Origin of the sequence: Streptomyces hydrogenans (assembly GCF_014656075.1) — a bacterium.
Lineage (GTDB): Bacteria > Actinomycetota > Actinomycetes > Streptomycetales > Streptomycetaceae > Streptomyces > Streptomyces hydrogenans.
In genome coordinates, this window is sequence record NZ_BNBS01000042.1 from 1 (window position 1) to 57,418 (window position 57,418).

The window sequence follows — 57,418 nt, forward strand, 5'->3', positions numbered from 1 at the left end:
CAGCTCGGCGCGGGGCCGGCCGGCGACGGCGGTGCGGTACGGGAGCGGGGCGCGGCCGGCGGCGAGGGTGCGGGCGGTGTCGGCGAGCGGCACGGCCGGATGGTCCGGCAGCCAGTCGGCGAGCCGCGCGGCCGAGGCGCGCAGCGCGTCCGGGGTGGCCGCCGAGACCACCAGCAGGTGCTCGGGGCCGTCGGGCGCGTCCTCGGGGGCGGGACCGGCCGGGGCGGGGGCCTGCTCGACGACGACGTGGGCGTTGGTGCCGCCGATGCCGAAGGAGCTGACGCCGGCCCGGCGCGGGGACCCGTCCCCGTCCCAGTCGAAGCCGTCGGGCCGCACGCGCAGCGGCGAACCGGCGGTCTCCAGGAGCGGGTTGAGGGACCGGAAGCCGGTCACGGGCGGGACCTTGCCGTCCCGGACCACCAGCAGGGTCTTGATGAGCGAGACCAGGCCGGAGGCGGCGTCGAGGTGCCCGATGTTCGCCTTCACGGCGCCGACGGCGATCCGGCCCGGGGCGGCGCCGAGTTCGCGCAGCACCGACGAGGCGGCCGACCACTCGATCGGGTCGCCGACGCGGGTGCCGGTGGCGTGCGCCTCCAGATAGCCGAGGGTGTCGGCGCCGACGCCGGCCGCGGTGAGCGCGGCCCGGATGACGGCCTCCTGGCCGGTGGCCGAAGGCGCCTGGTAACCGGCCTTGGCCCGGCCGTCGTTGTTGACCGCGGAGCCGATGAGCACGCCGTGGGGGGAGCAGCCCGCGTCGACGGCGTCCTCGTGGCGGCGCAGCACGACGGCGGCGACGCCGGACCCGGCCAGGGTGCCGTCGGCCTCGGCGTCGAAGGGACGGCAGGCGCCGGCGGCGGACAGGATGCCGCCGGGCAGGTGGACGTGGCCGAGCTGCGGGAAGTCGACGGCCGCGGCCACCACCACGGCCTGCTCGCACTCGCCGTTGAGGAGCGCCTGCACCGCCAGGTGGACGGCGACGAGCGAGGAGGAGCAGGCGGTCAGCACGGTGAGCGCGGGACCGGTCAGGCCGAGCCGGTAGGCGATCCGGGTCGCCATGTAGTCGGGCTCGTTGGCGCGCAGGGCCTCCTCGACGCCAGCCGCGTCCAGGGTGTGCGAGGTGAGCATGGCCCGGAGGTAGGCGCTGCTGCTCGCGGAGGCGTAGACGCCCGTCACCCGCTCCTCGCGGGTCGGGTCGCAGCCGGCGTCCTCCAGGGCCCGCCAGGCGGTCTCCAGCATCAGCCGCTGCTGGGGGTCCATCAGCGCGGCCTCGCGCGGGCTGATGCCGAACAGCTCGTGGTCGAAGCGGTCGGCGTCCGCGAGCAGGCCGCGGACCGGGACGTAGTCGGGGGAGTCCACGACGGCGGGGTTCTCGCCCGCCGCGAGCAGGGCCTCCCGGTCCAGCCGGGTGGTGAGGACCTCGCCGCGCAGCAGCGCCCGCCACCAGGTGGCGATGTCGGGGGCGCCGGGGAAGCGGCCGGCCATGCCGGTGACGGCGACGTCGAGCGAGCGGTCGCGGCCCTCGGAGCCGTACGGCTCCTGGTCCTCGGCCGGGTGGGGGGTGGTCATCGGGCGCCTCCCTGCACGCGCTGGCGGCGGGCGCGGCCGGCGCGCTCGCGGCCGGCCCGCTCGGCCCGCAGGTCCGGGCCGGAGCCGGTGGCGGGTCCGGCGGTGGCGCCCGCGCGGATCAGTTCGCTCTGGGCCCGGACGGTGGAGCCCCGGAAGAGGTCCACCACGGAGAGCCGGACGCCGGTGCGGCTCTCCAGGGCGTCCTGGAGCCGGATGACGAGGAGCGAGTGGCCGCCGAGGTCGAAGAAGTTGACGTCGGCCGGGACGGTCTCGACGGCCAGCACCTCCGCCCAGGCGTCGGCGACCCGGGCGAGCGTGTCGGCCTCGGACGCGGGGGCCGGGCCGGCGGCGGACGGGTCCGCCGGGGCGGGCGAGGAGCTCGCGGGCGCCGGGGCGGCGGAGGTGAGCAGGGCGGTGAGGGCGGCGCGGTCGGCCTTGCCGTTCACCGTGACGGGGAAGGCGTCCATCGCCCGCAGCACGGCGGGGACGGCGGCCTCCGGCAGCGTCGCCGCGAGGCGGGCGCGGAGGGCCGGGAGGCCGGACGGGTCGTCGGTGACGACGAAGCCGGCGAGCCGGTCGCCGTCCGGGTCCGGCACCACCACGGCCTCGCGGACGCCGGGGCAGCCGCGCAGGGCGGTCTCGACGGCGCCGAGTTCGACGCGGTGGCCCCGGATCTTCACCTGGTTGTCGCGGCGGCCCAGGAACTCCAGGGTGCCCTCCGCGCTCCAGCGGACCAGGTCCCCGGTGCGGTACATCCGCGCGGTGCCGCCCGCGAAGGGGTCCGGCACGAAGACGCGCGCGGTGGCCTCGGGGCGGCCCGCGTAGCCGTGGGCGACGCCCGCGCCGCCGATGTGCAGCTCGCCGGTGACGCCCGGCGGGACGAGGCGGCCCGCGGCGTCCAGGACGTAGAGCAGGGCGCCGGGCACCGGGCCGCCGATGTCCACGGGGCCGCCGGGACGGCAGCGGCGGTAGCTGGCCCAGACGGTGCACTCGGTCGGGCCGTACTCGTTGACGAGGACGGCGGACGGGCCGAGGACGGCGGTGTGGCGGCGCAGCAGCGCCTCCGGCAGGGTCTCGCCCGCGGTCACGACGGTGGTGAGGGAGGCCAGGCGGGCCGGGCCGGTGCGCTCGGCCGCGGCGAGCAGCGCGTCGTACAGCGAGGGCACGCACAGCAGGTGGCTGACGGAGTGCCGCTCGACGAGGGCGACGAGCGCCTCCGGGTCGCGGTACGCGTCGGGGCCCGCGACGACGAGCCGGCCGCCCGCCGTGAGGGTGCCCCACAGGCCGGCCACCGAGGAGTCGAAGGCGAGCGGGGAGAGCAGCAGGAAGACGGGCTCCCCGGGGTAGACCGCGCGGCGGGCCGCGGTCGAGGCGGCGAGCTGGGCGTGGCCGACGACGACGCCCTTGGGGGCGCCGGTGCTGCCGGAGGTGTAGATCAGGTACGCCTCGTCGTCGGCGGACCCGTCGGCCGCGGGCTCGTCGTCCGCGGGGGCGTCCGGGCCGGTGGGCTCGCGCAGGCCGGGGGCGTCGGCGGCGACGGGGACGGGGACCGGGCGGTCGCCGTGTCGGCCGGTGACGAGGGTGGCGGTGACGCCGGCGTCGGCGAGGAGCGCGGCGATCCGCTCGTCGGGATGGGAGGGGTCGACGGGGACGTACGCGGCGCCGGCCCGCAGGGCGCCGAGCACGGCGGCCACCATCGCGGTCGACCGGTCGGCGAGCACGCCCACCAGGTCGCCGGGGTGGTCCCCGGCGGCGGCGAGCCGGGCCGCGATCCGGCCCGCCCACGCCTGGAGGCCGCCCCGGTCCACGGCGTCGTCGCCGCAGACCACGGCGGGGCGGCCGGGCTCGACGGCGGCGAGGACGGCGACGGTGCGGTGGGCCGGCGGGAGCGGTCCGGTGGGCAGTGCGGCGCCCCGGCCGAGGCCGAGCAGCCGGTTCCGCTCCCCGGCGTCGAGCGGCGGCTCGCCGGGCGCGGAGGTCGGCGCCCCCGGGCCGGTGCGGCGGGCGGGGCGCTCGGCGTGGGTGCCCCCGTCGGGGCGCCGGGCCGGGCGGGCGGGGGACGGCGATGACATCGGTGCTCCTTCGGTGGCGGCGGGGGCGCGCGGGGTGGGGGTCAGTCGGCCAGCGTCATCGTGAGGTGGACGCGGTCGGTGCCGCCGGCGTTGTAGGCGGAGTGGTGCCGGAGGGTGTTGAGGATGTGGATCCGGCCGTCGGTCGGCACGTGGTAGGTGTGGCCGCTGCGGAAGAGCAGCCGGCTGTCCTCGTTGGTGGTGAGGGCGATGTGCGCGACCCGGGAGTGGTCGGTGTGCATGTGGTAGATCTCGCCCGGGTGGAGGGTGACGAGGCGCATCCGGCCGGCGCGGAACGGCAGCAGGCGGTGGATCTCCGCGAAGTAGGTGTCCTTGAGCGCCTCGTTGAAGAAGGCGAACTCGCGCTCCTCGAAGTTCTTCTCGCCGGTGGCCTGGTCGAACTGGCCGTTGCCGGCGTCGCGCCAGACGTCCTCGGCGCCCGCCCGGTGGGTGAGGCCGAGGCGGCGCAGCTTGTCCTCGGGGCGGCCGGAGGGGGCGTCCGGCACCCGCTCGATGTACTGCTCCCAGGCGCGGACGATCTCGGCGTGGTCGAACTGGACGGACTCGACGATCTCGACGAGGTCGCGGTCGAGGGTGGTGAGGGTGGGGGTGGCCATGGGTGTGCTCCGTAAAGGGTGTCGGGAAAGGGGAGTTCAGTGGTCGGATGAGGCGGTGGCCGGGGCCGTGGCGACCTCCGGGGCCGGGGCGGCGGTGGTCCGGGAGGCCCGCTCGACGAGCGGGCGGGCGGCGAGGCCGACGGCGAGGAAGAGCGCGCCGAGCAGCAGCCAGCCGGGGGTGCCGAGACCCAGCGCGAGGACGCCGAGGACGGACGGGGCGAGCGCTTCGGCGAGACCCCCGCCGAGGCCGAAGACGCCGGAGTACTGGCCCTGCGCGTGGGCCGGGGCGAGGCCGAAGGAGTACTCCATGGCGGCGGCCGCGTGCCACAGCTCGCCGAGCGTGTAGACGGCGGTGGCGGCCACCAGGAGGGCGACGGAGGCCCAGGCGGGGACGGTGCCGGCGGCGGCCATCAGGACCAGTCCGGCGGCGATGCCGAGGCCCGCCCAGCGCATCCGTACGCCAGCGGCCCGGGTGTCGGCGACGTTCCGGCTGACCGCGACCTGGAGGGTGATGACCAGGACGGTGTTGAGGACCAGGACCCCGGAGACCATCCAGCGCGGTGCCTGGGTGTGCTCCACGATCCACAGCGGCAGCAGGAACGTCGGCACCGCGAAGTGCAGCGACATCAGGCAGTTGAGCAGGGTGGCCGCGAGGTAGGGCCGGTCCTTCAGCGCGTCCCAGCGGCCGCTGAGGGGCGGTGCGGGGAGGGGCGCGAGCCGGGGGAGCCGCAGCAGGGCGAGCGCGCCGCCGGCGAAGGAGAGGGCGCGGCCGGCGACGAGCGCCAGGTAGGCGGGGGCGGTGTCGAGCTGGATGGCGACGCCGGCGGCGAGCGCCCCCAGCGAGATGCCGAGGTTGGTGCCGGCCCGCAGATAGGCGCGGAAGCCGGCCGGGTCGTCGCCGCCGAAGCCCCGGATGAGGGGGGCCTTGCTGGACTTGTCGGCGGCGAAGACGACGCCGGTCAGCGTGGAGACGAGGAGGAAGGACCAGAAGGCGTCGACGAGCAGGAAGCAGCCCATGGAGGCGGCGCCCGCGAGCATCACGGCGATCTGGGTCTCCCGGGCGCCCCACCGGTCGGCGATCCGCCCGCCGTAGATCCCGGCGACGAGCCCGACCATCGCGCCGACGAGCAGGCCGAGGGCCACCTGGTGCATGGGGAGGTGGACGACCCGGGTGAAGTACAGGGCGCTGGACGACATGAACATGCCGCTGCCGAAGGCGTTCACGAAGCTCGCGGCCGCCAGGGTCCGCTGGGGGCCCGGCTGCGGGAGGAGCCGGTCGAGCGGGCCCCGTCGTCCGGGCTTCTCCGTCGCCGCGCGCGGCGGCGCGTTCACGGCCACAGCGGGTCCGAGAAGTCGGCGTCGGGCCGCAGGGTCCGCCCCCAGGCGCGCAGTTCGCGTCCGGTGACGTCCACCGGGGCCACCACGAGCCGCTCGTCGAACCAGGCGCGCACCTCGGCGAGGCGGGTCCGCAGCTCGTCCTCGGTGGCGGCCGAGACGAGGATCTGGCCCATCCGGTGGTTGGTGTTGTCGATGTCCTCCAGGAAGGAGGCGCCCGCGGGGAACTCGATCCGGGCGAACTCGACGCCCGGCAGGGCCCGCAGCTCGGCGGGGGACGGGCAGGAGAAGTGGATGCCGGCCCGGCCCTTGAGGTAGCTGGTGCCGACGAGTCCGGGGCGGAGCTCCACGTCGGCGCGCGGGGCGCGGCCGAGGGCGAGCAGCAGCGCCGCCTCGCCCAGGTGGACGCCGAACTTCGCCTGCACCTGCTCGTGGACGAGGGCTCCGCCGCGGCGGGCGGCGCACTCGCTGAAGGTGAGGCGGCCGGTCTCCGGGTCGTGGAAGAGCTCCATGTGGAAGACGCCGTCGCGCAGCCCGAGGGCCTCCAGGCAGCGGCGGACCACCGGTTCGGCGCGCTCGTAGGCGAAGGACTCGTCCTTCGGGTCGAAGTGGCGCAGCCAGAGCGGTTCGTTGCGGTCGATGGTGGTGAGGCAGGGGTCGCCGTAGCGGCCGACGGCCAGGAAGAGCAGTTCGCCGTCGTGGACGAAGCCGTCGGCGATCCACTCGTCGCCGCCGACGAACTCCTCCAGGACGAAGGTGCGCTGGGCGGTGTGCTGGGAGCGGAAGCGGCGGCTGAGCGCTTCCAGCTCCTGCGCCGAGGAGACGACGGAGGTCCGGGCGGTGGCGGCGCCGGCGGCCGGCTTGAGCACCGCCCGGTCGAAGGTCCACGGGACGCCGGAGACGTCGTGGACGTCCTCGACGACGGTGACCCGGGCGGCGGGGACGCCGGCCGCGGCGACCTTCCGCTTCTGGAGGGACTTGTCGCGGAAGTGGACGGCGGTGGCCGGGTCGAGGGCCCGGCAGCCGAGGTGGGCGGCGAGGACGCCCGCGGTGACCAGGGCCCACTCGTCGGAGGTGTGCACGGCGTCGAAGCGGTGTTCGCCGAGCCCGGCCCGGTGGAGGGCGGCGAGCACGGCCTCGGGGCTCTTGTGGTCGTCGACGAGCAGGACCCGGACTCCGTCGGGGACCTCGGCGAGGCCGTGGTCGCGGCCGGCGGCGCCCCAGACCAGGACGGCGTCGACGCCGTGCCGCAGACAGGCCTGGAGGACGTACTTGTCGGGGCCGAGCAGCAGCACGCTCGCGGGTTCGCGGACCCGGTAGACGGCGTCCTTGAGGTCCTGGATCGCGGCCCGGTCGGCGCGGACGGCGTCCATGCCGGGGGCGGTCAGGAAGATCCGCAGCGGGCTGGTGAGCAGGTCGGCGGTGGGGCGGATGCGCTTGCCGGGGCCGAGCTTGACGCCGACCAGGTGGACGCTGGGCAGGGCGGCGATCCGGTCGACGACGGCGGTGTCGACGGACTCGACGACGCCGTCGGCCTCGGTGCGGGTGCTGTGCACGGCGGCGGCGGCCAGCGGGCGGTAGACCCGGCCGGCGTACCGGTCGAGGAACTCCTGGGGGCGGGCGTAGGCCAGGGCGGTGAGGTCGGCCTGGTTGGCGCCGAGGCACCGGTCGTGGAAGTCCGGGTTCATGTTGCCGTTGAGGCGGGCGCCGATCTCCACGAGCGCCGGACCCTCGGGGGTCAGGATGACCTCGGCGTGGGCGGGGCCGTGGACGATGCCGAGGGCTTCGAGGACGCGGTCCACGTAGGCGATGAGGCGGGGGACGGGCTCCGCGTCGGGGTCGAGGAGCACGTCGAGGTCGTAGACGTTGCGCCCGCCGGGCAGGACGGTCTTCTCGTACTCCCACACCCCGCACACGTACCGCTCGCCGGCGACGCTGACGGTGTCCACGATGTACTCGGTGCCGTCGAGGAAGGACTGGACGAGCGCCTCGCCGTTGGGACGGTCGAAGATGTCGGTCGAGCCGAGCACCGCGCGGGCGGCGGCGAGGACCTCGGCGGCGTCGTGGCAGCGGTAGACGTGGTCGGTCGAGGCGGACGAGAGCGGCTTGACGACGACGGGGTAACCGCCGTTGCGCTCGGCCCAGTCGGCGAGGGCCTGCGGATCGTCGCTCTTGTACTGCTCGGCGCAGCGCACCCCGGCGCGGCGCAGGGCCTCGATCATCTCGTACTTGTCGCGGCGGGCCGCCGAGAGGGCGGTGCCGTTCGTGGCCAGCCCGAGCCGCTCGGAGAGTGCGTCGGCGAGCGGGACGCCCGGCTCCTGTCCGGCCAGGACGGCGACCGGGCCGAGCGCGGCGAGGGCGGCGACGGTCCGTTCGACGGCGGCCGGGTCCTCCGCCGGGCAGCGGTGCGTCTCGCGGTAGGCGGCGGGGTCCGGCTGGAGCATGCTCGCCATCGGCTCGGCGCTGCTGTGGACGTGGACCACGTCCACGCCGAGGCGGGCGAAGGCCGGCGGCAGGAAGGTGCCGGAGGAGTACCCGTCGACGATGACGGCGGTCGGACGGGGCGGCGGCGCTGGGAGAGCCATCGGTTCCCTCACTCTCTGTGCGGTGCGGTGTCTACGAGGGGTGCGGGGGCCGGGGGAGGTCAGGCCTTCGGGGGCGCCGGCCAGCCGATGTCGTCCTGAGCGGCGCGGGCCGAGGCGAGGACCGGGCCCGCGGGGGCGGGCGAGGGCCAGCCGATGTCGCCGGCGACGACGGTGCCGGCGGCGGGGGCGGGCCGGCCGGGGTCGTCCTGGTGGCCGGCGGCGACGGCGAGCAGGGCGATGACGGCGAGGGCGCCGGCCCGGGCACGGAGGCGGGTGGCGCGCAGGATCGAGCGCATGGGGTAACTCCCTTGGGAACAGCAGGCCGTGAGCGGGCCCCGGAAGGGGCACCGCCGGCGGCGGGGCCGGGTCGGCCACCGCGTTGCCGTGGAAGCTAGTGCAGCTGCCCGACGCTTGGCAAGAGGTTGCCAATAGATTGGCAAGTCGGCGGGAAGCAGTCGCCCGGAAGGGTCTTCCCTGCCTGTTCAGCATTTGGGCAAAGATTTGCCCGGACACCGTGCGCGGGCTACCCTCGGCGGGGGCCACGGCGAGGTGCGCTCCCACGAAGAGGCGAGCCGGGACCCCCCACGACTCTCACCCGCCCGCTTCGACACCATGGGGTTGATCACGTGCTGGAGCAGCCTTTCTTCGGGCGCCGGCTCAAGCAGCTGCGCACCGAACGAGGTCTGTCGCAGGCCGCGCTCGCCGGGGACGGCATGTCCACCGGCTACCTCTCCCGGCTGGAGTCCGGGGCCCGCAAGCCCACCCCCCGAGCCGTGGACCATCTCGCCGCACAGCTCGGCGCCGACGTCTCGGTCTTCGACGAGGAGGCCGTCGGCGACTCGCTGAGCCAGGCGCTCGCCATCGCCGCCTCCCTGGAGTCCGACGAGACCCTGGAGGCGCTGGAGCGCGCCCTGACCGCCGACGCCGGCACCGACCAGGACCCGCCGCTGCGCTGGCAGGCCCTCTGGCTGGTGGCCCGCTGGCACCGCCGCCACAACCGCCAGGAGCGCGAGCGCGACCTCCTGGAGGAGCTGGTCGCGCTCGGCGAGCGGCTCGGCCAGCCCGCCCTGCGCGTCCGCGGCCTCGCCCAGCTGGCCCGCTGCCTGCGCGCCCGCGGCGAGGTCGGCCGGGTCGACGAGCTGGCCGCCGCCGCCCACGCGCTGGCCCGCGAGCACGCCCTCGCCGTGCCCGACGTCGCCGCCAGCCTGCTCGCCCTGGTCTCCGTGGAGTCCGAGGCGGGCCGGCTCGCCGACGCCCGCACCCACGCCGACGAGCTCACCGCGCTGACCGCCGACCGGCGGGACACGCTGTGGGCGGAGGCCCTGTGGACCGGGGCGGCGGTACGCGTCCGCCAGGGCGACCCGGAGTCCGCCCAGACCCTCCTCGACCAGGCCCTGGCCGGCTTCCCCAGCACGGGCAACCTCGACCTGTGGACGCGGCTGCGGGTCGCCGCCGCCCGCCTCCACACGCAGAAGTCGCCGCCCGAACTGGACACCGCCGAGCGGTACCTGGAGCAGGCGGAGAGCGGCCTCGCCTTCCTCGGCATCCCCGCCCTGGAGCAGGACGTGACCTCGCTGCGGGCCGAACTCGCCTTTCAGAGCGGCCGGTTCGCCGACGCGCGGGCCCTGCTCGACCGGGTGCGCGGGGCGGCCCCGCAGATGACGTACCGCAACCGGGTCCGGCTCGACATCCTGGACGGCCGGCTGCTCATCGTCGAGGGCGAGGAGCAGGCCGGGCTCGACCGCATGCGCGCCCTGGCCGAGGAGGCCCAGGCGTCCGCCAACATCGACCTGGCCGCCGACATCTGGCGCCTGCTCGCGGAGACGCTGAGCGGCACGCGCGACCGCGCCTGACGACGGGCCGGGCGGCGCGGGTCCGTGCACCGCACGGACCCGCGCCGCCCGGCCGCGGGGTCAGTCGAGCCGGTGGGCGCGGAGGAGGCCGGCGGCCGCCAGGGCGAGGAGGGCGAGGCAGCCCAGGACCAGGCCCGGCCAGCCGTAGCGGCCGTGGAGCGCGGTGCCGCCGAGCGAGCCGAGGGCGCCGCCGCAGAAACTCGCCAGCATGAAGAGGGTGTTGAGCCGCGCCCTGATCTCCCCGGGCAGCCGGAAGATGCGCACCTGGTTGGCCACCTGGGAGCAGGCGCCGCCGTACACGAGCAGGTTGGTGCCCAGCGCCAGGACCACCAGCGAGTCGCGGCCGAACAGGCCCATGCCCGCGAAGGCCACCGCGGAGCAGCCGAGCGCCAGCGCGTTGACGTACCGGGGCCCGCGCCGGTCGCTGAGCCGGCCCGCCGGGTAGGACAGCAGCGCGGCGGGCAGGCTGAGCAGGCCGAAGAGCCCGGCGCCGGCCGCGCCGAGGGAGAACGGCGGGCCCGCCAGGTGGAAGGCGAGCGTGGCCCAGAAGGCGCTGAAGGCGCCGAAGACGGTCGCGCCCAGGAAGGCGGAGAGCCGCAGCTCGGGGTGGGCGCGGACCAGGCCCGGCAGTGAGGCGATCAGCCGTCCGTACGGCAGCCGCGCGCCGCCGCCCGGCGCCCGTTCGGGCAGCGCCCGGGGCACGACGAGGGCGAGCAGTCCGGTGAGCGCCGCCGCCACGAGGTAGGCGGTGCGCCAGTCGCCGCTGAGCCCGGCGACCGCGCCGGAGAGCGTGCGCGAGAGCGTCGAGCCGAGCGTGAGCCCGATCCCGATGAGCCCGACGGCCCGGCCGCCGCGCTCCGGCCCCGCCATGGAGGCGGCGGTGGGCATCAGGACCTGGGGCAGCACGGTGGTCGTGGAGAGCGCCGCGGTGGCCAGGGTCAGCGTGACCAGGCCGGGGGCGGTCGCGGCGACGAGCAGCCCGGCGGTGGTGAGCACCAGGAGCACGGTGGTGAGCCGGCGCAGCCGCGCGGTGTCGGCGAGGGGGACGACGAGGGCGATGCCGAGCGCGTACCCCGCCTGGGCGGCGGTGGCGACCAGGCCGGCGGCGGTGTCGGAGACCCCGAGTCCGGCCGCGATGGCGTCCAGGAGCGGCTGCGGGAAGTAGATGTTCGCGACCGTCAGGGCGCCCGCGGTCGCGAAGAGCAGCGCGGTGCGCCGCCGCAGTCCGGGCGGCCCGGGGGGTCCGGGCGGGTCCGGTCGTCCGGGTGGTCCGGCCGGTGCGTCGGCGGTCCGAGCGTCGGTGGTCATGGTCCGTCCCCTCTGCGCTGCGTCGCGCCCGGCTCCGTCGCGGTTCGCGGCCGGCCGGGTGGGTGTCCGAGCCACGAATGTTCCAGGTCGATATTGCCATCGTGGCAACCCTCATGGCAATCTCTTGCCAATTCCCTCGGAGCGGGCCTCACCGTGTTGGCTGAAATACGTTCCCCGAGACCAAGGTGGAGAACATGAGCGGTGCTGAACTGCGCCCTGTTGCGGTGCTGGTGGACGCCTACACGACGGGCAATCACTTGCCTATTGCCTTTGCCAAGCTGGGTGTCGACGTGGTGCACGTCCAGAGCACGCCCGAGCTGATGACCTCGATGCGCCTGCCCGAGCTCTCCCGCTACCGGGCGGCGCTCCCGTACGGCACCCCCGCCGAGACCGCCGAGCGCCTCGCCGCCCACGCGCCGATCTGCGTGGTCGCCGGACAGGAGCCCGGCGTGCCGCTCGCCGACGAACTCGCCGAACGCCTCGGCCTGCCCGGCAACGGCACCGCCCTGTCGGCCGCCCGCCGCGACAAGTACGAGATGATCGAGGCCCTGCGCCGGGCAGGAGTGCGCTGCGCCGACCAGTACAAGAGCGGCAGCGCCGACGAGCTGGTCGCCTGGGCCGAGCGCCGCGCCGACTACCCCGTCGTCGTCAAGCCGCTGTCGTCCGCCGCCACCGAGGGCGTGGCCATCTGCTCCGACGCCCGCGAGGTCCGCGAGGCCGCCGAGGCCGTCCTCGGCACCGTCAACATCTTCGGCGAGCGCAACGACGAGGTCCTCGTCCAGTCCTTCCTCCGCGGCGAGGAGTACATGGCGGACTTCGTCTCGTACGACGGCGAGCGCTACGCCTGCTGCGTCTGGCAGTACCACAAGCGGCTGGTCGGCACCCACCGCATCTACGACCGGGACTCCGTCCTCCCGCCCGACGCCGGTCCCGCGCCCGCGATCATCGCCTACCTGCACGAGGTCCACGACGCCCTCGGCCTCGCCTACGGCCCCACCCACGCCGAGGTCATCGTCACCCCCGAGGGCCCCGTCCTCGTCGAGATCGGCGCCCGCCTCAGCGGCGGTGTCGTCCCCGACTTCCACGACCGCTGCCTCGGCGGCAACCAGGCCGACCTCACCGCGCTCGCCCACGCCCGGCCCGAGGAGTTCCGCGCCCGCCACGCGGGCCGCACCTACCGCAAGCTCGCCGAGGCGAGCATGGTGCTCACCTCCACCACCCTCGACGGCGTCGTCGAGGAGCTGGACGAGGAGGTCGTCGCCGAGATCCGGGCGCTGGAGTCGGTCCACACCTTCGTGCCCAAGGTGGCGCCCGGGAAGCGGATCCGCCCGACCGTCGACCTCTACACGGCCACCGCCGCCGTCCACCTCGTCCACGACTCCGCCGAGACCCTCGCCCGCGACTACGCCCGCGTCCAGGAACTCAAGGACCGCGTCTACCGGCTCCGCGCCGAGGAGACGGCCACCGCCGGCGCCGCCGCGGCCCCCGCCGCCACCGACGCCTCGGAGGTCGCCGCGTGAACGCCGCCGCCCCCACCCCTCCCGCGCTGCTCCTGATCGGCGGCGGCGGCGCGATGACGCTCAGCGTGGACGTCGCCGTCCAGGCGCTGGAGCAGGCCCGGGCCCGCGGCCTGGCCACCGCCGTCACCAACCAGGCCGCCACGCTGGCCGCCACCCCCGAGGTGACCGCCGCCGCCGGCTCCGCCCACGCCGTCGACTTCACCGACCCCGCCGCCACCGCCGCCTGGGCCGCCGCCCTGCCCGCCCCCGCGCCCGTCCTCGCCTTCGGCGTCCGGGAGATGGCGCAGGAGGTCGTCGCCGCGACCGCCGAGGCCCTCGGGCTGCCCGGCAACCCGCCCGCGGCCGTGCGCCGGATCCGCACCAAGGACGCCTGCCGCGCCGCGCTCGCCGCCGCCGGCTTCCGGCAGCCCGCCGTCCGGCTCGGCGCCGCCGAGGCCGAGGCCCGCGCCGCGCTCGCCGCCACCACCGGCCCCTGGGTGGTCAAGCCGCGCGACGGCGCGGACAGCGCCGGCGTCCGCAAGGTCACCGCCCCCGAGGAGCTCGCCGCCGCCCTGGCCGCCCTGCCCGACCCCGAAGCCCCCTTCCTCGTCGAGGAGTTCGTCGAGGGCGACGAGTACAGCGTCGAGGGCGTCTTCACCGGCGGCCGGCCCCGCGTCCTCGCCGTCACCGCCAAGGAGAAGCTGGACCCGCCGTACTTCGTCGAGATCGGGCACACCCTCCCGGCCGAGCTGCCCGCCGCCGACCGCACCGCGATCGAGGAGGCCGTCGTCGCGGCCCTCACCGCGCTCGACCTGTCCTTCGGCCTCTTCCACGTGGAGCTCTGGCGCACCGCCGACGGCCTCGTCCTCGGCGAGGTGCACGCCCGCGTCGGCGGCGGCTGGATCCACCGGATGCTGCCCCACGCCCTGCCCGGCCTGGAGCTGTACGGCACCGTGTACGACGACGCCCTCGGCCGCCCCGTCACCCTGCCCGCCGCCGAACGCGCCGCCGCCACCCGCTACTTCGCCCCGCCGCCCGGCCGCGTCACCGCCGTCACCGGCTGGGAGGAGGTGCGCGACCACCCGGCCGTGCTCCACGCCGAACTCCACGTCGGACCCGGCGACACGGTCGCCCCCCACCGCAGCGGAGCCGACCGGGTCGGCGCCGTCGTCGTCGGCGCCGACACCCCCGCCGAGGCCCGCGACCTCGCCCGCCGCCTCGTGGACTCCGTCCGCATCACCGTCGAGCCCACCGATCCGCCCGCCCCCGAGGTGAGCGTCACGATCGAGACCCGGCCGCTCACCACCTCCTTCCAGATCTCCCACATGACCATCGAGACGGTCGACATCCTGCGGCTGCGGCTCCTCGACGGCGACCGGATCCTCGGCGAGGGCGAGATCGCCGCCGACCGGGGCTACGGCCAGGACGGCCCCGCCATCGCCGACGAGGCGCGGGCCCTCGCCCTCCGGATGGCCCCCGACTGCCCCGCCGCCGGACCCGACCCGGTCGCCCCGGTCCGCCTCGCCCTGGAGAAGGCCGCCGCCGACGGGGTCAGCGCCCCGGCCCGGATGCTCACCGAGATGGCCTTCCTCGACCGCGCCGCCCGCACGGCCGGCCTGCCCGTCTGGCGACTGCTCGGCCTGCCCGAGCCCGGCCCCGTCCGCCTCCTGCACACCGTGCCCATCGGCGAGCCCGTCCCGCTCGACGGCCGGCCGCTGAAGATCAAGCTGGGCGGCCCCGACGACGAACGGGTCCTGCGCGGCCTCCTCGGCGTCGACGCCCCCCTCATCCTCGACGCCAACCGCGGCTGGTCCGCCGCCGACTGGGAGCGGCTGCGCCCGCTGCTCGCCGCACTCGCCCCGGCCGTCCTGGAGGACCCGGTCCACGACCCCGCGCTGCTGCCCGCCGTCCGCGCCGCCCTGCCCCGCACCGCCGTCCTCCTCGACGAGGGCGTCGCCACCCCGGCCGACGCCGAGACCGCGATCCGCACCGCCGGCGGGCTCAACGTGAAGCCGATGCGCTTCGGCGGCATCCTGCCCGCCCTCGCCGCCCTCACCTCCGCCACCGAGCGGGGCGCCACCCGCATGCTCGGCTGCTTCCTGGAGCCGCCGCGCGCCATCGCGTACGCCGCCCAGCTCGCCGGCCTGAGCGACTGGTCCGACCTCGACGGGCACTTCTGGGTCAGCGACGACCCGGCCGTCCCCGGCTACACCCTGGACAGCTCCGCGCCCGGCATCCCCCGCATCCACTACGGCGACCGGCCCGCCGGAGGCGCCGCGTGAACACCCCGGACCCCACCCCGCTGCCGTACGGCACCTGGCCCTCGCCGATCGGCCCCGAGGACGCCGCCCGCGGCGACGCCCTCCTCGAATGGACCGGCTTCCTCGGCGGCGACGTCTGCTGGACCGAGGTGCTGCCCGAGGACGGCGGCCGCGGCGGACTGATGCGCCGCAGCGCCGACGGCACCATCGGCGAACTGCTCCCGCCCGGCTGGGACGTACGGACCCGGGTCATCGAGTACGGCGGCCGGCCCTGGCTCCCGCTCGGCGACCGCGCCGAGGACGGCGTCGTCTTCACCCACGGCCCCGACCAGCGCGCCTACCGCTGGCGCCCCGGCGACGCCGAACCCACCCCGCTCACCCCGCCCGGCGACTGGCCCGGCCAGCTCCGCCACGCCGACTTCGCGGTCCGCGGCGACGAGGTGTGGTGCCTGCGCGAGACCGTCGGCGACCCCACCGCCCGCACCGCGCGCCGCCACCTGGTGGCGCTGCCGCTCGACGGCTCCGCCGCCGCCGACCCCGCCCGGGTGCGGGAACTCGCCGCGAGCCACCACTTCATGACCGGGCCGCGTATCGCACCCGGCGGCGACCGGGTCGCCTGGCTCGGCTGGGACCACCCCGACATGCCCTGGGACACCACCCACCTGATGGTCGCCGACATCGGCCCCGACGGCCGCCCCGGCCGCGCCGTCCCGCTCATGGGCGGCGGCCACGAGTCCGTCACCCAGGCCGACTGGGCCACCGACGGCTCCGGCACCCTCTACGCCGTCAGCGACCCCGACGGCTGGTGGAACGTCCACGCCGTCGGCCGCGACGGCGTCCCCCGCAACCTGTGCCCGCGCGAGGAGGAGTTCGGCGAGGCCCTGTGGCGGATCGGCCTGCGCTGGTGCCTGCCGCTCCTCGACGGCACCCTCGCCGTGATCCACGGCGTCGGCCGCCGCGCCCTCGGCGTCCTCGCCGCCGACGGCACGCTCACCGACTTCGCCGACGACGCCACCGAATGGCACTTCCCCGCCACCGACGGGCGCCGCGTCGCCGCCGTCTCCTCCTCGCCCGGCCGACGCCGCGCCGTCGTCCTCGCCGACCCCGCCACCGGCACCGTCGAGACCGTCCGCGCCCCCGCCGGACAGGACACCGACCGCTACGCCGCCACCCCGCACCGCCGGACCTACCGCGGCGCCGCGGGCGAACCCGTCCACGCCTACGTCCACCCGCCCCACCACCCCGACCACACCGGCCCCGAGGGCGAACGGCCGCCCTGGCTGGTCCACGTCCACGGCGGCCCCACCAGCCGCGGCCACCTGGTCCTCAACCAGGAGATCGCCTTCTTCACCAGCCGCGGCATCGGCGTCGTCGACGTCCAGTACGGCGGCTCCACCGGCTACGGCCGCGCCTACCGCGAACGGCTCCGGCACACCTGGGGCCGCACCGACGTCGCCGACTGCGCCACCGTCGTCCGCGGCCTCGTCGCCGACGGCCTCGCCGACCCCGACCGGATCGCCGTCCGCGGCGGCAGCGCAGGCGGCTGGACCGCCGTCGCCGCCCTCGCCGCCGACCCGGACCTGTACCGCGCGGCCGCCGTCTACTACCCGGTCCTCGACCCGGAGAGCTGGCGCGACGAGACCCACGACTTCGAATCCCGCTACCTCGACGGCCTCATCGGCCCCTGGCCGGCCGCCGCCGACCGCTACGCCGCCCAGTCACCGCTCGCCGCCGCCGACCGCATCCGCACCCCCTTCGTCCTGCTCCAGGGCCTCGACGACACCGTCTGCCCGCCCGCCCAGGCCGAACGGCTGCTGAGCCGCGTCACCGACCCGCGCGCCCGGCACACCTACCTCACCTTCGCGGGGGAGGGGCACGGCTTCCGCCGCTCCTCCACCATCGCCGACTCGCTCCGGGCCGAACTGCGGCTGTACGCGGACGCGCTGGGCTTCACGCCCGCCTGACACGCCATCCGAACGCACAGAGAGACCCACACCCATGCTCCAACAGCTGGACAAGAACCCGCCGGCCACCGCCACCGCCCCGGCCGACCCCTTCGAGCAGCTGGACTTCGACCGGCTCGCCCCCGGCGTACGCAAGGAACTCCGCGCGCTGCGGACCCTCGACAACCACCACGGCCCGCTCGCGATCCTCTTCGAGTACGCCCTGATCGCCGCCTGCGTGGCCCTGTGCACCGCCGTCTCCTGGTGGTTCTACCCACTCGCACTCCTCGTCATCGGCTCCGTGCAGCGCTTCCTCGCCCACTTCCTCCACGAGTCCAGCCACAAGGTCCTCGCCCGGAACAAGACCCTCAACCTCCTCGGCGGCTCCGTCCTCTCCGGCTACCTCGTCTGGCACCTGTACGGGCCCTACCGCTCGTCCCACGTCGGCAACCACCACCGCAACCTCGGCGACGCCGCCGACGACCCCGACTACGCCTTCCACATCGAGTGCGGCCTCTACGACACCGAGCGCTCCGACCGGCACTTCTTCCTCAAGGAGGTCGTCGCCTCCGCCCTCGGCCTGCGCACCCTCTCCTACCTCGGCTACATCGCCCGCGAGCGGGTCTTCTGCGACAGCTCCCAGATCACCGTCTCCGTCCCGGTCCCCCTCAGGACCGAACAGAAGGTCTTCGTCGCCCAGTGGGCCGCGATCCTCGGCGTCTGCGCCTGGTCCGGCGTCCTGCCCGAACTGCTCCTCCTCTGGTTCGTGCCGCTCTTCACCACCAACGTCGCCATCGGCTGGCTCGCCGAACTCTCCGAGCACTACCCGATGCCGGAGGCCGAGCACCGGCAGGTGCTGCTCACCCGCAACCGCCACGGCGTCCTCCTGGAGCGGTTCCTGATCAGCCGCCACAACGACCGCTACCACCTGGTCCACCACATGAACGCCGGCATCCCCTTCTGGAACCTCGGCCGCGCCCACCGGGTGCTCCTCGCCGACCCCGGCTACGCCGCCTGGGACGGCCTGTGGGCCGGCGCCTTCACCCGGCCCCGGTCCCGCCGCGACAAGGAGACCGTCCTCAGCTACGCCGCCAAGTACCGCGCCTGGCGCCAGTCCGGCGGCGACCCGGCCGCCGCCGGCCCCAGCTTCGCCCAGCTCATGATGCTCGCCCGGCGGGACGGCACCGCCGTCCCCGGCACCACGCCCGACGCCGCGCCCGCCCGCACCCACGAGAAGGCCGAGACCCCCCGATGACCCAGCACCCCACCCCCACCGGGGACACCTCCCGGCGCGCGCTCCACGAGGCCGCCTCCCGCGGGCTGCGGATGCTCGCCGCCGACCCCCGCTGCCGCGAGGCGTTCACCGCCCCCGGCTCCCTCCTCCAGGACCTCGCCTCACCCGCCGCCCGCCGCTACGTGCTGGCCGCCGGACGCGACGAGTTCCTCGTCCACCTCAAGGCGCTGCGGGACAAGGAGTACCGGATCGCCGTCGAGTTCGTCGGCGAGGAGAACAGCGACCCGGCCGGCATCGAGCGGGTCGTCGAGGAGTACCTCGCCGTCCTCGCCGCCGAACCGCTGCCCGGACAGCTCGGCTTCGACCTGTCCAACCTCGGCCTCGCCGTCTCGCGGGAACTCGCCCGGGACAACACCGCCCGCGTCACCCGGGCCGCCGCCGCCCGCGGCGCCGACGTCGTCCTCAGCATGGAGCGCGCCCCGGCCGTCGACGCCGTCCTCGACACCTATCGCGAACTCGCCGCCGACCACCCCAACCTCGGCGTCACCCTCCAGGCGTACCTCCACCGCACCCCGGCCGACCTCGACGCGATCCCGCTCGACGGACGCAGGATCCGCCTCGTCAAGGGCGCCTTCGCCGCACCCGCCGACACCGCCCTCGGCCGCGGCCCCGCCCTCGACGAGCGCTACCTCGCCCTCGCCGCCGAACTCGCCGACCGGGGCGCGCTGGTGAGCCTGGCCACCCAGGACGCCGCCGTCCTCGCCGCCGCCCGCGAGCGCGGCCTCCTGGACCGCGTCCACGAGATCGAGATGCTCCACGGCGTCCGGCCCGCCCTGCTGCGCGAGTACCACGCGCTCGGCCACCCCTGCCGGATCTACGCCACCTACGGCGAGAACTGGTGGCTCCACCTGCTGCACCGGCTCGCCGAGCACCCCCCGATGGTGCTCACCGCCCTCGCCGACATCGCCGAACGCCACCTCGACGGCCGCCATGCCGTCGGCGCCCACTACTGAGCAGGGAGAGAAGAGAGAGATGACGTCCACGGCCACCGGCCCGCTCGTCCACCTGAACACCGCCGGCGCCGGCCTCGTCCCCGCCGAGGTGCGCCGGACCATGGCCGAGGTCCTCGACCGCGAGGCCGCCACCGGCTGCTACGAGACCGAGATCCACTACGACGCCCTCGTCAACGACGGCGTGTACCGGCGCCTCGCCCGCGTCCTGGCCGCCCCCGCCGGCGACCTCGCCCTCTTCGACAGCGCCACCCGCGCCTGGTGCTCGGTCGTCCCCCGGCTGCCGCTCGGCCCCGCCGACCGCGTCTGGGTCACCCCGTACGAGTACGCGGGCAACCTGATCTCCCTCTTCCGGCTCCGCGACCGCACCGGCTGCCGGATCGAGGTCGTGCCCACCCTCCCCGGCGGCGACCTCGACCTGGAGTGGATGGCCCGCAACATCGCCGACGACGTCGCCCTGGTCTCCGTCACCCACATCCCGTCCGGCTGCGGCATCGTCAACCCGGTCGAGGAGATCGGCCGCATCCTCGCCCCGTACCGCTGCTTCTACGCCGTCGACGCCTGCCAGTCCATCGGCCAGGTCCCCGTCAGCGTCGAACGGATCGGCTGCCAGCTCCTCACCGGCGCCGGGCGCAAGTTCCTCCGCGGGCCGCGCGGCACCGCCTTCGCCTACGTGGCGCCCGAGCTGCGCGCCGCCCTCGTCCCCGACTTCCACGACCTGCACGTCGCCCGCGTGGACTCGGCCACCGGCTACCGCGTCGACGACACCAGCGCCCGCACCCTGGAGCTCGCCGAGCGCTCCACCGCCGCCTTCGCCGGCTTCGACACCGCCCTCACCCTCTTCGAGGAGGGCACCCCCTTCGACCACGCGGAGGTCTTCGAGGCCCTGCGCGCCACCGTCTCCGCGATCCCCGGCGTCGAACCCCTCACCCCCGGCTCCGTCCAGTCCGGCATCGTCTCCTTCCGGCACGAACGGGTCACCGCCGAGGCGATCCGCGACGGCCTCGCCGCCCACCGGATCAACGTCTGGCGGATCGTCGGCCACCACACCCCCCTCTACATGGCCGAGCGGGGCGTGGAGACCGCCGTCCGCGCCTCCGTCCACCACTACAACACCGTGGGGGAGATCGAGCGGTTCGGCCGCGCGCTGCGCGAGGTCCTCGGGGCGCCCGCGTGACCGCCCGCCAGGACCGGGACGACGTCCTGCACGAGGTGGTCGCCCGCCGGGCCGCCGAGCGCCCCGGTGCCACCGCCGTCGTCCACGGCGCACGACGGCTGAGCTACGCGGAGCTGGACGCCGCGGCCGGCGCCTGGGCCGCCGACCTGCACGCGCGCGGGGTCCGCCCCGGCGACCTGGTGCCCGTGCTGCTGCCGCGCGGCGCCGACCTGATCACCGCGATCCTCGCCGTCCTCCGGCTCGGCGCCGCCTACGCCCTCCTCGACCCGGCCTGGCCCGACCGGCGCCTCGCCGAGGTGATCGGCCGGCTCGACGCCTCCCTCGCCGTCACCACCGCGGCCGGCGCGCACCGGGCGGCCCCGGCGGAAGCGTGGACCCCGCCCGCGGACCCGCCCGCCGGACCGGTGGCCCCGCCCGCCGTCGAGGTCACCGGCGCCGACCCCGCCTGCGTCTTCTTCACCTCGGGCACCACCGGCCGCCCCAAGGGCGTCCTCAGCCCGCACCGGGCCACCGCCCGCCTGGTCCGCCCCGGCACCTTCGCCGCCTTCGGGACCGGCACGGTGGTCCCGCTGGCCGCCGCGCTCCCCTGGGACGCCTTCTCGCTCGAACTGTGGACGGCCCTCCTCAGCGGCGGCACCTCCGTCGTCGTCGACGAGCCGTACCTCACCGGACCCGCGCTCCGGGAGGCGGTCGACCGGACCGGCGCCGACACCGTCTGGCTGACCGCCGCGCTCTTCGACCTGACCGTCGACGAGGACCCCGACGCCTTCACCGGACTGCGCCGGGTGATGACCGGCGGCGAACGCCTCTCCGTACCGCACGTCCGCCGCTTCCTGCGCCGCCACCCCGGCATCGCGCTGATCAACGGCTACGGGCCGGTGGAGTCCACCGTCTTCGCCACCACCCACCGCGTCACCGAGGCCGACTGCGACGTGCCCGGCGGCATCCCCGTCGGCCGGCCCGTCCCCGGCACCGGCGTCCACCTCGTCGACGGCGAGATCTGCGTCTCCGGCGACGGCCTCGCGCTCGGCTACCTCGGGGAGCCGGAGCTCACCGCCGAGAAGTTCCCGACGCTCCGCATCGACGGCGAGGACGTCCGCGTCTACCGCACCGGCGACCTCGGCCTGCTCGACGAGGACGGCGTCCTGCACTACCGGGGCCGGGCCGACCGGCAGGTGAAGATCCGCGGCCACCGGGTCGAACCCGCCGAGGTGGAGCGCCAGATCGAGGCGCTGCTGCCCGCCGTGCGCGGCTGCCGGGTGGTCGCCCGCCGGGACGGGGCCGGCACCGTCCGCGCCCTGCTGGCCTTCTGCGTCCCCGCCACCCCCGGCGACCCGCTGACCGGCGCCGCGGAGGTCCTGGCCGGCGCGCTCGTCCCCTACCACCTCCCGGAGGCGGTGGTGGCGGTGGACGAGCTGCCCAGGACCGCCAACGGCAAGCTCGACGAACGCGCCCTCCTGGCCCTGGCCCTGGCCCTGGCCCCGCCCCCGGCCGCACCGCCGGCTCCCGACGGGCCCCCGGCCGCCCCCGACACCCCCCTGACCGCGCTCGTCGCCGAGGTCTTCACGGCCGTGCTCGGCGCCGACCCCGTCCCCCGCGACGTGCCCTTCGCCGAGCTCGGCGGCAGCTCGCTGGACGCCGGCCGGGTCTGCGCCCGGCTGTCGGCCGCGCTGGGGCGGGCCGTGCCGATCTCCGCGCTCTACGCCCGCCCGACCGCCCACGGACTGGCCGGATGGCTGGCCGGGCGGGAACCGGAGGGGACGGACGCCGGGGACGACGGCCGGGATCCCGTGCGGGACGACGGCCGCGTACCGCTCACACCGATGCAGACCGGCTACCTGACGGACCACCTGCTCACCCCGGAGGACCGGTCCGCGCACTGCCTGCTCCTCTTCCGGATCGACGGGGACCTCGACCTGGACGCGCTCGACGCCGCCGTCGAGGCCGTCCACGCCCGCCACGAGGTGCTGCGCTCGGCCTATCTGCCCTCGCCCGAACCGGTCGCCGTGCCCGGCGACCACCCGGCGCCCGTCCTGGAGGTCCTGGACCCGGAACCCGGCACCGAGGAGGCCGTCCGCGTCCTGCGCGAGACCCTCGGCGAGCCGCTCGCCCTCACCGGGGGCGAGACCTGGCGCACCGCGCTGGTCCCCCTCGACGACGGGGGACCGGCACCGGCGTGGGTGTTCGCCTGCGTCGTCCACCACATCGCCTTCGACGGCTGGTCGGAGTCGGTCCTCGCGGCCGATCTCGCCACCGCCTACGCGACCGCACGGACCGGCGTCCGCCCGGTCCTCCCCCCGGCCCCCACCGCGGCCGCGGCCGCGCGGCTGCGGGCCGCCCGCCGCGCCGGGGCCGACACCGGCCGCGTCCTCGCCGAGCGGGACGCCGACGAGCCCGGCGTACCACCGCTCGTCTGGCCCGCCCCGCTCACCGGCCCGGACCCGGCGGCGACGGAGGTCCGGCGGACCGGGATCCCGCTCGCCGCCGACGCGGCGGAGCGCCTGGACGAGGCGGCCCGCCGGTCGGGGACCACGCGGTACGCGGTGCTGCTCGCCCTCTACGGACAGGTGCTCGCCGCCGTCACCGGGCAGGACGACTTCGCGGTCGGCGTGCCGGTGGCCCAGCGGCACGACCTGGCCCTGGAGTCCGCCGTCGGCTGCCACATCGACATGGCGTGCCTGCGGCTGCGCGGCGAGGTCCTCGACGGCGGCCCGGCCTCCGTCGCGGCGGCCGGCCGGATCCTCGGCCGGGCGTTCGCCGCGCAGGACGCGCCCTTCCACGAGCTGGTCCGGGCGCTGAACCCGCCCCGCACCGGCCGCCCGCCGCTCTTCCAGACGCTGCTCGTCCTCCAGGACAACACCCCGCCGACGCTGCCGCTCGACGGCCTCACCACCACCCTGCTGCGGCCTCCCTACCTCGACCTGCCGCTGGAGGCGCACACCGAGCTGTGGCCGCTGCCGGACGGCGGACTGCTGCTGACAGTCAGCCACCGCCCGACCGCCGTCCCCGACCACACCGCCCGCGAGCTGGCCAAACGCCTCGCCGACCTCGTGCACACGCTGCCGGTCCGCCAGGACCCCCGACGCACCCAAGGACCCGCATGACCACCCTCGCCCCGGAGACCGCGGCCCCCCTGACGGCCCCGGCGACGGCCCCCCTGACGGCGCCCCCGACGGCCCGCCTCGTCGACCCCGAGCTGTACGCCACCGGCGACCCGTACCCGATCTGGCGCTGGATGCGCGACCACGACCCGGTCCACCGGCACGAGGCCGCGGAGTACCCCGGCTTCTGGTCGGTGACCCGCTACGACGACGTCCGCGCGGTCTACCAGGACGCCCGCGTCTTCAGCTCCGCCCGCGGCATCCTGCTGCGCCCCCGCGCCCACGGCGAGGATCCGGGCGGCGGCCGGACCCTGGCGCTCACCGACCCGCCCCGGCACAAGGCGCTGCGCTCGCTGGTCGCGGACTGGTTCACCACCCGCTCGGTGCGCGCCCTGGAGGACGCCATGCGGGGCGCGGTGCGGGACGTGGTGGCCCGGGCGGTGGAGCTGGGGGAGTGCGACTTCGTCACGGACGTCGCCGCACGGCTGCCGCTGTACGTGATCTGCCGGCTGATGGGGGTGCCCGCGCACGAGCAGGAGATGCTCTTCGCGCTGACCAGCAGGGCGTTCGGCGCCGGGCGGCCGGAGGACCGGAGCATCGCCCACCAGGAGATCATGGGGTACTTCGTCGAGCTGATGTACCGGCGGATGGACGAGCCCGCGGACGACCTGGTGAGCGCGCTGGTCAACGGCGAGGTGGACGGCGAGCTGCTCTCCGAGGAGGACGTCCTCCTCAACTGCGACAACCTGCTGGTCGGCGGCACGGAGAACGTCCGGCTCGCCGTCTCCGGCGGCATGAGCACCTTCCTGGACCGACCCGGCGACTGGGAGCGGCTGCGGGCCGACCGCGGGCTGATGCCGGCGGCGGTCGAGGAGGTGCTGCGCTGGACGTCGAGCGCCACCCACATCCTGCGGACGGTCACCGAGCCGGTCGAGCTGGGCGGCCGGCTCCTGGCGGAGGGCGACCGGGTGGTGCTGTGGACCCCGTCGGCCAACCGCGACGAGCGCTACTTCACCGACCCGGACGTCTTCGACCTCACGCGCCGCCCCAACCGGCACCTCGCCCTCGGCGCCGGCGAGCACTTCTGCCTGGGCGCGATGATGACCCGCACCGAGATGCGGATCCTCTTCGAGGAGCTGCTCGGCTCGGTCCGCGCGATCGAGCGGACGGGCCCCGAGGTCCCGGTCCGCTCGATCGTGGTGAACGGCCTGGAGAGCCTCCCGGTGCGGATGACCGCCCGGTGAACCTCTACGTGATCGCGTCCCTCGCCCCCGGCGGGCGCCGGGCCGCGCCTCGGCCGGCCGGCGCGCCCGTCCGCCCCGGGGAGACCCCGCGGCCGCCGCGGCGGGACGGGGAGCCGGCGGCTCAGGCCAGCGGCTTGGCGAAGCAGCGGCTGTTGTCGTAGTCGCGGTAGTGGCCGAACTTGGCGCACGGCTCGTAGCCGCTGGAGGTGTAGAGGGCGATGGCCTCGGGCTGGGCCGTGCCGGTCTCCAGCACCATGCGGGTGCGGCCGGCGGCGCGGGCGTCGTCCTCCAGGAGGGCCAGGATGCGGCGGGCCAGGCCCAGGCCGCGTGCCTCGGGTATGACGTACATCCGCTTCAGCTCGGCGTCGCCGTCGGCGTACCCCTCGTCGTTCTCGTCCTGGCGGCGCCAGGCGCCGCTGGCGACCGCCCGGTCCTCGGCGTCGTAGGCGAGGAGGTACAGGCCGTGCGGCGGGACGAACATCGACGGGTCGAGCGGTGTGACGTCGCCCTCGCCGTCGTAGCGGACCACGTACTCCGCCTGCACCGCGTCCTGCAGTTTCACGGCTTCGGGGTGGTCGTAGGGCGTGGACTGGATGCGCATGACGGAGATCGTACGTGTATGCGAGGGGCGGGTGTCGGTATTCTCCCGGGATGTTCACTGTCACGTCCGCGAACGTCAACGGTCTCCGCGCCGCCGCCAAGAAGGGCTTCGTCGAGTGGCTGGCGGGGACCTCCGCCGACGCCGTCTGCCTCCAGGAGGTGCGCGCCGAGGAGTCGCAGCTGCCCGAGGAGGTCCGGGCCCCCGAGGGCTGGTTCACCGCGCACGCCCCCGCCGCCGCCAAGGGCCGGGCCGGCGTCTCCCTCTACCTGCGGCGCGAGCCGGACGCCCTGCGCGTCGGCTTCGGGTCGAGCGAGTTCGACGGCTCCGGCCGCTACATCGAGGCCGACCTGCCCGGTGTCACCGTCGCCAGCCTCTACCTCCCCTCCGGCGAGGCGGAGACGGAGAAGCAGGACGAGAAGTACCGGTTCATGGGCGAGTTCCTGCCCTACCTGAAGGAGCTGCGGGTCCGCGCCGCCGCCGACGGCCGCGAGGTCGTGGTCTGCGGCGACTGGAACATCGCGCACCGCGAGGCCGACCTCAAGAACTGGAAGGCCAACCGCAAGAGCGCCGGCTTCCTCCCCGAGGAGCGCGAGTGGCTCACCCGCGTCCTGGACGAGACCGACGGCGGCTACGTCGACGTGGTCCGCGCCCTCCACCCCGAGCAGGAGGGCCCCTACTCCTGGTGGTCCTACCGGGGCCGTGCCTTCGACAACGACTCGGGGTGGAGGATCGACTACCAGATGGCGACCGCCGGGCTCGCCGCCAAGGCGGTCAAGGCGTACGTCGAGCGGGCCGCCACCCACGCCGAGCGGTGGAGCGACCACGCGCCGGTGACCGCCGTGTACGAGCTGTAGCGGTCTCAGCCGCGCAGGCGGCGGTCGAGGGCCAGGGAGAGTTCCGCCTCGACGACGTTCTTGGCGAGGGGGCGCAGGCGGTTCAGGTCGCCGTCCTTGACGTGGGGGCCCAGGGCCTCGGCGAAGAGGGCGGCCAGGGCCTCGGCGTGTTCGCGGACGCGGGCGCCGGCCTTGAGGACCTCGGCGAGCGGGACCCCCTCGCGGACGAGGGCGGCGGAGACGTCGAGGAGGCGGCGGCTGACGTGGACGATCTCCTCGCCGTCGGTCGCCAGGTAGCCGAGGTCGAGGGCCGCCGCGAGGTTCTCCGGGGTGACCTCGCCGTCGAAGTGGTCGGCCAGTTCCTCGGGGGTGAGGCGGACGGGCTCCTCCTCGGTGGGGGGGCCGAGTTCGAGGACCTCGCCGACGTCCCGGCCCGATTCGAAGGCCGTCGTCAGGTCGGCGATGCCGGTGAGGGTGTGGCCGCGTTCGAGCAGGGCGGCGATGGTGCGGAGACGGGCCAGGTGGTGCTCGTCGTACCAGGCGATGCGGCCCTCGCGGCGCGGCGGCGGGATCAGGCCGCGCTCGCGGTAGAAGCGGAGCGTGCGGACGGTGATGCCGGCCGCTTCGGCCAGCTCTGCCATCCGGTACTCGTGAGGTGGGTTCCCCGATCGTTCTGCCACACCCGTCAGCCTATGTTGTACCGCCGGTAACTTTCCCTCGTCGGACCCCTACCGCTCGGTATGGAGCTGCTCTACAGTCCCGACTGTGCCAGTGATTGCTGGCGGTATCAGCCAGGCGCACGGGAGGCGGCATGGCGAAGCACGAGCACGTTCGGGTGGCGGTGATCGGATCGGGGTTCGGCGGGCTCGGGGCCGCCGTCCGGCTGCGCCGCGAGGGGATCACCGACTTCGTCGTCCTGGAGCGGGCCGACTCCGTGGGCGGCACCTGGCGGGACAACAGCTACCCCGGGTGCGCCTGCGACGTGCCCTCGCACCTCTACTCCTTCTCCTTCGCGCCCAACCCCGACTGGCCCCGGACCTTCTCCGGCCAGCGGCACATCCGGGCCTACCTGGAGCACGTCGCCGACACCTTCGGCATCCGCCCCCACCTGCGGCTGAACCACGAGGTGCTGCGGATGGAGTGGGACGCCGACGAGCTGCGCTGGCGCATCGAGACCAGCTCCGGCTCCTTCAGCGCCGACGTCGTCGTCTCCGCCACCGGCCCGCTCTCCGACCCGAAGATCCCGGACATCCCCGGACTCGACGGCTTCACCGGCAAGGTCTTCCACTCGGCCCGCTGGGACCACGACTACGACCTGCGGGGCAAGCGCGTCGCCATGGTCGGCACCGGCGCCTCCGCCATCCAGATCGTGCCCGCGATCCAGCCCGACGTCGCGAAGCTGACCCTCTTCCAGCGCACGCCCCCGTGGGTGATGCCCCGCATGGACCGGGCCATCACCGGCCCCGAGCGCTGGCTGCACCGGAAGCTGCCCGTCACCGCCGCCCTGCGCCGCGGCATCCTGTGGGGCATCCGGGAGCTCCAGGTCGGCGCCTTCACCAAGCACCCCGGCGAGCTGGGCCTGGTCGAGAAGCTGGCCAAGGCCAACATCGCCAAGTCCGTCAAGGACCCGGTGCTGCGGGCCAAGCTGACCCCCTCGTACCGCATCGGCTGCAAGCGGATCCTGCTCTCCAACGCCTACTACCCGGCCCTCGCCCAGCCCAACGTCGACGTCGTCGCCGGCGGCCTGAAGGAGGTCCGCGGCGATGTGGTCGTCGGCTCCGACGGCACCGAGACCGAGGTCGACGCGATCGTCTTCGGCACCGGCTTCCACGTCACCGACATGCCGATCGCCCCGCGCGTCATCGGCGCCGACGGCGTCTCGCTCGCCGAGGCGTGGAAGGACGGCATGGAGGCGCTGCGCGGCGCCACCGCCGCCGGCTTCCCCAACTGGATGACGATCATCGGGCCCAACACCGGCCTCGGGAACTCCTCCATGATCCTCATGATCGAGTCCCAGCTGAACTACATGGCCGACTACCTGCGCCAGCTGAACGTGCTCGGCGGCCGGTCCGCCCTCGCCGTCCGCCCCTCCGCCGTCAACGCCTGGAACCGCAAGGTCCAGAACCGGATGGAGAAGACCGTCTGGAAGGCCGGCGGCTGCGACAGCTGGTACCTCGACGCCAACGGCCGCAACACCACCCTGTGGCCCGGCACCACCGGCGAGTTCCGCCGCGAGACCCGGCAGGTCGACCTCTCCGAGTACGAGGTCGTCCGCGCACCGAAGCCGGTCGGGGCCACCCCCGCCCCCGCCGCCCGCCGCGCCGCCCGCAAGAAGGAGGCCGCCCAGTGATACGGCTCCCCGAACCCCGCGCGCTCACCGTCCGCTCCGCCGACGGCGCCGAACTGCACGCCGAGGTGTACGGCCCCGAGGGCGCGCCCGCCGTCGTCCTCGCCCACGGCTGGACCTGCTCCATCGGCTTCTGGGCCGAGCAGATCCGCGCCCTGGCCGCCGACCACCGGGTGATCGCCTACGACCAGCGCGGCCACGGCCGCTCCCCGGTCCCCGCCCCCGGCGGCTACTCGACCACCGCGCTCGCCGACGACCTGGAGGCGGTGCTCGCCGCCACCCTCGGCCCCGGCGAGCGGGCCGTGGTCGCCGGCCACTCCATGGGCGGCATGACGATCATGGCCGCGGCCGGCCGGCCCGGCTTCGTCCAGCACGCCGCCGCCGTCCTGCTCTGCTCGACCGGCCCGTCCCGGCTCACCGCCGAGGCGACCGTGGTGCCGCTCGGGCCCGGCGGGCTGCGCACCCGGCTGACCGGCGCCGTCCTCGGCTCGAAGGCGCCGCTGGGCCCGGTCAACGGGATCTCCAGGAAGATCCTCAAGTACGCCACGATGGGACCGGGTTCGACGCCGGACCGGGTCGACGCCTGCGCCCGGATCGTGCACGCCTGCCCGCGCCCGTCCCGCCACGGCTGGTCCCAGGTGCTCGCCGGGCTCAATCTGGAGGCGGACGTCCGGGAGCTCAGGGTCCCGGCCGCCGTGCTCGTCGGCACCGCCGACCGGCTCACCCCGCCGGTCCACTCCCGGGCCCTGGCCGAGGCGCTGCCGCACTGCGCCGGCCTGACCGAACTGGCCGGCATGGGCCACATGACGCCGGTCGAGGCCCCGGAGGCCGTCACCGCGCAGATCCGCGAACTGACGCTCACGTATCTCGGAGCGCACCCGACCGGCAAGGAGGCAGGGGTATGAGCAGGGTCAGCCTGGAAGGACAGGTCGCGGTCGTCACCGGCGGCGCCCGCGGCGTGGGCGAGCTGCTCGCCCGCAAGCTCTCGGCGCGCGGCGCGAAGATCGCCCTCGTCGGCCTGGAGCCGGAACTCCTCAAGGAGGTCGCCGGCCGGCTGCACACCGAGGCCGACTGGTGGGAGGCGGACGTCACCGACCACGAGGCGATGGCCCGGGTCGCCGCCGAGGTCAAGGAGCGGTTCGGCAAGGTCGACGTCGTCGTCGCCAACGCGGGCGTCGCGGCCGGCGGCCCGTTCGTGGACTCCGACCCCGTCGCCTGGCGCCGGGTCATCGAGGTCAACCTGATCGGCGGGGCGGTCACCGGCCGCGCCTTCCTGCCGGTCCTCATGGAGTCCCGGGGGTACTTCCTCCAGATCGCCTCGCTCGCCGCGATCACCCCGGCCCCGATGATGACCGCCTACTGCGCCTCCAAGTCGGGCGTCGAGGCGTTCGCGCACAGCCTGCGGGCCGAGGTCGCGTACAAGGGCGTGAAGGTGGGCGTCGGCTATCTCTCCTGGACCGACACCGACATGGTGCGGGGCGCGGACCAGGACGACGTGATGAAGGAGCTGCGGCAGCGGCTGCCGTGGCCGTCGAACCGCACCTACCCGCTCGGCCCGGCCGTGGACCGGATCGTCGCGGGCATCGAGCGCCGCTCGGCCCATGTGTACGCGCAGTGGTGGCTGCGCGGGATGCAGTCGGTCCGCGGCTACCTGCCGAGCGTGATCGCCACGGTCGGGCAGCGCGAGATGAGGCGGTTCGAGCCCCGGCTGGCCTCGGTCTCCAAGGGCCTGGTCGGCGCGGGCGGAGCGGCGGACGAGCAGGCGCGGACCGAGAAGGCCTGAGGCCGTGCGGCACGCAGCGTAACTGATCGAAATGCGTGGAATGTTCGCTCGTGCAAGGCTGGTCGAGGCCCGGGGGCAAGCCGCCCCCGCACCCCTCACACCCGTCTAGGAGTGAACCTTCATGGGCATCAAGGACCAGTTCCAGGACAAGGCGCAGGAGCTCGCCGACCGCGGCAAGCAGGCCATGGGCCAGGGCAAGGGCAGGGACGCCAAGGACGAGGCGTCCCAGCGTGCCTCGCAGGCCCGTGACGGCGCCCAGGAGGCGAAGGAGCGCGCCGAGCGGGAGCTGCGCGAGCGCTCCGGCCGCGACGACGCCTGACGCCCGTCCTGCCACGGAAGGCGCACCCGGGACGCCGGGTGCGCCTTCCGCGCGTCCGCGCGCGGACCACGGGTTTCCGGTCCGGGGCAACCTGCGCGGACCACGGGTTTCCGGTCCGGAGCGGCCTGGGCGGATCCCGGGTTTCCGGTCCGGGGCGGCCCGCGCGGACCCCGGCTTCCGCAGGGGGTGCCTCGCGCGGACCCCCGGCTTCCGCGCGAGCCGCCCCGAGGTGTCTGTGCGCCCAGGGCGTAACTCCCGCGCGCCCGCCCGGGGATCTTCGTACGCTCCCTCCATGTCCGTCGTACTCGAACGCCTGCGCCCCGACCACGCCCCGGCCCTGCTCGTCTTCGAGCGGGAGAACCGGGCCTTCTTCGCCGCCACCGTGGCCGACCGGGGGGACGCGTACTTCGCCGAGTTCGACGCCCGCCTCCGGGCCCTGCTCGACGAGCAGGAGGAGGGGACGGTCCACTTCCACGTCCTGGTGGCCGAGGACGGCGCGATCCTCGGCCGGATCAATCTGGTCGACGTCGCCGACGGAGCGGCCGAGCTCGGCTACCGGATCGCGGAGGCGGCCACCGGCCGGGGGCTCGCCACCCGCGGCGTCCTGGAGGTCTGCCGGCTCGCCGTGGAGGAGTACGGGCTGCGCCGGCTGCACGCCGGGGCGGCGAAGGAGAACGCCGCGTCCCGGGCGGTGCTCGCCCGGGTCGGCTTCGGCGCGGTCGGCGGCGCGGTGATGGACGACGGGGGGACCGGGATCTCCTACGAGCTGGACCTCGGCGGCAGCTTCGGGCGGGAGCGGTCCGGCGCGCCCTCGTAGCCGGGCGGGCTCGCCGCGGGTTCGGCGTCCAGCAGGGCGAGGGCCGCGTCGACGGCGTCGTCGAGCTGGGCGTGCCGGCCCTCGGCCCAGTCGAGGGGGGTGCGCAGGACGGAGACGTCGGGCTCGACGCCGTGGTTCTCCACGGACCAGCCCCACTCGGTGAACCAGGCGGCGTTCATGGGCACGGTGATCTGGGTGCCGTCGCCGAGCTTGTGGCGGCCGGTCATGCCGACCACCCCGCCCCAGGTGCGCTGTCCGACGACGGGGCCGAGGCCGAGGAGCTTGAAGGCGGCGGTGATCATGTCGCCGTCGGAGGAGGTGGCCTCGTCGGCGAGGGCGACGACGGGGCCGCGCGGGGCGTTGGAGGCGTAACTGACGGGCTGGGCGTTGCGCGTGAGGTCCCAGCCGATGATCTTCCGGGTGAGGGTCTCCACGACGAGTTCGCTGATGTGGCCGCCGGCGTTGCCGCGCACGTCGACGATGAGGGCGGGCCGGGAGACCTCCATGCGCAGGTCGCGGTTGAACTGCGCCCAGCCGGAGCCGCCCATGTCGGGGATGTGGAGGTAGCCGCAGCGTCCGCCGCTCAGCTCCCGCACGACGGCCCGGCGTTTGGCGACCCAGTCCTGGTAGCGCAGCGGGCGTTCGTCGATCAGCGGGACCACGGCGACCCGGCGGGAGCGGCCCTCGCCGCCGGCCGGGGTGAAGGTGAGTTCGACGGTGGTGCCGCCGGTGCCGGCGAGCAGCGGGTAGGGGCCGGCGACGGGGTCGACGGGCCGGCCGTCGACGTGGGTGAGGGCGGCGCCCTCGCGGATGCCGGTGCCGGCCAGCGGGGAGCGGGCCTTGGAGTCGGAGGACTCGCCGGGCAGGATCCGCTTCACCACCCAGTCGCCGTCGCGGGGCACGAGGTTGGCGCCGAGCAGGCCCTGGGGGCGCTGGTAGTGCGGCGGTCCCTCGTTGCGCCGGGCGGGGGTGACGTAGGCGTGCGAGGTGCCGAGTTCGCCCATGACCTCGCGCAGCAGGTCGGCGAACTCGTCCGGGGAGGCGACCCGTTCGAGCAGCGGCCGGTACTGGTCGAGGACGGCGTCCCAGTCGACGCCGCCCATGCCGGGCTCCCAGAAGTAGGCGCGGACGATCCGGCCCGCCTCGTCGTAGGACTGGCGCCACTCGGCGCCGGGGTCGACGTCGTGGAGGACGCGGCGCAGGTCGAGGTAGACGGTGGAGTCGCCGTCGCCGGCCTCGGTGGCGGGGACGGCCCGCAGCTCGCCCTCGTCGAAGACGACGAGTCGGCTGCCGTCGCCGCTGACCGCGAACCAGTCGAGGTCGCGGGCGAGTTCGGTGCGGCGGGCCTTGGCGACGGAGAAGTGCTCCAGGGTGGGGCGGCCGGAGGTGTCGGCGGGGTTGGCGAAGGTCTCGCCGAGCGCGCCGGAGATGGGCCAGCGCAGCCAGACGAGCCCGCCGCCGGTGACCGGGGCGAGCGCCGAGTACTTGGAGGCGGCGACCGGGAAGGGGGTGACCCGGTCGGGCAGGCCCTCGATCTCCACGGTGACCGTGCCGTCGCCGCTGTCGGCGCCGTCGTCGGCCGGGTCCATGCCGCCGGCCGCGGGGCGCCCGTCGGGCAGCAGCGCGAAGGGGGAGAGGGTCGCGGAGGAGAGCGGCACCAGGTAGGGGCGGCAGCCGAGCGGGAACGACAGGTCGCCGGTGTGGACGTCGTACACCGGGTCGAAGCCGCGCCAGGAGAGGAAGGCGAGGTAGCGGCCGTCACTGGTGAAGACGGGGTTCTCGTCCTCGAAGCGGCCGTTGGTGACGTCGATGACGGTGCGCGGGCCGGGGCCGGAGATCCGGACGAGCTTGATGGAGCGCAGCGAGCGGCCGATGCCGGGGTGGGACCAGGTGAGCCAGGCGCCGTCGGGGGAGAAGGCGAGGTCGCGGACGGGGCCGTTGACGGACCGGATCAGCTCGGTGACCTCGCCGTTGGATTCCTCGGTGGCGTCGACGAGGAGGAGCCGGCCGTCGTTCGAGGCGATGGCGAGGCGTTCGCCGTCGGGGTCGGCGACGAGTTCCTCGACCCGGCCCAGTTCCCCGGCGGCGAGTCGGCGCGGGGGCCGGTCGCCGCTGGCGCGGGGCAGGTAGGCGATCTCGACGGCGTCGTCGCCCTCGGCGTCGGTGACGTAGGCGATCTGGCCGCCGCTGCCCAGCATCTCGGGGAGCCGGACGCGGACGCCGGGGGTGTCGGTGATGGCGCGGGCGGGCCCGTCGCGGTGGGTGAGCCAGTACAGGCTGCCGCGCACGCCGACGGCGCTGGCCCGGCCGGTCTCGTCGACGGAGAGCGCGTCGACGTGCTGGGCGGCGGGCACCTGGTAGGGGCGGCGGCCGGCCCGCTGGCCGCCGAGGCGCACCTCCAGGCGGCGCGGTGCGGCGCCGGCGCCCAGGTCCTCGGCGATCCACAGCTCGCCGGCGCACTGGTAGACGATCCGGCGTCCGTCGGAGGAGGCGTGCCGGGCGTAGAAGTCGGCGTGGTCGGTGTGGCGGCGCAGGTCCGTGCCGTCGGGGCGGCAGGAGTAGAGGTTGCCGACGCCCTCGTGGTCGGAGAGGAAGGCGATCCGGTACCCGTCCTCGCCGGGCGGCGCGGCGACGAACATCGGGTCGGCGAGGTGGCCGCCGAGGTCGGGCAGGAGCCGTTCGCCGTGGAGCCAGAGGCGGCCGGTGGCGCCGCCCCGGTAGCGCTTCCAGGCGGCCGGCTCGTGCGGCGGGGTGCCGGTGAGCAGGAGGGTGCGGCGCTCGCCTTCGACGTCCTGGACGGCGATGTCGCAGACCGGGCCCCAGGGCATCCGGCCGCCGGGGGAGCCGTCGGTGGCGACGGTGTACGCCCAGGAGAAGTACGAGAAGGGCTGGCCCTGCGAGGAGACGGCGAGGATGTCGGAGCGGCCGTCCTTGTCCGGGGGCGACCAGCCGCAGACGCGGGTGTCGGTGGAGCCCCAGTGGGTGAGCTGCCGGGCGTGGCCGCCGTCGACGGGCACCAGGTGGATCTCGGGGTCGAGGCTGCGCCAGTTCGTGTAGGCGATCTGGCGGCCGTCGGGGGAGAAGCGGGGGTGCCCGGCCCGGGTGCGGTCGACGGTGAGTCGCCAGGCGCGCCCGGGGCGATGGCCCTCGGGCACGAGCGGGGCGATCCAGAGGTCGTCCTCGGCCGTGAAGCACAGCAGGTCGTCGTGGAGGTGCGGGAAGCGGAGGTAGGCCACGTCGTCACTCACCCGTTCATGCTTTCCGCGCGGAGGGGGTGCGGCAACCCGTACAGCGGAGCCGGTGTGGCCCAGGACACGTACGAAACGGTTTCGTTTCGCTGGGAGGAGGGGTACCTTCGTACCGTACGAAGAGTACGAAACCGTTTCGTTCGGTCCGGAGGTACGGCATGGCCCGCAGCAGACTGACCCCCGAGCGGGAGTCCGAGCTGTACGCGGCCGTCCTCGACCTCCTCCGCGAGGTCGGCTACGACGCCCTCACCATGGACGCCGTCGCCGCCCGCACCCACTCCAGCAAGGCCACCCTCTACCGCCAGTGGGGGAGCAAGCCGGAGCTGGTCGCCCGGGCCCTGCGCCACAACAAGCCGGTCAGCCTCACCGAGATCGACACCGGCTCGCTGCGCGGCGACTTCCAGGCCCTCATGGACCTCACCGACGACTGCCAGATGGAGAAGGACACCGCGCTGATGCGGGGTCTGGCCCATGCCGTCCACGACAACCCGGACCTGCACCGGGCCCTGCGCGAGCTGCTCGTCGAACCCGAGCTGAACGGCTTCGACGAGGTCCTTGCCCGTGCGGTCCGGCGGGGCGAGATCGACCCGGACAATCCGGCGCTCAAGCTCGTCCCGCACATGCTGATCGGGGCGTTCGTCGCCCGCCCGCTGGTCGACGACCAGCCGGTCGACCGCGCCTTCCTCAGCGCCTACGTCGACGCCGTCGTGCTCCCCTCACTCGGCGTCTGACCCGCCCCACCCGTAAGTCCCCTGCTCCACCTGACTGCGCACCGCTCACGCCGTCGGGCCGGCTCCCCATGCCCTGTCCCGCCCCACTATGGGAGTACGCACCCGTGGCCACCTTCCTGTACAAGCTGGGCCGCACCGCCTTCCGGCGCCGACGGCTCGTCGCCCTCCTCTGGGTGGCGCTCCTCGCGCTCGCCGGAGTCGGCGCCGCCACCGCGCCCGCCGCGACCTCCAGCTCCTTCTCCATCCCCGGCACCGAGGCCCAGCGCGCCTTCGACCTGCTCGAAGAGCGCTTCCCCGGCGCCGGCGCCGACGGCGCCACCGCCCGGATCGTCTTCAAGGCACCCGACGGCGGCTCCATGAACGACGCGGCCCCCAAGGCCGTCGTCGAGGAGACCGTCGCCGCGCTGAAGTCCGGCTCGGACCAGATCGTCTCCGTCACCGACCCGTACACGGCCCAGGCCGTCTCCCGGGACGGCTCCACCGCCTACGTCTCCGTCGCCTACAAGGTCAACGGGATGGAGCTGACCGACGAGACCCGCGAGGCGCTGACCCAGGCCGGACACGCGGCGCAGGGCAAGGGCCTGACGGTCGAGGTCGGCGGCGACGCCCTCCAGACCATGCCCGAGACCGGCGCCGGCGAGATCGTCGGCGTGGTCATCGCCGGCATCGTCCTCGTCATCACCTTCGGCTCGCTCGTCGCGGCCGGACTGCCGCTGCTCACCGCGATCATCGGCGTCGGCATCGGCGTCTCCACGATCACCGCGCTCGCCAACGTCCTGGACCTCGGCTCCACCACCTCCACGCTCGCGATGATGATCGGCCTCGCCGTCGGCATCGACTACGCCCTCTTCATCGTCTCCCGCTACCGCTCCGAACTGGCGGACGGGCGGACCAAGGAGGAGGCCGCCGGCCGCGCCACCGGCACCGCCGGATCGGCCGTCGTCTTCGCCGGCCTCACCGTCGTCATCGCCCTCGTCGGCCTCGCCGTCGTCAACATCCCGATGCTGACGAAGATGGGCTTCGCCGCCGCTGGCACCGTCGTCATCGCCGTCCTGATCGCCCTCACCCTGATCCCGGCGCTGCTCGGCTTCGCCGGCGACAAGGTCATCGGACGCAAGCAGCGCAAGGGCGCCCAGAACCCCGAGGAGGCCGCGAAGGCCGCGAAGCCGAACGCCGGCACCCGCTGGGCCCGCTTCGTCATCCGCCGCCCCGTCTTCGTGCTGCTCGCCGGCGTCCTCGGCCTCGGCGCCATCGCGATCCCGGCCGCCTCCCTGGAGATGGGCCTCCCGGACGACGGCGTGAAGCCGGTCTCCGCGACCGAGCGCCGCGCCTACGACCTGCTGTCCGACGGCTTCGGCCCCGGCTTCAACGGCCCGCTGCTCGTCGTCGTCGACGGCGACAAGGCCACCGCCGAGAAGACGGTCACCACCATCAAGGGACTCGACGGCATCGCCGCCGTCACCCCGGCCACGCCCAACAAGGCCGGCGACGCCGCCATGATCACGGTGATCCCGAAGGACCGCCCGTCCTCCGGCGCCACCGAGACCCTGGTCCACGACATCCGGGACGCCACCGGGGACGACGTCCTCGTCACCGGCGCCACCGCGATGAACATCGACTTCTCGCAGAAGATGAACGACGCCCTGGTGCCCTACCTGGCCCTCGTCGTCGGCCTCGCCTTCGTCCTGCTGACCGTGGTCTTCCGCTCGGTCCTGGTGCCCCTGAAGGCGGCCCTCGGCTTCCTGCTCTCGGTGGTCGCCGCCCTCGGCGCCGTCGTCGCGGTCTTCCAGTGGGGCTGGCTGGGCAGCCTGTTCGGCGTCGAGCAGACCGGCCCGATCATGTCGATGATGCCGATCTTCATGGTGGGCGTCGTCTTCGGCCTCGCGATGGACTACGAGGTCTTCCTCGTCACCCGGATGCGCGAGGCGTACGTCCACGGCGAGCGGCCCGGCGAGGCGATCGTGACCGGCTTCCGGCACAGCGCCCGGGTGGTCACCGCCGCCGCGGTGATCATGATCGCGGTCTTCTCCGGCTTCATCGGCATGAGCGACCAGATGATCAAGATGATCGGCTTCGGCCTCGCCGTCGCCGTCCTCTTCGACGCCTTCGTCGTCCGCATGGCGATCGTCCCGGCCGTCCTCGCGCTCCTCGGCCACAAGGCGTGGTGGCTGCCGAAGTGGCTGGACCGGGCGCTGCCCAACGTGGACGTGGAGGGCGAGGGGCTGGCCGCCCAGGACGCCGCCGCGGACCGGAAGCCGGACCTCGTGAAGGCGTGACGCCCCCGTAGTCCCCGGGGCGGCCCCTGAGCGGGGGGCGCGCCCCGGACCGCGCCGGGACCTGTGGGGACGGGGAGCCGACGCGGTCGTACGCCGTCAGCGTGTCGTGAGAGACGACGCGCCGGCGGCGTACGTGTGTTCCAGGAAGCGGGTGAGGGCGACGCTGTCGAACTGGACGACGGAGACCAGGTCCGCGCCGTGGAACTCGACCACCGTCTGGGCCCGGCCGCACGGCCACACCGCGATGTCGCCCCGGTGCGCGGGCTCGCGCAGCCCGTCCTCCAGGAGGGCGCGGGGGAAGGACCACTCGACGCCGCCGGGTAGGGCGAAGCGGACCGTGGCGGGGGAGAAGCCGGGGTCGTAGCGGAGGGCGACGGGGACGGCCCGGGCGACCGGGGCGTCACTGATCAGGCGGCCTCGGGCGTGGTCCTCGACGGCGCGCATCGGTGGCTCCTCAGCTGTAGCGGTCCGGTGTCCTGGAGCGGTGCGAGCCACGCTGCGGTTCGATTTGCTCCTTGATGTCGCATTCTTCCCCGCATATGCCCGGCTCACTCCCGACGTGTCCGGCCTCACATCGCCATCTTGTGATCCAGGCGCTCTTGCAAGTCTTTTGCAGCTGCGCTCATCATTCGGTACGTGCATGTACCTGACGGATTCATCAACGCCCCCGTGTCCGCCGCCGCCGGCGTCGCCGCCGCAGCCGCCGTGGCGGTCAGCCTGCGGGGTGCGCGCAAGGAACTCGACGAGAAGGTCGCCCCGCTCGCGGGCCTGGTCGCGGCCTTCGTCTTCGCCGTCCAGATGCTCAACTTCCCGGTCGCGGCCGGCACCAGCGGCCACCTCCTCGGCGGTGCGCTCGCCGCCGTCCTCGTCGGACCGTGGACCGGCGTCCTCTGCATCGCCGTCGTCCTCCTCATGCAGGGCGTCCTCTTCGCCGACGGCGGCCTCACCGCCCTCGGCGTCAACATCACCGTCATGGGCGTGGTGACCGTCGTCGTCGCCCACCTCCTCTTCCGCGGCCTGCGGCTCGTGCTGCCCCGCACCCGGGGCGGCGTCACCGCCGCGACCTTCGTCGCCGCGCTCGTCTCCGTACCGGCCTCGGCCGCCGCCTTCACCCTGATCTACGCCGTCGGCGGCACCACCGACGTGCCGATCGGCAAGGTCCTCACCGCGATGCTCGGCGTCCACGTCCTCATCGGCGTCGGCGAGGCCGTCATCACCGCCCTCACCGTCGGCGCCGTCCTCGCCGTCCGCCCCGACCTCGTCCACGGCGCCCGCGGCCTCACCGCCCCGCTGAAGCTCCGCGTCGACGGCGAGCTGGTCGACGCCGCCCCGGCCGAGACCCCCGCCGCCGTCCCGAAGAGCCCGAAGAAGGTGTGGATCGGCGGCGTCGTCACCGCCCTCGTCCTCGCCGGCGTCGTCTCCTTCTACGCCTCCGCCAGCCCCGACGGCCTGGAGAAGGTCGCCGCCGACCAGGGCATCGACGCCAAGGCGGAGGAGTACGAGCACGCCACCGCCGACTCCCCGCTCGCCGACTACGGCGTCAGGGGCGTCGACTCCGCCCGCCTCTCCGGCGGCCTCGCCGGCGTCATCGGCGTCGGCGTCACCCTCGCCGTCGGCACCGGCGCCTTCTGGGCCGTCCGCCGCCGCCGCGCCGCCGCCGAGACCGGCGCCCGGGTCTGACGATGGGAGCGGGCCACGCGCACAAGCTGTACCGGCGGGGGGACTCGCCGGTGCACGGCCTGCCCCCGCACACCAAGCTCGTCGCCGTCCTCGGCTTCGTCCTGGTGGTCGTCACCACACCCCGCGAGGCCGTCTGGGCCTTCGGGCTCTACGCGGCGCTGCTCGGCGCGGTCGCCGCGCTCGCCCGCGTGCCGGCCGGCTTCCTGCTCCGCCGGCTCGTCATCGAGATCCCCTTCGTCGCCTTCGCCCTGCTCATGCCCTTCGTGGTCCCCGGCGAGCAGACCACCGTCCTCGGCGTCCCGCTGAGCATCCCCGGCCTGTGGGGCGCCTGGAACATCCTCGCCAAGGGCACCCTCGGCGTCGCCGCCTCCGTGCTCCTCGCCGCCACCACCGAGCTGCGCTCCCTGATCCTCGGCCTCCAGCGGCTCGGCCTGCCCTCGCTGCTCGTCCAGATCGCCTCCTTCATGATCCGGTACGGGGACGTCATCACCGACGAGATGCGGCGGATGTCCGTCGCCCGCCGCTCCCGCGGCTTCGAGGCGTCGGGCGTCCGGCACTGGGGCGTCCTCGCCAAGTCCGCGGGCGCGCTCTTCATCCGCTCGTACGAGCGCGGCGAGCGCGTCCACCTCGCCATGGTCAGCCGCGGCTACACCGGCACCCTGCCCGTCCTCGACGAGCGGCCCGTCGCCCGCGCCCAGTGGGCGGCGGCCCTCGCGCTGCCGCTCACCGCCCTCCCGATCTGCCTCCTCGCCCTCCTGGGATGACCACCATGACCACCGCCCCCTCCCTCGACGTGCGCGGCCTCGCCTACGCCTACCCCGACGGCCACCAGGCCCTCTTCGGCGTGGACCTGACCATCGGACGGGGCGAACGGGTCGCCCTCCTCGGCCCCAACGGCGCCGGCAAGACCACGCTCGTCCTCCACCTCAACGGCATCCTCGCCGCCGGCGCGGGCAGCGTCACCGTCGCCGGACTGCCGGTCGGCAAGAAGCACATGGCGGAGATCCGGCGGAAGGTCGGCATCGTCTTCCAGGACCCGGACGACCAGCTCTTCATGCCGACCGTCCGCGAGGACGTGGCCTTCGGCCCCGCCGCGGCCGGGCTGCGCGGCGCCGAGCTGGACGCGGTCGTGGAGAAGGCGCTCGACCGCGTCGGCATGGCCGGTTACGCCGACCGTCCCCCGCACCACCTCTCGTTCGGCCAGCGGCGCCGGGTCGCCGTCGCGACCGTCCTCGCCACCGAGCCGGAGATCCTCGTCCTCGACGAGCCGTCCTCCAACCTGGACCCGGCCTCCCGCCGCGAGCTCGCCGACGTGCTGCGCGCGCTCGACGTCACCGTCCTCATGGTCACCCACGACCTGCCGTACGCCCTGGAGCTCTGCCCGCGCTCGCTCGTCCTCAGCGAGGGCGTGATCGCCGCCGACGGCCCGACCCGCGAGATCCTCTCCGACGAGGAGCTCATGGCCCGCCACCGCCTCGAACTGCCCTTCGGCTTCGTCCCGGGTTCCGTCGCCTGAGACCATGGGACCCGGTTCGTACGGAAGGACGAAGGTGGATCAGGTGGACGTCCAGGTCCAGGGCACGGTGGCACCCGGCTGGGAGCCGGTCCGGGACGCGTTCCTGCGCAACTTCGAGCAGCGCGGCGAGAAGGGCGCGGCCGTCGCCGTCCACCGCGACGGCGAGAAGGTCGTCGACCTGTGGGCGGGCGCGAAGGACGCCGACGGCACCGCCCCCTGGACGGAGGGCACCGCCCAGGTCGTCCGCTCCGCCACCAAGGGCGTCGCCGCCGCCGTCCCGCTCCTCCTCCACCAGCGCGGCCGGCTCGACCTGGACGCCCCGGTGGCCACCTACTGGCCCGCCTTCAAGGCGGCCGGCAAGGACCGGGTGACGGTACGGCAGCTCCTCGCCCACCAGGCGGGCGTCCCCGTCCTCGACCGCCCCCTCACCCTCGCCGAGGCCATCGACCTGGAGGCGTCCACCGCCGCGATCGCCGCCCAGGCCCCGGTCTGGGAGCCCGGCACCGCCCACGGCTACCACGCCCACACCTTCAGCTGGCTGCTCTCCGGCCTGGTCCACCGCGTCACCGGCCGCACCCTCGGCCGCTGGGTCGCGGAGGAACTGGCCGCCCCCCTCGGCCTGGACCTGTGGATCGGCCTCCCGGCCGCCGAGGAACACCGCGTCGGCCGCCTGGCCCCGGTCGAGGCCCCCGAGGACACCGGCGCCCTCCGCCTGCGCCCCAAGCGCTCGGTCACCGAGGCGTGGCAGGACCCCGGCTCCCTCACCCGCCGCGCCTTCGAGGTCATCACCCCGAAGCCCGACGAGAACGACCCGGCCTACCGCGCCGCCGAACTCCCCGGCTCGGCCGGAGTGGCCACCGCCCGCGCCCTCTCCCGCTTCTACGCCGCCGCCCTCGGCCCGCTGCCCGACGGCACCCCCCGCCTCTTCGCCCCCGCGACCCTCGCCCTGGCCCGCACCGAGGAATCCGCCGGCACCGACCGCGTCCTCCTCGTCGGCACCCGCTTCGGCCTCGGCCACATGCTCCACGGCTCCGCCTCCCCCCTCCTCGGCCCCACCTCCTTCGGCCACCCCGGCCGCGGCGGCTCCCTCGCCTTCGCCGACCCGGAGTCCGGCACCGCCTTCGCCTACGTCACCAACGGCATGCGGAAGACCGTCACCTCCGACCCGCGCGCCCAGGCTCTGGTGAGGGCGGTCAAGTCCCTGCTCTGATGGGGCACATGAACCGCTTCGAAGGACAGACGGCCCTGATCACCGGCGCGGGCAGCGGCATCGGCGCGGCGACCGCCCGCCGCCTGGCGGCGGAAGGCGCGCACGTCCTGGTCACGGACATCGACGAGGAGGCCGCCCGCGAGGTGGCGGCCGGCCTCCCGCACGCCACGGCGCACCGCCTCGACATCACCGACCGCGCGGGGATCGACCGGCTGATCGGCGGACTCCCCGCCCTCCACGTCCTGGTCAACAACGCCTTCGTCCCCTTCGTCGACGACCCCGACGACAACTGGCGCCGCCAGCTCGACGGCACCCTCCTGGGCGCCGTCCACTGCTCCCGGGCCGCCCTCCCGCACCTGGCGGACACCCGGGGCGCGATCGTCGTCATCGGCTCGGTCAACGCCGAGGCCGACTTCGGCGACCACGCCTACAGCGCCGCGAAGGCGGCCCTGGGCTCCTACACCCGCACCCTGGCCGGCGAGGCCGCCCCCCTCGGCGTCCGCGTCAACCGGATCAACCCCGGTACCGTCGCCACCCCCTCCTGGTCCGGCCGCGAGAAGCAGCTCGCCGCCCTCGGCGCCCGCGCCTACCCCCTCGGCCGCGTCGGCACCCCCGAGGACATCGCCGCCGCCGTCGCCTTCCTCGCCTCCCCCGACGCCGCCTGGATCACCGGCACCACCCTCCGCGTCGACGGCGGCCTCATGGCGGTGAACCGGCACTTCCGCGAGATCCTGGGCGACGACTGACGACACCGCTCCGACCACCGGCGCCCCCGCGCGCCGGCCTCCGGAGAAACTCCCGGCCCGGGCGCAACCTCGGGGGGTGCCGCACGTCTGGTGGGGTGAAGGCGCCCTTCAGACCCTGTCCCCTCGCCCCCTTCGGGAGAGCCCATGTCCACCGCAGCCAAGCGTCGCCCCCGGATCCTCGCCGCCGTCGGCGCCGCCGTCCTCCTCCTCGGCGGCGCCTTCACCGCCCAGGCCCTCGCCGACTCGGGCCCGGCGCCGGCGGCGGCCGCGCCGAAGGCGACGGCTCCGGACGAGGCGGCTCCGGCCCCCGCTCCGGCGGCCCCCGAGGCCGCGCCGAAGGTCGCGACGCCGGGCACGGCCTCCACCCCGGCCCCCGCCCCGGCCTCCTCCACCCCGCCCCCGGCGCCCGCCCCCGTCTCACCCCCGGCAGCGGCACCGGCACCGGCCCGGGCCTCCACCCCGGCCTCGACCCCGGCCCCGGTCCCCGCACCGCACTCCACCCCCGCCCCGGTCGCTCCGGAGAACGCGCCCCGGGTGGTCCACCCGGGCACCGGCACCACGAAGTAGCGCCAGGCAAGGGGGAGGGGCGGGCCGACGCCCGCCCCTCCCCGCCGGCCCCCCGGAACGAGGCTCATGCAGTACGCGATATCCGCACTACCCCCGTCGTGGTCGCCCCGCCCGTGGTGGCCCCGCCCGTGGTGGTCCCGCCTCCTCGCCCGTGTGTCGCGCGCCGAGGACGTCCACGTGCCCCGGGGCCGCCACCTGCGCGCGCTGCCGGCGTGGCACGGCGACGGGCGCCCGCCCACCCTGGCCGAGCTCTACCGGGCCCGGCGGCTCGACATGGTGCGGCTCGCGCTGTTCCTGGTCGACGACCTGCACACGGCCGAGGACGTCGTCCAGGACGCCTTCGCCGCGGTCTGCCGCGCCCACGGCACCTCGCTCGCCGGCCTCCAGGACCCCGCCGCGTACCTGCACACCGCCGTCGTCAACGCGGCCCGTTCCGTCCTGCGCCGCCGCCGTACCGCCCGCGCGTACGCCCCGCCCCACCAGGGCGCGGGTCCACCCGTCGACGAGGCCCTGCTGCTCGCCGAGGAACACCGCGATGTCCTCGCCGCCCTGGCCGAACTCACCCACCGCCAGCGCGAGGTGCTCGTCCTGCGCTACTGGTCCGAGCTCACCGAGGCCCAGATCGCCGACACCCTCGGCCTCTCCCGCGGCACCGTCAAATCCACCGCCAGCCGAGCCCTCGACGCCCTGGAGAAGAGACTGGAGGCGGCCCGATGACCCTGCCCCCCGACGGAACCCCCACCGGTACGACGCGTACCGAGGCCCGCCTCCGTGCCGCCCTCGTCGCTCGCGCCGCGCTCCTCACCCCTCACGAACTCCGCCCCGCCGCCCCGCCCGAGGGCCGCGCCCGGGGGGTCCGCCGTGTCCACGGCGCCGTCCTCGCCGCCGTCGTCGCCGTCGCGGCGGCGATCGCGGTCCTCGCGCTGCTTCCCGCCGACGGCGCGCCGTCCCCCGCCCCGCCCGCCCGGCCCCCGGCCCCGACCCGCGGCGGTCCCCCGACCCCGCCGCCGGCCGCGACACCGACGCCGTCACCGGCACCGGCGACCCCGTCGGTCGCGGACCCCTCGCCGTGACGCCGGACGTCCGCCGGCGGGGGGCTCAGGCCACGTGCAGCATCAGGCCGATGCCCACCACCATCAGGCCGGCGGCGGCCACTCTCGGACCGCCGAAGCGTTCCTTGAAGAACAGGGCGCCGATGGCGGCGCCGACGATGATGGAGGACTCGCGGAGGGCGGCGACCGGGGCCAGGGGGGCCCGCGTCTGGGCCCAGAGGACGAGGGCGTAGGCGGCGACCGAGAGGGCCGCGCCGAGCAGACCGCGGGCCGCGTGGGGGCGCAGGGCCGGGAGGAGGGCCCGGCGGCGGACCGCCAGGGCGTACGCCGGGATGCACAGGCCCTCCAGGACCATCAGCCAGGCGATGTAGCCGAGCGTGGTGCCGGAGGCGCGGACGCCGACGCCGTCGACGACCGTGTACAGCGCGATCGACAGGCCGGTGGCGAGGGCCGCGAAGAGGGCCGTCCGGTGCGCGCCCTTCCCCCGGGCGCCCCACAGGGCCAGGCCCGTCAGGCCCGCGCAGGCCACCGCCACCCCGGTGAGCTGCCGGCCGTCCGGCACCTCGCCGACGAAGACCGCCGCCAGGACCGTCACGACCAGCGGCGCCGTACCGCGCGCGATCGGGTACGTCTGCCCGAAGTCGCCCAGCGTGAAGGACTTCATGAGGAGGGCGTAGTACGCGACGTGCAGGGCCGCCGAGGCGAGCAGGTACGGCCACGCGCCGGCGGCCGGGAGGGGCGTGAAGGGGACGAGCGCCAGGCCGATCAGCGCCCCGCCGCCGGCGATCAGCGTGAAGGAGACGAGCTGGTCGCGGATGTGGTGGGCCAGGGCGTTCCACGAGGCGTGCGTGACCGCCGCGACCAGCACCACACACACGACCAGCGGCGTCACGCCGTGCGCTCGCGCACGTCCCCGAGGCTCGCGCCCGCGTGGGCGATCAGTTCCCTCGGCGGCAGAGCGAAGACGGAGTGCGGGGTGCCGGCCGCCGCCCACACCAGCTCGTGGCCCAGCAGGCCCTCGTCGGCCAGCACGCGGGTCCGGGTGCGGTGCCCGAAGGGCGGGACGCCCCCGATCGCGTACCCCGTCGTCTCCCGGACCACCCGAGCGTCCGCCCGGGTGACCTTCTCGGCGCCCAGCGCCTCCCGCACCCGCTCGACGTCCACCCGCGACGCCCCGTCCATGAGGACCAGCACCGGCACCCCGTCGGCCGCGAAGATCAGCGACTTCACGATCTCGGAGACGGCGCAGCCGATCGCGTCGGCGGCCTGCTGGGCGGTGCGGGTCTCGTCCGGGAAGCGGCGGACCTCGACGTCGAGACCCAGCTCGGCGAGCGCGGCGGCGAACTGGGGATGGGCGGCGGAGGCGGCGTCGGTCGTCATGCCCCGCACCGTAGCGGTCCGTGTAGGACCCACGCGACGCCTTTCCGGCCCCTGGACCCCGGCGCCCCGGGACCGGCCCGGGGCGCGGCGCCGGGCCCCGAACGCCGGGACCCCGTACGCCGGGGCCTCCGACCCCCCGGACCCTGAACGCCCGGCCTCGTACCCCCGCAAGCCCGCAAGCCCGCAAGCCCGAGCCTCGCCCACCGGGGTGCGCCCCCGCCCGCCCCGCCCGCTCGCCCCGGTCGCGTCAGCCCGCCTTCAGCACCTTCGCCACCACCGGTCCCGCCGCGTCGCTGCCGTGGCCGCCCGCCTCGACGACGGCCGCGGCGGCGAGGTCGCCGGAGTAGCCGGTGAACCAGCTGTTGGACGTCTGCCCGTCGACCTCCGCCGATCCGGTCTTCGCGCCCTTGGGCCACGGCACCCCGGCCATGGCCTCGACGGCGGTCCCGCGCGGGCCGGTGGCCGCCGCGTTCATCATCTTCTGCAGCCCGAGGGCCACCTCGCCCGGCAGCCGCTCGGCCTTCGCGAACTCGCGGCCGTCCAGGTCCCGGGGGACCAGGTACGGCTGGAGGAACCCGCCGTTCTTCACGGTCGCGGACACCGACGCCATGTTGAGCGCGTTCATGGTGATCCTGCCCTGCCCGATGTACGAGGCCGCCGTCTCGGACCCGCTGGACTCGGGGACGGACCCGTCCTCGGTCTGCACGCCCACCGACCACAGCTCGCCGATCCCGAACCACTTGCGGGCGGTGTCGCCGAGCGCGGTGTTGTGGACGCCCTTGTCCTTGAGCGGGGTGATCGCCTTGATGAAGGCGGTGTTGCAGGACATGGCGAAGGCGTTGGTGAGATCGCCCTTGGTGGAGAAGCCGCTGAGGTTCTCGAATTGGGTTCCGTCCCACAGCACGGAGGACGGACACTCCACCGGCGAATCCGGCCGCGCCACCCCGTACCGCATCATCATCGCCCCCGTCACGATCTTCATCGTGGAGCCGGGCGCCTGCTTCCCCTGGAACGCCGTGTTGAAGCCGCTCGCCGGGTTGTTGGCGACCGCCCGGATCGCGCCCGTCGACGGCTCGACCGCCGCCACGGCCGCCGTCGGGAACTCCTTCACGGCCTTCTCGGCCGCCGCCTGCACGCCCGCGTCGATCGTCGTCCGCAGCTCGCCGGGCTTGCCGGCGGCCAGGACGAGGAGGGTGCTGACCGGCGTGCCGTTCGCGCTCTCGATCCAGGTCTCGACGCCCGGCGTGCCGCCGGCCTTCCCGCCGTACCGCTGGCGCAGCGCGTCCAGGACGGGCACGAGCGACGGGTACTTCTCGGGCGGCAGCGCGACGCCCTTGTGGTCGAGCGCCCTCACCGGCGGCGCCTTCGCCGTGCCGGTCCGCAGGGTGGCGCCCGCGGTCAGCTTCGGGTGGAGCACGGTGGGCGTCCAGCGCACCAGCGGCCGGCCGGTGGACTCGCCGCGGACGACGCCGAGCTTCGACGTGTACGTCCACGGCTTCGACACCCCGTCGTACGTCACGGTCGCCTCGACCGTGAACGGCACGACCGCCCCCGTCGGCGTCCCGGGCGTGATCTTCGCCTCCGAGACCCCCACGTCCTCCCGGTACGAGGCGACCGCAGGGCCCGCCGTCACCGGATCGTTCGTCAGCTGCCCGGCCCGGTCGGACTCTCCGGCCGCCCAGGCGGCGAGGAAGTCCCGCGCGGTGGCGGTGACCTCCTCGGAGCTCAGCGGCCCCGTCTTCGGCGCCGCCCGCGTCCCGACGTCCGGCGAGCCGCCCGTCACCCCGTTCCAGAGGTTGTACCCCCCGTACGCCACCCCGCCGGCGACGACGGCGAACACGCCCCCGACGATCCCTACCTTCACTCCACTGCGCATGACTGGGTTCCCCTCCCCGTGTGGACCGTCGAGTCAAGCAGCCACCACCGACAGCTGTCGAGGACGGTGGGTCCCACCTGTCACGTATGCCCGGGACGTTCCCTGGCGCGAAGAATTCGTGAAGGCCGAGGAAGCCCCGGTCCCACCGGTACTGCCGTCGGGGCCCCTCATTAGGATGCCGCCTGGCGTTGCTACCGCATCGACGGGGAGGAGCCACCGTGGCGTGGGACGAATGGAACCAGCTCAAGGCCGAGGCGTCCGGGACGTCATCGACCCGGATGCAGCTGAACCGGGTGCCCGACGAGCCGGACGGCAAGACGCTGTCCACGAACAGCCAGGGCGACCTCAAGGTCGTCAACGAGCACCTCTCCAAGATCGGCGACCACGCCTTCGGCCTCTACAACCGGCTGTGGCGCGAGGGCCGGGTGGCCGAGGCCACCACCGACTCCGCCGCCTCCGACCTCTCCGGCCAGGGCTTCGACCTGGGCGGCGCGCTGTCCCACGTCTCCCTCAAGTGGGCGTCGGCGCTGGCGGACCTCATGGACGCCTGCGCGCACATCTCGAACCACATGGACTACACGAAGAACGCCCACGCGGGTGACGAGATCTTCATCGAGCGGCGCATGAGCAGCATCGCCATGCTCGACGGCGGCTTCGACGAGCGGGCGTCCGAACCGGGCAAGCCGAACGACCTCGTCTACGGCAACAAGGAAGACAAGGGCGACAAGAAGGACGGCGAGTGATGGACTTCGACACCCTGCTGCACGCCAAGTTCGGCACGCTGGACTCCGCGCTGACCGACTGGAACACCCTCGTCACCAACCTGGAGAAGCTGGAGAAGGACGCCGGCGGGGGCCTGAAGGGCGCTGCCGCCAAGGCCGACTGGCAGGGGGTGAACTCCCAGGTCGGCCGGAAGTTCATCGACAAGACCGCGGGCGAGTTCGGCGACGCGCACACCCAGGCCACCTCCATCCGCAACATCATCCGCGACACCCTCGGCGAACTGAAGAAGTTCAAGACCGACCTGGAGGGGGAGATCGCGACGGCGCGGCTCCAGATGGTCTCCGTCGTCCCCTCCGGGAAGAACTTCGTGGCCAAGGCCATGGACGGCGACGCCGGCAAGGACGTCAAGCAGAGCACCGTCGACGGCGTCCGCGACCGGATCGACGGCATCCTCAGGAGCGCCGCCGAGAGCGACAGCTCCGCCGCCAAGGTCCTGCGCGCCCTCGTTGACCAGGCCGAGAAGGGCTTCGGCGACGCCAAGTACGCCGACCGGGACCAGGCCGCCGACGCCATGAGGACCGCGGAGGACCTCGCGGCGCTGGCGAAGAAGGACCCGAGCAAGATGTCGGAGGCCGAGTTCGACCGGCTGCTCGCCGGCCTCACGAAGTACAGCGGCGACGACCTCTTCGCCTCCACCTTCGCCCACAAGCTCGGCGCCCAGGGCACCCTCGACTTCTGGTCCCAGCTGAACGACCCCAACAGCCGCGACCACGCCGCCGACGGCAAGCGCTACGACCAGTACAAGGACCTCCAGAAGCAGCTGGGCCTCACCCTCGCCAACGCCACGCAGAGCGCGAGCCCGGACATGACGCGCTGGAAGTTCGACATGCTCCAGGCCGTCGAGAAGCCGGTCGGCGGCAACTACGGCGTCTCCGGCTACGTCGTCATGAGCAACCTCATGCGCTGGGGCGACTACGACGACGACTTCCTCACCCAGTACGGCGGCAACATGCTCGCCAAGGAGCAGGAGGGCGTGCGCAACGGCGCCCGTCCCGAGCAGATCTGGGGCTACCACGGCGGCGGCCTCTGGCCCCACCTGAACACCACCGGCACCGACTTCGGCTTCGACCCGATGACCGGCTACATGAAGGCCCTCTCCAACAGCCCGGACGCGGCCACGGAGTTCTTCAACTCCGAGTTCATCGCCAAGGACACCGAGAACAACCCCTTCACCCGCGACACCGACGGGAACGACAAGAAGGAGCACATCGGCCTCTCCAACTTCCAGTACCTCTTCGAGGAGCGGGAGTGGATGCAGGAGGAGGACTCGGAGGGCGAGGACAGCATCTCCGGCAAGAACTACCTGGCGGCCGCGCTGGAGGCGGCGACGACGGGCCACCCGGCCGGTGAGCTCCCCACCTCCGCGACGAGCGTCCACTCGGAGGAGCAGGCGAAGCTGTACTCCGACATCGTCAAGTCCGTCTCCGAGGTCCCCTCCCGCCTCACCGACAACAGCTTCATGTCGGACAGCATGGGCCAGATCTCGGCGGAGTACATGGCGGACATCCACCGGGGCCTGCGCGCGGGCGCGGTCGGCGAGGACAAGCTCTACCCGATCGCGGGAGCGGTCGCGGAGCCTCTCAAGGAGCAGGACCTCACCCGCTTCCTGTACACCGTCGGACAGAACCCCGAGGGGTACGCGGCCGTCAGCGTCGGCCAGCACGCCTACACGGCGGGGATGCTGGAGTACCACTTCGCCCACCCCGACGCCTTCGTCGACCAGGCGGGGAACACCCCCGCGCAGAACCTGGAGAAGGCCACCGGCTCCATCGCGCACAACGCCGGTGAGATCCAGGGCATGCTGGGCGCCGGCCGCGCGTACGCCGCCGAGCTGGACGCGGGCAACAAGGACGCCGAGTTCAACGACGCCATCACGAAGGCGGGCGAGCTCGGAGAGTCCCTCGTCGGCATCGGCGTCGGCGTCGGCACCGCTTCGATGGTGGGCCCGGGCGGGGTCATCGTCGGCGGCATCGCGGAGACGGTGGCGGGCGAGATCATCGGCGGCCTCACCGACGGACTGATGAAGGACAGCTCGGGCGAGGTCATCTACCGCAACGGCGAGGAGATCAACGCGACCCGCGAGTCGACCTTCGCCCTCGTGGAGAAGGCCGCCCAGGAGTCGGAGAAGAAGGCCGGCGCGTCCTACCCGGGCGTGGTGTCCTCGATCGCGGAACAGGCCGAAGCGGGCTTCACCTCCGCCCACACGAACATCCGCGAGTACTGCGAGGGCGTGGGCGTCCCGAACGAGCTGGAGAAGGACAAGTGACCATGAAGCTCACGAGGAGGCGCGGCATCGTCGCGCTCGCCGTCCTCGTCCTCGTCGCCGCCTGGGCCGGCATCAGCTACGCCACCAACACCCCGCCCTTCAAGAAGCCGAGGGGGACGATCGAGGCGAGCGAGCTGTGCCCGTCGTTCGGGACGTCACAGGAGGCGGCGGACATCCTGAACCGGATCCTGCCGTACGCGACCTCCTACCGCTTCCCCCTGGAAGAGGGCACTCCACGCGGTCTCGACCACCAGGACGTCGACTACTCGACCCGGTGCTACGTCCAAGGCGGCGGCCGGCTGCTCACGCTCCGCACGTACGCGACGGGCGGAGAGAGCGAGAAGGAGTGGCAGCAGACCGTGCGCGACATCGTCTTCTCGGGCCCCGCGGAACCCTTCGACGCCGGACGCTGGGCCTTCACCACGTCCACGCGGAAGGCCGCCGCGGTCTATTCCGCGTGTCTCTCCGATCCGGACACCGACCTGAGCACCTACATCAAGCTCCGCGACCCCGCCCCCGCCGACCACCTCGACGACCTCCGCCGCCTCGCAGAGATCGCCGCCGAGCAGGCCCACGAGGACGCCCGCTGCACGGTTCCGGCGGACACTCCCAAGAAGTGACGCGACCGGGCGACAGAGAGAGGGCGCGACCACCGGTCGCGCCCTCTCCTCACGTCCACGCGGCTAGACCCACGTGTCCAGCCACATCCGCGCCCGCCACTGATCCATCGGGATCGGGGTGGCGGTGTAGATCGGCCAGAAGTAGATGAAGTTCCAGACGATCAGGAGGACCAGGCAGCCCGCGGCCACCGCGCCGAAGGTGCGGCGTCTCTCCGTGGCGCCCTTGGGGCCGATGATCGCGCCGATCATCATCGCGACCGCCAGGCACAGGTAGGGGACGAAGACGACGGCGTAGAAGAGGAAGATCGTGCGTTCCTGGTAGAGGAACCAGGGGACCCAGCCCGCGGCGACCGCGCAGGCGATCGCGCCCGCGCGCCAGTCGCGGCGGAAGGCCCAGCGCCAGAGGACGTACACGAGGGCGAAGCAGGCGGCCCACCACAGGAGCGGGGTGCCGAGGGCCAGGATCTCCTGGGCGCACTTCTCCTTGGCGGAGGCGGGGCAGCCGGCGGTGCCGGGGGCGGGGGACTCGTAGAAGTAGGAGACCGGGCGGCCGAGGACGATCCAGGACCAGGGGTTCGACTCGTAGGTGTGGGGCGAGGTGAGGCCCACGTGGAAGTTGTAGACCTCGGTCTCGTAGTGCCACAGGCTCCGCAGCCAGTCCGGCAGCCAGGACCAGGTGCCGCCGCCGCCCGGGAGCGCGTCCTGCTTCTCGGCCCAGTCGCGGAAGTAGCCCTTGTCCGTGACGAGCCAGCCGGTCCAGGTCGCCAGGTACGTCGCGAGCGCCACCGGCACGACCGACACGAACGCGGGCAGCACGTCCTTCTTCAGGACCGCGAGGTACGGGCGGACCGCGCCGGCCGTGCGGCGGGCGCCGATGTCCCACAGGACCGTCATCAGGCCGAAGCCGACCATGACGTAGAGGCCGTTCCACTTGGTGGCCGCCGCCAGGCCCAGCGTCACACCGGCCGCGATCCGCCAGGGGCGCCAGCCGAGGCGCAGGGTCTCGGCGATCTCCGCGTCGGGGCGCAGCACGCCCTCCTCGTCCTCCGGGAGCGCCGCCGCGAGCCGTTTCCTGGTCCGGTCCCGGTCGAGGACCAGGCAGCCGAAGGCGGCCAGCACGAAGAACATCAGCACCTGGTCGAGGAGCGCGGTGCGGCTCATCACGAAGTGCAGGCCGTCGACGGCGAGCAGCAGGCCCGCCAGGCAGCCGAGGAAGGTGGAGCGGAAGAGGCGGCGGCCGATCCGGCACAGCATCAGGACGGAGAGCGTCCCGAGCAGCGCGACCATGAACCGCCAGCCGAACGGCTCGAAGCCGAAGATCTTCTCGCCGAGGCCGATGACCCACTTGCCCATGGGCGGGTGGACGACGTAGCCCGGGTCGGTCGGAATGAGGACCGAGTCGGGGTTCGTCAGGATCGTCTTGTCGATGTCCTTGGGCCACGCCCCCTCGTACCCCTGGTTGATCAGGGCCCACGAGTCCTTGGCGTAGTACGTCTCGTCGAATATCACCGCGTGCGGCTTGCCCAGGTTCCAGAACCGGAGCACGCCCGCGACGGCCGCGACCAGCAGCGGGCCGCCCCACGTGGCCAGCCGCCACAGCCGGTCGGCGGCGGCCGGGCCGAGCCCGAGCAGCGACGTGACCCGCGGCGAGGGGCGGGTGTACGGCGGGTCGAGCCGGTCCCTCGTGCCGATGGAGAGCGTGCCGGCGGCGGGCGGACGGTAGCCGAAGCGCCGCAGCCGCAGCTGCCACGACGACGGCTCGGCCACGGTCGGCGCCATGGGGTGCTGGCCCTCCAGGGCCTCGGGTGCGGTACGGGTCACCGCGCCATCGTAGGGACTGCGCCTGTGCGCGTCGCCTGTCCGGGGGCGCGGGGCGTGCCTCGCGGGTGGTGGGGGGCTGGGAGGATGGGTGGGTGACTGGAACGCTGGTACTCGCAGGGACCCCCATCGGCGACATCGCGGACGCGCCGCCGCGGCTCGTGTCCGAGCTGGAGGGGGCGGACATCGTCGCGGCCGAGGACACCCGGCGGCTGCGCGGGCTGACCCGGGCGCTGGGCGTGCACACGACGGGCCGGGTCGTCTCGTACTTCGAGGGGAACGAGTCGGCCCGCACGCCGGAGCTGGTCGAGGCGCTGGCCGGCGGCGCCCGGGTGCTCCTGGTGACCGACGCGGGCATGCCGTCCGTCTCCGACCCCGGCTACCGGCTGGTCGCCGCCGCCGTCGAGGCGGACATCAAGGTGACGGCCGTCCCCGGCCCGTCCGCCGTGCTCACCGCGCTCGCGCTCTCCGGGCTGCCCGTCGACCGGTTCTGCTTCGAGGGGTTCCTGCCGCGGAAGGCGGGCGAGCGACTGGGCCGGCTCAGGGAGGTCGCGGCCGAGCGGCGCACCCTCGTCTACTTCGAGGCCCCGCACCGGCTCGACGACACCCTCGACGCGATGGCCGAGGTCTTCGGTACGGACCGCCGCGCCGCCGTCTGCCGCGAGCTGACCAAGACCTACGAGGAGGTCAAGCGCGGCCCGCTGGGCGAGCTCGCGGCCTGGGCGAAGGAAGGGGTGCGCGGCGAGATCACGGTCGTCGTCGAGGGCGCCCCGGAGACCGGCCCGGAGGAGCTGGACGCGGCCGAGCTGGTGCGCAGGGTGCGGGTGCGCGAGGAGGCGGGGGAGCGGCGCAAGGAGGCGATCGCCGCGGTCGCCGCCGAGGCGGGGCTGCCCAAGCGCGAGGTCTTCGATGCGGTCGTGGCGGCAAAGAACGCGTCGTGAAAAAGGTCTGCGAGCCCCGGAAACGGTAAAGGGCTAATCTGAAAGGCAAAGCCGAAACCGGCGCCGGGAAGCTTTGCGGGGCGCTTGGCAAGGGAACGCCAAAAACCGCTCCACGGTCCTTCCATGGTTTCTTCCGTGCTGATGCGCTCCGGCCCGAAAAGGCGTCCACTGGACCAGTGGAGAGGAGCTGGCATGAGCGAGTCCACCGGCACCGGAACGCCCGTCGCGCATGAGGCCTACGCCTTCGCCTGCATGAGGTGCGGGTACGGCTGGGAGCAGTCCTACGAGATCGAGCACCACACGGACGCGCGCGGTCAGGCGTTCGTCGTGTACAAGGCGGACGGAGAGCGGGTCCCCTCCCCGCTGTCGAGTCCGACCTGCATGAACTGCGGCGGCCACGTGGTGCGCATCATGCGCGCCGGCCAGGTGTCCACCGTGCTCGACCTGATCGCGTCCATGGAGCACCACGGGCGCGGGGCGAAGGAGGCCAGACCGGTCTCGATGACCGGGCCGATCGGCCAGGAGCTGACCGAGGGCGGCGGCGAGGGCGACGAGGCGCCGCCGCCGGTCCCGCACCACTGGCACCTCTCCGACCTGCTCCACCCGTTCCGCTCCCGCCACTGAAGGTGCTCGTGCCCGCCGGGACGGGAATTCCGTTCCCGGCGGGGAAACCGCCGCGCGGACCCGCTCGTGGCCCTCGTACGATCGGGGCCATGAGTGCCAAGGACGCCCCGCCGCCGCTGCCCGAACCCCTCCTCGTGGAGGTCGCGGACTCGCACACCCACCTGGACATGCAGTCCGGCACGGTCGAGGAGGCGCTGACCAAGGCCGCGGCCGTCGGCGTGACGACGGTGGTGCAGGTCGGCTGCGACGTGAAGGGCTCCCGGTGGGCGGCCGAGACCGCCGCCGCCCACGCGCACGTGCACGCGGCCGTCGCCCTGCACCCCAACGAGGCCCCCCGGATCGTCCTCGGGGACCCCGACGGCTGGTCCCGGCAGGGTGCCAGGGGCGCGGGCGGCGACGCGGCGCTCGACGACGCGCTCGCCGAGATCGACGCCCTCGCCGCCCTCCCGTACGTCCTCGGCGTCGGCGAGACCGGCCTCGACTTCTTCCGCACCGGACCCGAGGGCATGGCCGCGCAGGAGCGTTCCTTCCGCGCCCACATCGAGATCGCCAAGCGGCACGGCAAGACCCTCGTCATCCACGACCGCGAGGCCCACGCCGACGTGCTGCGGGTCCTCGACGAGGAGGGCGCCCCCGACCGGACCGTCTTCCACTGCTACTCCGGCGACGCCGCGATGGCGGAGATCTGCGCCGCCAAGGGCTACTACATGTCCTTCGCCGGCAACATGACCTTCAAGAACGCCCAGCCGCTGCGGGACGCCCTCGCCGTCGCCCCCCTCGACCGCGTCCTCGTCGAGACCGACGCCCCCTTCCTCACCCCGGCCCCCTTCCGCGGCCGCCCCAACGCCCCCTATCTGATCCCGGTCACCGTCCGGGCGATGGCGGCGGTCCGCGGCATCGACGAGAACGCGATGGCGGAGGCGCTCGCGGTGAACACGGCCCGCGCCTTCGATTACTGATCCATAACGGTTACGTGTCGTAGCCGGGTGGTTTTGGAGAGTGACCGTCGCCGGGGCTAGGGTCCCGGCCTCGTGAGCACTTCCCAGGGCAGTCACCGCGCCGGACGGCGGGGGGCGGCGGCCACGCTGCCCCTCCACGAGCAGCCCACCCAGATCGCCCCGCTGATCGTGCCGCCCCCCGCGCCCGTCCCCGTGCCCCCGCAGGGCCGGGCGGCCGCCCGGCGCGGGGCACGGCGGCGCAAGGCCGCCCGCCCGGCCGGCGACGGTCTGCGGCGGCTCGTGCCGCAGGCCCTCGTCGTCGCCTTCCTGGCCGGCGGCACCAGCGCCTTCGTCGCCGACGACAAGGCCGTGCGGCTCTCCGTCGACGGCGTCCCGCGCACCCTGCACACCTTCTCCGACGACGTGCGGGAGCTCCTCGCCGACGAGGGCCTGGAGATCGGCGAGCACGACCTGGTCGCGCCGGCCCCCGGCGAGCCGCTGGCCAGCGGCGACGAGATCGTCCTCCGCTACGGCCGACCGGTCTCCCTCACCCTCGACGGCTACCGCCGCCAGGTGTGGACCACGGCCGACACCGTCGACGGCGCCCTGCGCCAGCTCGGCGTCCGCGCCGAGGGCGCCTACCTGTCGGTCTCCCGCTCCGCCGCGATCTCCCGCACCGGCCTCGCCCTCGACGTCCGCACCGAACGCGCGGTGACCTTCCTCGCCGACGGGCGCGAGCGGACCGTCCGCACCAACGCCGCCACCGTCGCCGAGGCCCTCGACGAGGCCGGGATCACCCTCGGCGGCGAGGACACCACCTCGGTGCCCGGCGAGACCTTCCCGCGCGACGGGCAGACCGTCACCGTGCTGCGGATCACCGGCTCCACCCAGACCCGCGAGGAGGCCGTGCCGTACGCCGTCGAGCGGGTCCGCGACCCCGCCCTCTTCGCCGGCACCGAGGTCGTCGAGCGGCAGGGCGTGCCGGGCCTGCGCCGGATCACGTACCACCTCCGGTCCGTCAACGGCGTCCGGCAGAAGCCGCGCCGCACCGGCGAGGAGCTCGTCCGCGAGCCGGTCTCCCGCAAGGTCCGCGTCGGCACCCGCGCGCTGCCGACCTCCGTCGCCGGCGCCGACGGCCTCGACTGGGGCGCGCTCGCCGCCTGCGAGTCCGGCGGCCGGCCGAACGCCGTCGACCCCTCGGGGACGTACGGCGGGCTCTACCAGTTCGACCCCGGCACGTGGCGCTCCCTCGGCGGCAGCGGCGTCGCCCAGGACGCGCCCGCCGCCGAGCAGACCTTCCGGGCGAAGAAGCTGTACGTCCAGCGCGGCGCCGGCCCCTGGCCGCACTGCGGGCGCAGGCTCTTCGGCTGAACGGCGGGCCCGGTCCGGCCGACCGGCGCCGGACAGGGCCTTAGGCTGTACCGGTGAGCACCACCACCGGCCCCGACGGCCCCGACGCCCTCCTCGGCCCCGCCGACATCCGTGAGCTGGCCGCCGCCCTCGGCGTGCGCCCCACGAAGCAGAAGGGCCAGAACTTCGTCATCGACGCCAACACCGTCCGGCGCATCGTCCGCACCGCGGGGGTGCGCCCGGACGACGTGGTCGTCGAGGTGGGGCCCGGACTCGGCTCCCTCACCCTGGCGC

General features: G+C 74.6%; 48 protein-coding genes (1 of these 48 cut by a window edge). 33 read left to right on the forward strand and 15 right to left on the reverse strand.

Annotated elements, in window-relative coordinates; translation table 11 throughout:
• The 6 genes from IE321_RS19170 to IE321_RS19195 form a co-directional block, all read right to left on the reverse strand.
• Nucleotides 1-1,566: beta-ketoacyl synthase N-terminal-like domain-containing protein (locus tag IE321_RS19170; RefSeq protein ID WP_229916452.1), on the reverse strand; the 1,566-nt coding region annotated here is incomplete at its 3' end.
• Nucleotides 1,563-3,638: a non-ribosomal peptide synthetase gene (locus IE321_RS19175; protein ID WP_190223830.1), complete on the reverse strand. Its 2,076-nt coding sequence runs from the start codon at nt 3,636-3,638 to the stop codon at nt 1,563-1,565. The genes IE321_RS19170 and IE321_RS19175, both read right to left, overlap by 4 nt.
• A gap of 41 nt (nt 3,639-3,679) precedes the next feature.
• A complete protein-coding gene (locus tag IE321_RS19180) occupies nt 3,680-4,252 on the reverse strand; it encodes an aspartyl/asparaginyl beta-hydroxylase domain-containing protein (RefSeq protein ID WP_043226676.1) in 573 nt (190 codons plus the stop codon).
• Nucleotides 4,253-4,288: 36 nt separating this feature from the next.
• The gene (locus IE321_RS19185) at nt 4,289-5,584 is read right to left on the reverse strand and encodes an MFS transporter (protein WP_063766064.1); all 1,296 of its coding nucleotides are present in this window, start codon (nt 5,582-5,584) and stop codon (nt 4,289-4,291) included.
• The gene (locus IE321_RS19190) at nt 5,581-8,172 is read right to left on the reverse strand and encodes an ATP-grasp domain-containing protein (protein ID WP_190223831.1); all 2,592 of its coding nucleotides are present in this window, start codon (nt 8,170-8,172) and stop codon (nt 5,581-5,583) included. Before IE321_RS19190 ends, IE321_RS19185 begins: the two co-directional genes overlap by 4 nt.
• Nucleotides 8,173-8,231: 59 nt before the next feature.
• A complete protein-coding gene (locus IE321_RS19195) occupies nt 8,232-8,468 on the reverse strand; it encodes a hypothetical protein (protein ID WP_190223832.1) in 237 nt (78 codons plus the stop codon).
• 330 nt (nt 8,469-8,798) lie between these two features.
• On the opposite strand from IE321_RS19195, the gene IE321_RS19200 reads away from it, so the two are divergent.
• Entirely contained in the window at nt 8,799-10,025 is a 1,227-nt protein-coding gene (locus IE321_RS19200) for a helix-turn-helix domain-containing protein (protein ID WP_190223833.1), read from the forward strand.
• A gap of 60 nt (nt 10,026-10,085) precedes the next feature.
• Here IE321_RS19200 and IE321_RS19205 read toward each other — a convergent pair whose 3' ends face one another.
• Nucleotides 10,086-11,333, reverse strand: a complete 1,248-nt coding sequence (locus tag IE321_RS19205) for an MFS transporter (protein WP_226652094.1) — start codon at nt 11,331-11,333, stop codon at nt 10,086-10,088.
• 194 nt (nt 11,334-11,527) lie between these two features.
• On the opposite strand from IE321_RS19205, the gene IE321_RS19210 reads away from it, so the two are divergent.
• From IE321_RS19210 to IE321_RS19245, 8 genes are read left to right on the forward strand one after another with little or no spacing between them, the layout of a single operon-like run.
• Entirely contained in the window at nt 11,528-12,853 is a 1,326-nt protein-coding gene (locus IE321_RS19210) for an ATP-grasp domain-containing protein (protein WP_190223834.1), read from the forward strand.
• Nucleotides 12,850-15,114, forward strand: coding sequence for an ATP-grasp domain-containing protein (locus IE321_RS19215; protein ID WP_190223835.1), 2,265 nt, complete (start codon nt 12,850-12,852; stop codon nt 15,112-15,114). The genes IE321_RS19210 and IE321_RS19215 overlap by 4 nt, the downstream gene beginning before the upstream one ends.
• A complete protein-coding gene (locus IE321_RS19220; RefSeq protein ID WP_226652093.1) occupies nt 15,111-17,057 on the forward strand; it encodes an alpha/beta hydrolase family protein in 1,947 nt (648 codons plus the stop codon). The genes IE321_RS19215 and IE321_RS19220 overlap by 4 nt, the downstream gene beginning before the upstream one ends.
• A gap of 34 nt (nt 17,058-17,091) precedes the next feature.
• Nucleotides 17,092-18,291: a fatty acid desaturase family protein gene (locus tag IE321_RS19225; RefSeq protein WP_190223836.1), complete on the forward strand. Its 1,200-nt coding sequence runs from the start codon at nt 17,092-17,094 to the stop codon at nt 18,289-18,291.
• The gene (locus tag IE321_RS19230; protein ID WP_190223837.1) at nt 18,288-19,283 is read left to right on the forward strand and encodes a proline dehydrogenase family protein; all 996 of its coding nucleotides are present in this window, start codon (nt 18,288-18,290) and stop codon (nt 19,281-19,283) included. The genes IE321_RS19225 and IE321_RS19230 overlap by 4 nt, the downstream gene beginning before the upstream one ends.
• A gap of 19 nt (nt 19,284-19,302) precedes the next feature.
• Nucleotides 19,303-20,457: an aminotransferase class V-fold PLP-dependent enzyme gene (locus tag IE321_RS19235; protein WP_190223838.1), complete on the forward strand. Its 1,155-nt coding sequence runs from the start codon at nt 19,303-19,305 to the stop codon at nt 20,455-20,457.
• Nucleotides 20,454-23,561, forward strand: coding sequence for an AMP-binding protein (locus tag IE321_RS42850; RefSeq protein ID WP_190223839.1), 3,108 nt, complete (start codon nt 20,454-20,456; stop codon nt 23,559-23,561). Before IE321_RS19235 ends, IE321_RS42850 begins: the two co-directional genes overlap by 4 nt.
• The gene (locus IE321_RS19245; RefSeq protein ID WP_190223840.1) at nt 23,558-24,802 is read left to right on the forward strand and encodes a cytochrome P450; all 1,245 of its coding nucleotides are present in this window, start codon (nt 23,558-23,560) and stop codon (nt 24,800-24,802) included. The genes IE321_RS42850 and IE321_RS19245 overlap by 4 nt, the downstream gene beginning before the upstream one ends.
• Before the next feature lie 121 nt (nt 24,803-24,923).
• Here IE321_RS19245 and IE321_RS19250 read toward each other — a convergent pair whose 3' ends face one another.
• Complete coding sequence (locus IE321_RS19250; RefSeq protein ID WP_043226672.1) at nt 24,924-25,403, reverse strand: GNAT family N-acetyltransferase; 480 nt, start codon at nt 25,401-25,403, stop codon at nt 24,924-24,926.
• A gap of 50 nt (nt 25,404-25,453) precedes the next feature.
• Here IE321_RS19250 and IE321_RS19255 point away from each other — a divergent pair, with 50 nt between their 5' ends.
• Nucleotides 25,454-26,257, forward strand: coding sequence for an exodeoxyribonuclease III (locus tag IE321_RS19255; RefSeq protein WP_190223841.1), 804 nt, complete (start codon nt 25,454-25,456; stop codon nt 26,255-26,257).
• 5 nt (nt 26,258-26,262) lie between these two features.
• Here the strand turns inward: IE321_RS19255 and IE321_RS19260 are convergent, their stop codons facing one another.
• Nucleotides 26,263-26,877 carry a MerR family transcriptional regulator gene (locus tag IE321_RS19260; RefSeq protein WP_190223842.1) on the reverse strand — a complete coding sequence of 205 codons (615 nt, stop codon included), beginning with the start codon at nt 26,875-26,877 and terminating at the stop codon, nt 26,263-26,265.
• A 170-nt stretch (nt 26,878-27,047) separates the two neighbouring features.
• On the opposite strand from IE321_RS19260, the gene IE321_RS19265 reads away from it, so the two are divergent.
• The 5 genes from IE321_RS19265 (at nt 27,048) to IE321_RS19285 (ending at nt 31,502) form a co-directional block, all read left to right on the forward strand.
• Nucleotides 27,048-28,586 carry a flavin-containing monooxygenase gene (locus IE321_RS19265; protein ID WP_043226668.1) on the forward strand — a complete coding sequence of 513 codons (1,539 nt, stop codon included), beginning with the start codon at nt 27,048-27,050 and terminating at the stop codon, nt 28,584-28,586.
• Nucleotides 28,583-29,488, forward strand: a complete 906-nt coding sequence (locus IE321_RS19270) for an alpha/beta fold hydrolase (RefSeq protein WP_043226666.1) — start codon at nt 28,583-28,585, stop codon at nt 29,486-29,488. The genes IE321_RS19265 and IE321_RS19270 overlap by 4 nt, the downstream gene beginning before the upstream one ends.
• Nucleotides 29,485-30,366: an SDR family oxidoreductase gene (locus IE321_RS19275; protein WP_190223843.1), complete on the forward strand. Its 882-nt coding sequence runs from the start codon at nt 29,485-29,487 to the stop codon at nt 30,364-30,366. Before IE321_RS19270 ends, IE321_RS19275 begins: the two co-directional genes overlap by 4 nt.
• 121 nt (nt 30,367-30,487) lie before the next feature.
• Nucleotides 30,488-30,685 (forward strand): hypothetical protein, encoded by a 198-nt coding sequence (locus IE321_RS19280; protein ID WP_190223844.1) that lies wholly within the window; start codon nt 30,488-30,490, stop codon nt 30,683-30,685.
• Between the two features lie 292 nt (nt 30,686-30,977).
• The gene (locus tag IE321_RS19285; protein ID WP_190223845.1) at nt 30,978-31,502 is read left to right on the forward strand and encodes a GNAT family N-acetyltransferase; all 525 of its coding nucleotides are present in this window, start codon (nt 30,978-30,980) and stop codon (nt 31,500-31,502) included.
• Here IE321_RS19285 and IE321_RS19290 read toward each other — a convergent pair.
• On the reverse strand, nt 31,445-34,750 hold the full coding sequence (locus tag IE321_RS19290) for a S41 family peptidase (protein ID WP_190223846.1): 3,306 nt from the start codon (nt 34,748-34,750) through the stop codon (nt 31,445-31,447). The two genes, IE321_RS19285 and IE321_RS19290, sit on opposite strands and share 58 nt — an antisense overlap.
• 158 nt (nt 34,751-34,908) lie before the next feature.
• Here IE321_RS19290 and IE321_RS19295 point away from each other — a divergent pair, with 158 nt between their 5' ends.
• Complete coding sequence (locus IE321_RS19295; protein ID WP_190223847.1) at nt 34,909-35,481, forward strand: TetR/AcrR family transcriptional regulator; 573 nt, start codon at nt 34,909-34,911, stop codon at nt 35,479-35,481.
• Nucleotides 35,482-35,585: 104 nt separating this feature from the next.
• Nucleotides 35,586-37,757: an MMPL family transporter gene (locus tag IE321_RS19300; RefSeq protein WP_190223848.1), complete on the forward strand. Its 2,172-nt coding sequence runs from the start codon at nt 35,586-35,588 to the stop codon at nt 37,755-37,757.
• A 96-nt stretch (nt 37,758-37,853) separates the two neighbouring features.
• On the opposite strand, the gene IE321_RS19305 is transcribed toward IE321_RS19300, so the two are convergent.
• Nucleotides 37,854-38,201, reverse strand: coding sequence for an SsgA family sporulation/cell division regulator (locus IE321_RS19305; RefSeq protein ID WP_043226655.1), 348 nt, complete (start codon nt 38,199-38,201; stop codon nt 37,854-37,856).
• 192 nt (nt 38,202-38,393) lie between these two features.
• Between IE321_RS19305 and IE321_RS19310 the strand changes: the two genes are divergently transcribed.
• The 8 genes from IE321_RS19310 to IE321_RS19345 all read left to right on the forward strand — a co-directional run bounded on the left by IE321_RS19310 (nt 38,394) and on the right by IE321_RS19345 (nt 44,549).
• Complete coding sequence (locus IE321_RS19310) at nt 38,394-39,437, forward strand: energy-coupling factor ABC transporter permease (protein WP_190223849.1); 1,044 nt, start codon at nt 38,394-38,396, stop codon at nt 39,435-39,437.
• A gap of 2 nt (nt 39,438-39,439) precedes the next feature.
• On the forward strand, nt 39,440-40,201 hold the full coding sequence (cbiQ, locus tag IE321_RS19315) for a cobalt ECF transporter T component CbiQ (protein WP_190223850.1): 762 nt from the start codon (nt 39,440-39,442) through the stop codon (nt 40,199-40,201).
• Nucleotides 40,198-40,953 (forward strand): energy-coupling factor ABC transporter ATP-binding protein, encoded by a 756-nt coding sequence (locus tag IE321_RS19320; RefSeq protein WP_079022208.1) that lies wholly within the window; start codon nt 40,198-40,200, stop codon nt 40,951-40,953. Before cbiQ ends, IE321_RS19320 begins: the two co-directional genes overlap by 4 nt.
• A gap of 4 nt (nt 40,954-40,957) precedes the next feature.
• Complete coding sequence (locus IE321_RS19325; RefSeq protein ID WP_190223851.1) at nt 40,958-42,163, forward strand: serine hydrolase domain-containing protein; 1,206 nt, start codon at nt 40,958-40,960, stop codon at nt 42,161-42,163.
• Nucleotides 42,163-42,909, forward strand: coding sequence for an SDR family NAD(P)-dependent oxidoreductase (locus tag IE321_RS19330; RefSeq protein WP_370531625.1), 747 nt, complete (start codon nt 42,163-42,165; stop codon nt 42,907-42,909). Before IE321_RS19325 ends, IE321_RS19330 begins: the two co-directional genes overlap by 1 nt.
• Nucleotides 42,910-43,053: 144 nt before the next feature.
• Complete coding sequence (locus tag IE321_RS19335) at nt 43,054-43,476, forward strand: hypothetical protein (protein WP_190223853.1); 423 nt, start codon at nt 43,054-43,056, stop codon at nt 43,474-43,476.
• Nucleotides 43,477-43,542: 66 nt separating this feature from the next.
• Nucleotides 43,543-44,193, forward strand: a complete 651-nt coding sequence (locus tag IE321_RS19340) for an RNA polymerase sigma factor (protein ID WP_190223854.1) — start codon at nt 43,543-43,545, stop codon at nt 44,191-44,193.
• Nucleotides 44,190-44,549, forward strand: coding sequence for a hypothetical protein (locus IE321_RS19345; RefSeq protein ID WP_190223855.1), 360 nt, complete (start codon nt 44,190-44,192; stop codon nt 44,547-44,549). The genes IE321_RS19340 and IE321_RS19345 overlap by 4 nt, the downstream gene beginning before the upstream one ends.
• 25 nt (nt 44,550-44,574) lie before the next feature.
• Here IE321_RS19345 and IE321_RS19350 read toward each other — a convergent pair whose 3' ends face one another.
• The 3 genes from IE321_RS19350 to IE321_RS19360 all read right to left on the reverse strand — a co-directional run bounded on the left by IE321_RS19350 (nt 44,575) and on the right by IE321_RS19360 (nt 47,784).
• Nucleotides 44,575-45,420, reverse strand: coding sequence for an EamA family transporter (locus tag IE321_RS19350; RefSeq protein ID WP_043227305.1), 846 nt, complete (start codon nt 45,418-45,420; stop codon nt 44,575-44,577).
• Nucleotides 45,417-45,908: a YbaK/EbsC family protein gene (locus IE321_RS19355; RefSeq protein WP_190223856.1), complete on the reverse strand. Its 492-nt coding sequence runs from the start codon at nt 45,906-45,908 to the stop codon at nt 45,417-45,419. Before IE321_RS19355 ends, IE321_RS19350 begins: the two co-directional genes overlap by 4 nt.
• Nucleotides 45,909-46,155: 247 nt before the next feature.
• Nucleotides 46,156-47,784 carry a penicillin-binding transpeptidase domain-containing protein gene (locus IE321_RS19360; protein WP_190223857.1) on the reverse strand — a complete coding sequence of 543 codons (1,629 nt, stop codon included), beginning with the start codon at nt 47,782-47,784 and terminating at the stop codon, nt 46,156-46,158.
• 218 nt (nt 47,785-48,002) lie between these two features.
• Between IE321_RS19360 and IE321_RS19365 the strand changes: the two genes are divergently transcribed.
• Genes IE321_RS19365 through IE321_RS19375 form a run of 3 tightly spaced genes read left to right on the forward strand, consistent with a single transcriptional unit; the run spans nt 48,003 to nt 51,453 of the window.
• On the forward strand, nt 48,003-48,527 hold the full coding sequence (locus IE321_RS19365) for a hypothetical protein (RefSeq protein ID WP_043227309.1): 525 nt from the start codon (nt 48,003-48,005) through the stop codon (nt 48,525-48,527).
• Entirely contained in the window at nt 48,527-50,833 is a 2,307-nt protein-coding gene (locus IE321_RS19370) for a DUF6571 family protein (RefSeq protein ID WP_190223858.1), read from the forward strand. Before IE321_RS19365 ends, IE321_RS19370 begins: the two co-directional genes overlap by 1 nt.
• Before the next feature lie 2 nt (nt 50,834-50,835).
• Nucleotides 50,836-51,453, forward strand: coding sequence for a hypothetical protein (locus IE321_RS19375; RefSeq protein ID WP_190223859.1), 618 nt, complete (start codon nt 50,836-50,838; stop codon nt 51,451-51,453).
• A gap of 63 nt (nt 51,454-51,516) precedes the next feature.
• Here IE321_RS19375 and IE321_RS19380 read toward each other — a convergent pair whose 3' ends face one another.
• Nucleotides 51,517-53,274: a dolichyl-phosphate-mannose--protein mannosyltransferase gene (locus IE321_RS19380; protein ID WP_372470210.1), complete on the reverse strand. Its 1,758-nt coding sequence runs from the start codon at nt 53,272-53,274 to the stop codon at nt 51,517-51,519.
• 92 nt (nt 53,275-53,366) lie between these two features.
• Between IE321_RS19380 and rsmI the strand changes: the two genes are divergently transcribed.
• The 5 genes from rsmI to rsmA all read left to right on the forward strand — a co-directional run.
• Nucleotides 53,367-54,212, forward strand: coding sequence for a 16S rRNA (cytidine(1402)-2'-O)-methyltransferase (gene rsmI / locus IE321_RS19385; RefSeq protein WP_043227314.1), 846 nt, complete (start codon nt 53,367-53,369; stop codon nt 54,210-54,212).
• Between the two features lie 192 nt (nt 54,213-54,404).
• Nucleotides 54,405-54,836: a hypothetical protein gene (locus IE321_RS19390; protein WP_190223860.1), complete on the forward strand. Its 432-nt coding sequence runs from the start codon at nt 54,405-54,407 to the stop codon at nt 54,834-54,836.
• A gap of 89 nt (nt 54,837-54,925) precedes the next feature.
• On the forward strand, nt 54,926-55,795 hold the full coding sequence (locus tag IE321_RS19395; RefSeq protein WP_190223861.1) for a TatD family hydrolase: 870 nt from the start codon (nt 54,926-54,928) through the stop codon (nt 55,793-55,795).
• 72 nt (nt 55,796-55,867) lie between these two features.
• Nucleotides 55,868-57,145: a resuscitation-promoting factor gene (locus tag IE321_RS19400; protein ID WP_190223862.1), complete on the forward strand. Its 1,278-nt coding sequence runs from the start codon at nt 55,868-55,870 to the stop codon at nt 57,143-57,145.
• A 53-nt stretch (nt 57,146-57,198) separates the two neighbouring features.
• Nucleotides 57,199-57,418: the start of a 16S rRNA (adenine(1518)-N(6)/adenine(1519)-N(6))-dimethyltransferase RsmA gene (gene rsmA, locus IE321_RS19405; protein WP_043227319.1), read on the forward strand. Its footprint extends 653 nt past the window's final position; only the first 220 of its 873 coding nucleotides appear in the window; it begins with the start codon at nt 57,199-57,201; its stop codon lies off the right edge, out of view.

Bases quoted from the DNA above. Each gene is read 5' to 3' on its own strand.
- IE321_RS19175 (WP_190223830.1), bottom strand. From the start codon at position 3,638: ATGTCATCGCCGTCCCCCGCCCGCCCGGCCCGGCGCCCCGACGGGGGC.
- IE321_RS19180 (WP_043226676.1), bottom strand. From the start codon at position 4,252: ATGGCCACCCCCACCCTCACCACCCTCGACCGCGACCTCGTCGAGATC.
- IE321_RS19190 (WP_190223831.1), bottom strand. From the start codon at position 8,172: ATGGCTCTCCCAGCGCCGCCGCCCCGTCCGACCGCCGTCATCGTCGAC.
- IE321_RS19195 (WP_190223832.1), bottom strand. From the start codon at position 8,468: ATGCGCTCGATCCTGCGCGCCACCCGCCTCCGTGCCCGGGCCGGCGCC.
- IE321_RS19205 (WP_226652094.1), bottom strand. From the start codon at position 11,333: ATGACCACCGACGCTCGGACCGCCGACGCACCGGCCGGACCACCCGGA.
- IE321_RS19210 (WP_190223834.1), top strand. From the start codon at position 11,528: ATGAGCGGTGCTGAACTGCGCCCTGTTGCGGTGCTGGTGGACGCCTAC.
- IE321_RS19225 (WP_190223836.1), top strand. From the start codon at position 17,092: ATGCTCCAACAGCTGGACAAGAACCCGCCGGCCACCGCCACCGCCCCG.
- IE321_RS19230 (WP_190223837.1), top strand. From the start codon at position 18,288: ATGACCCAGCACCCCACCCCCACCGGGGACACCTCCCGGCGCGCGCTC.
- IE321_RS19235 (WP_190223838.1), top strand. From the start codon at position 19,303: ATGACGTCCACGGCCACCGGCCCGCTCGTCCACCTGAACACCGCCGGC.
- IE321_RS19245 (WP_190223840.1), top strand. From the start codon at position 23,558: ATGACCACCCTCGCCCCGGAGACCGCGGCCCCCCTGACGGCCCCGGCG.
- IE321_RS19250 (WP_043226672.1), bottom strand. From the start codon at position 25,403: ATGCGCATCCAGTCCACGCCCTACGACCACCCCGAAGCCGTGAAACTG.
- IE321_RS19255 (WP_190223841.1), top strand. From the start codon at position 25,454: ATGTTCACTGTCACGTCCGCGAACGTCAACGGTCTCCGCGCCGCCGCC.
- IE321_RS19260 (WP_190223842.1), bottom strand. From the start codon at position 26,877: ATGGCAGAGCTGGCCGAAGCGGCCGGCATCACCGTCCGCACGCTCCGC.
- IE321_RS19265 (WP_043226668.1), top strand. From the start codon at position 27,048: ATGGCGAAGCACGAGCACGTTCGGGTGGCGGTGATCGGATCGGGGTTC.
- IE321_RS19275 (WP_190223843.1), top strand. From the start codon at position 29,485: ATGAGCAGGGTCAGCCTGGAAGGACAGGTCGCGGTCGTCACCGGCGGC.
- IE321_RS19280 (WP_190223844.1), top strand. From the start codon at position 30,488: ATGGGCATCAAGGACCAGTTCCAGGACAAGGCGCAGGAGCTCGCCGAC.
- IE321_RS19285 (WP_190223845.1), top strand. From the start codon at position 30,978: ATGTCCGTCGTACTCGAACGCCTGCGCCCCGACCACGCCCCGGCCCTG.
- IE321_RS19295 (WP_190223847.1), top strand. From the start codon at position 34,909: ATGGCCCGCAGCAGACTGACCCCCGAGCGGGAGTCCGAGCTGTACGCG.
- IE321_RS19305 (WP_043226655.1), bottom strand. From the start codon at position 38,201: ATGCGCGCCGTCGAGGACCACGCCCGAGGCCGCCTGATCAGTGACGCC.
- cbiQ (WP_190223850.1), top strand. From the start codon at position 39,440: ATGGGAGCGGGCCACGCGCACAAGCTGTACCGGCGGGGGGACTCGCCG.
- IE321_RS19320 (WP_079022208.1), top strand. From the start codon at position 40,198: ATGACCACCATGACCACCGCCCCCTCCCTCGACGTGCGCGGCCTCGCC.
- IE321_RS19325 (WP_190223851.1), top strand. From the start codon at position 40,958: ATGGGACCCGGTTCGTACGGAAGGACGAAGGTGGATCAGGTGGACGTC.
- IE321_RS19330 (WP_370531625.1), top strand. From the start codon at position 42,163: ATGGGGCACATGAACCGCTTCGAAGGACAGACGGCCCTGATCACCGGC.
- IE321_RS19335 (WP_190223853.1), top strand. From the start codon at position 43,054: ATGTCCACCGCAGCCAAGCGTCGCCCCCGGATCCTCGCCGCCGTCGGC.
- IE321_RS19340 (WP_190223854.1), top strand. From the start codon at position 43,543: ATGCAGTACGCGATATCCGCACTACCCCCGTCGTGGTCGCCCCGCCCG.
- IE321_RS19345 (WP_190223855.1), top strand. From the start codon at position 44,190: ATGACCCTGCCCCCCGACGGAACCCCCACCGGTACGACGCGTACCGAG.
- IE321_RS19355 (WP_190223856.1), bottom strand. From the start codon at position 45,908: ATGACGACCGACGCCGCCTCCGCCGCCCATCCCCAGTTCGCCGCCGCG.
- IE321_RS19360 (WP_190223857.1), bottom strand. From the start codon at position 47,784: ATGCGCAGTGGAGTGAAGGTAGGGATCGTCGGGGGCGTGTTCGCCGTC.
- IE321_RS19370 (WP_190223858.1), top strand. From the start codon at position 48,527: ATGGACTTCGACACCCTGCTGCACGCCAAGTTCGGCACGCTGGACTCC.
- IE321_RS19375 (WP_190223859.1), top strand. From the start codon at position 50,836: ATGAAGCTCACGAGGAGGCGCGGCATCGTCGCGCTCGCCGTCCTCGTC.
- IE321_RS19390 (WP_190223860.1), top strand. From the start codon at position 54,405: ATGAGCGAGTCCACCGGCACCGGAACGCCCGTCGCGCATGAGGCCTAC.
- IE321_RS19395 (WP_190223861.1), top strand. From the start codon at position 54,926: ATGAGTGCCAAGGACGCCCCGCCGCCGCTGCCCGAACCCCTCCTCGTG.